Here is a 56,498-nt window from a genome sequence, read left to right as displayed (position 1 = left end):
TCGTCGAGCGCGCGCAGTGGTCGCCCGAGGAGATCCGTAGCGAAGTCGAGAACAACGCGCAGGGCATTCTCGGTTATGTCGTGCGGTGGATCGATCAAGGCGTCGGTTGCTCGAAAGTGCCCGATATTCACAACGTCGGCTTGATGGAAGATCGCGCGACACTGCGCATCTCGAGTCAGCACATCGCCAATTGGCTGCGCCATGGTGTCGTCACGCCCGAGTTCGTCAAAGAGACGTTCGAGAGGATGGCGATCGTGGTCGACAAGCAGAACGCGGGCGACCCGAATTACCGGCCGATGGCGCCGAACTACGAAGCGTCGCTCGCGTTCAAGGCGGCCTGCGCGCTTGCATTCGAAGGTCGGACGCAGCCGAGCGGGTACACCGAGCCGTTGTTGCATCGATTCCGGCTCGAGCTGAAGCGCCATTTGGCGGGCGGCTAAGGGAACGGAAAGAAGAGGAATAAGCCAGGGCGCCGCCTATCGGGGCGGCGGCGCTCGGGCTGCGCCGCAGCGGAATGTGCGGCGCGACGCGTAGTGCCGCCCCGCCGACGGCGCTGCGCCGATTCGCGGCGCCCGTCGACAATGACTATCAAGGAGACAAGATGAATCCAACCGTGGCGCTCCCGCCCGGAACGGTGTTCGCGCAACCGCTCACGCCCGTCGGGAATTCGCTTTTTTTATCGTTCGTCGTCGCGGCGCTGCCGATCGTCGTCGCGCTCGTCATGCTCGGCGTACTGCGCCGGCCGGCATGGCAAGCGTCGCTGGCCGGCTTGGTCGTGGGGCTCGTGATCGCCATCGCGCTGTGGGGGATGCCGGCCGGCCTTGCGTTCGATGCGGTCGGCGCGGGCATGGCGCTCGCGCTCGTGCCCGTGATGTGGATCGTCTTCAACGCGCTGCTGCTTTACAACATTGCGGTGAAGACGGGGCGGTTCGATCAATTCCGGCAATGGATGCTCGATCACTTGCCCGACGACAGGCGCCTGGTGTTGCTCGTCGTCGCCTTCTCGTTCGGGTGCTTGCTCGAAGGCATCTCGGGCTTTGGCACGCCCGTCGCCATCACGAGTGCGCTTTTGATCGCGCTCGGCTTTCCCGCGATCGAAGCGCTTACGTTCACGCTGATCTTCAATACGGCGCCGGTGGCCTTCGGTGCGCTCGGCGTGCCGATCACCGTGCTCGGCGCGGTCACCTCGCTGCCGCCGGTCACGCTCGGCGCCATGGTCGGCCGGCAACTACCGTTGTTTGCGCTGCTGCTGCCGTTTTACGTCGTCGGCGTGTATAGCGGCGTGCGCTCGATCGGCAAGCTCTGGCCTGCACTGCTCGTCTCGGGCGGGAGCTTCGCGCTCGCGCAGTTCGTCACGTCGAACTACCTGAGCTACCAACTGACCGATGTGCTTTCGTCGCTGACTTCGCTGATCGTGACGATCGGATTCCTCAAGGTTTGGAGGCCCGAGGCCGATCCGCAATTCGCGATCGCGCGCAGCGGGGAGGCATTGGTCGGCGTGGGCGCGGCGCACCGCCGCGTGGGTTGGGGCGGCTGGCTGCCATGGATCGTCGTCTCGGTCGTCGTGATCTTCTGGGTGCATGCCAACATCGCGATGATCGGCGACGTGAAGGTCAAGTGGCCCGGGCTGCACAACGCAGTGTATGTCTCCCTCTATAAGAAGTCCTATGCGGCCATCTGGGACTTCCAACCGCTCGGAACGGGCACCGCGATCTTGCTCGCCGCCATCATCACGGCAGTCGTCTCGCGCTTGAGCGTGGCCGATTTCTTCTCCTGCATCGCAGCGACTTGGCGCCAAACGCGCATCGCGATCGTCACGGTCATGATGATCGTCGGGCTGGCCTACTTGCTCAACTACTCGGGGATGAGCTACACGCTCGGCACCGGTGTCGCATCGACTGGTGCGCTGTTCCCGCTCGTGTCGGCTTCGCTCGGATGGATCGCCGTGTTCCTGTCGGGCAGCGACACCTCCGGCAATGCGTTGTTCGGCAATCTGCAAGTGGTCGCGGCGCGCCAACTCGGGCTCGACCCTGTGCTGATGGCGGCGACGAACTCGTCGGGGGGCGTGATGGGCAAAATGATTTCGCCGCAGAACATCGCCACCGGCGTGTCGACGACAGACCTCAAGGGCCAAGAGGGCGTCGTGTTCGCGCGCACGTTCTGGCACAGCGTCTTCTTGACGCTGCTGCTTGGCGTGCTCGTGTTCCTGCAGCAACACGTGCTCACCTGGATGATTCCGGCGCTGCCGCAGTAAGCGGGCCGAGCGCGCGGCCCGTTGCGGCCGTGCGAGGCATAACGGCATAGCGAATGGGCAAACGCGCGGTCTGATGGCCGCGCGTTCGCCCCATTTGCTTTCTTGGGCGCGTTCGCAAGCGTCGAATGAGCATGAACGGCCCCTAAAGCGCTACCCGCGAAAGAGCGGCGCTAGCCGCTACGACTGTGTTTCGCCGTTCGCCACGGGAATGCTGCGAACCGGACGCACGCGTCCTTCGGTGTGCTTGAACAATGACGGCGACTCGACTTCGCCGAAATTCCGGCCATAGGCCATCGTCTTCGATTCCTCCGTGCTCGACCAGTACCAGTCTGTCTCATCGAAGCTGCCGCGGATCGTCTGGTACGCGACATCGAGTTCGCGCTTGGCGGGCAGATAAAAGTCGTTGTGTCCGTCCTTCTCGTATTCGGCTGCGAAGTGAGCGGCGTCGTGCATGTGGTTGCTGCGCCAGCAGGTCGTGAGCGCGCGCGTATTGCCCGCGCCGTTATATGCATCGTGCGCGCCCGGTTCGGTCGACCCGATGCCGCCCCAATGCAATCCGACGCCTTCCTCGGCGGCAAAGATCAAAAAGCGCGGCTCGGCGCCGACGTAGTCGGGCATGATGCCCGCGTAGATGCCGCCCTGTCCGCGCCAGTATTCGCCGATTTTCGGTGCGTCCTCCGGTGTCAGGCGTTGAGTCGTCGTGGTCATCGTCATAGGTGCTCCTATTGAGTGAGCCCGCTGCCGAACGCGGGCGATCGAAATCGGCGCGGGGATCTTCTCCCGGCATGCTGCGCGCCGCGCGTTTCTGGCATTTTTTAGGACTACCGTGCTGCGCTCTTTGGCGCGCGCATGGGCGCGGCTATGCCGATGGGGGACACGTAGATGAGTGGCCGACGTGCATCGCGCGCGAAAATTGCTGTATTCCTATGCAAGAAGATGCCGCGCGCGCCGAGTGCGTCGCCGAGTGCGTCGCGGTTGCAGTTGATGCACGATCGATGCGCTCGATGCTATTTTGTCTAAACTTTTAGGACGAGCAGCCGTAAGTGCGAACAGCGCATCGCTTTTCATGCACGCGGGCGCGCGGATCGCGTCCCTGCGCTTACACTCCATCGCCATGCCTTATGAGTCGCCAAGCTTGACGGCAGCAGCACCGAACGCGAACGGCGCGACACCTGTCCGCGTCGGCGCCGGTTTCGTGCGCCGCATCTACGTGCTGCGGCTTTTCGGCTTTGCGGCCGGCTTCTTTCCCTTGTTCGTTTTGCTGCGTTCGCAGCATGCGCCGGTTGGCACCTTCGCCGCGATCGCGGCCGCATGCATGCTCTGGCCTCACCTTGCTTTCCTGCATGTGCGCAACGCGCCGAAGCCGCTTGCACGCGAACGCTGGAATTTCATGGTGGACTCGATCATGGGCGGGTGGTTCGTGGTCGCGGTCCATTTTTCGCCTGTCGCCACGGTCGTGATTTTTCTGATGTTCGCGATCGACAATATGGCCGCCGGGGGCTGGCGGATATTCGGCTATGGCCTTATCGCCATGGCTGTCGGTGTGGCGGGCGGCACGCTCGTGTTCGGGGTGCATTGGCAACAAGCGATCGATCCCACCGTATCGATCGTATGGCTGCCCGTGATCATCGGCTACCCGCTCGTGCTCGCGAAGACCACCTACGACGTCTATATGAAGCTCAGCGAACGCTCGCGCCGTCTGCGCCAACTGAGCGAGCGCGACAGTCTGACGGGCCTGTCCAATCGCATCACGATCGCGGCCAAGCTGCAAGCGCAGATCGCGCGCTCGCAAGGCATCCAGGTGTTGTTCATCGATCTCGACGCGTTCAAGACCGTTAACGATGCGCTCGGACACAATGTCGGCGACAGGCTGCTGAGCGAAGTGGCGGCGCGGCTCACGGCCTGCGCTGGACGTGACGATCTGGTTGCGCGCTATGGGGGCGACGAGTTCATTATCGTCGGCGAGACGCGCGGCAGCGGGGAAGGCCGTCACGTTCTGGCCGATGCCGTGCTGACCGCGCTCGCCGCGCCCGTGATCGTCGGCGAGCACGAACTCGTGGTGGGCGCGAGCATCGGCATCAGCATGTTTCCGGAAGATGGGGCCGATGCCGAATCGCTGATCCGCGCCGCCGACATGGCGATGTACACGGCCAAGAGCCGGGGCCGCAACTGCTACGAGTTCTATCGCCGCAGCATGCGCAACGATGCCGATGCGCGCTTGAAAATGTCGGGGCGCTTGAGAAAGGCGATCGAGTGCGGCGCGCTGCATTTGAACTTCCAGCCGCAAGTGGATATGGGCACGGGCGCGGTGCGCGGCTTGGAGGCGCTCGTGCGCTGGCACGACGAGCATTACGGCTTCGTCAGCCCCGTCGATTTCGTAAGCGTCGCGGAGGCGTCCGGGCTGGTTTCCCAACTGGGCGAGTGGGTCTTGCGGGCGGTGTGCGCGCAGTACGCGGTCTGGCGCGAATTGCAGGTGAAGCTGGTGCCGGTTTCCGTCAACGTGTCCCCGCTGCAATTGCAACGGGCGGACATCGTCAAGACGTTCCAGCGCATCGTCGGCGAAACCGGCATGGATCCGTCCATGCTCGAACTCGAAGTGACGGAAACGGCCCTGATGAAAAATCCCCAGGCATCGGCGCGCCGGCTGGCCGAGTTCCGGCGGCTGGGCATGCGCGTGGCCATCGACGATTTCGGCATGGGCTATTCGAGTCTGGGCCAATTGCGCACGCTGCCGGTGGATCGCGTCAAGATCGATCGCGCCTTCGTGCGCGGGATCGGTTCCGGCGATTCGGGCGCCATCGCGACGGCGGTCGTTACGTTGGCGAACGCGTTCGACCTTGCGGTGATTGCCGAGGGTGTCGAGACGCATGCGCAGCGCTCGTTCCTATTGAAGCTTGGCTGCTGCGAGGCGCAGGGCTTTCTGTTCAGCAAGCCGCTCGATGCCGACGCGGCCACCCGGCTTTTGCTGCAGGGCGCGACGCTGCCCGTGTCCGTCAAGGACGAGCGCAGCGGTTCGCGCCGCGGCGTGGTGGTCTAATACCGGGACGCGCCGCATCGCGGCCGCTCCTGCGCCGCGTTGGGCGAATACCGTTGATGTTCGCCCAATGCGGGTCTAAGCGCGCTCTTGCTGCGGTATCCGATGACGGATTCGCGAGGCGCGGCCGAAAGCGCGGTATCGTGTCGCTTTGCGCGAGCTCGGCCGATGCTGGGCAAGTGCGCTACTCACACTTCGATTTCGTTTCGTGACCTCTTCTTCACCGTTTCCCCTTATCGCTTGGGCCGACGCCGCGGGCGAGCACAGCGCGCGCTGGCGCTCCGAAGCCGGCGTGCCGCCGCCGCGCCGCGTCGTCATCGCCGATGACCGCATGACCGCGGACACCGCCTATCGCCTGGCCTGCGAGGGCACGGCGCTTTTATGGCGGGGCGACTATCAGAATGCGCGTCAGCTGCTGCAGGCAATGGCGCGCCGGATCGAGCGCAAGCCTCGCAAGCAAGCGGCTTCGCCGCTCGACGCGTTCAACGCGCACCGGCAAGCGCAGGCGCAGCGCGCGCGCACGCTCGGCATGCTGTTGATTCCGCTCGAAGCCGATTATTCGATTGAGCTGCGGCGTGCCCCGGAGGTGAAAGACGCTTGCCAGGAAGCCTACGGACCGGCCGATGCGGGCGCCGCGACGCCGTCCGTCGTCTCGCTGCGGGAGCTGCTTGGACTCATCGGCGCGCATGAATGGCGCAAGAAAGGCGTCGAAATCCGGGCGCTGGGGGCGCGCATTCATCCGTATTACGGTGTCTTCTCGCCCGTCAGAGGGGAGTATGTCGACCTCGTTGCGCGCGCGCCGCTCCCCTCTCGCTCGCTCGCATTCGATATCGGCACCGGCACGGGCGTGTTGGCCGCCGTGCTGGCCAAGCGCGGCGTGGCGCGCGTCGTCGCGACCGACACCGATGCGCGCGCACTCGCTTGCGCGCGCGAAAACATCGAACGTTTGGGTTTGAGCGATCGAGTCGAAGTGATCGAGGCCGACCTGTTTCCCCCCGGCCGCGCGCCGCTCATCGTCTGCAATCCGCCGTGGCTGCCGGCGCGGCCGAGTTCGCCGATCGAGCGCGCCGTCTACGACGCCGACAGCGGCATGTTGCGGGGATTTCTCAACGGCCTTGCCGCCCATCTCGAGCCTGGCGGGCAAGGGTGGCTCGTTCTGTCCGATTTCGCCGTGCACCTGGGGCTGCGCTCGGGCGATGCGTTACAGGCGATGATCGATGCAGCGGGCCTGAAGGTAATAGGAAGGGACGACATACGGCCGATTCACCCAAAGGCGGCGGATTCGACCGATCCGCTTTACCACGCGCGCAAGGCCGAGGTCACGTCGCTGTGGCGGCTCGGCGCGAAGTGATGCTCGCGTGGGCGGGTACACGCCATCGCGCTCGCTTGGGCGGCGCCGCGCATCGCGCCGGCGTTCTCAGCCCGGATAGGCTTCGTCGACGCTCAATCCGGCCAGCTTGAAGATGACGCGTAGCGTTTGCGGGCGAATCTCGCGCCGCGATGCGAGCGTCGTGAGGATGAAGTCGACCACCTTGGCGTACTTGAGCAGCGTCAGCATGGCTTCGAGGCCGGGCTCCGAATCGCGCATCGATTCGGCGAGCCGCAACATCTCGACCGAGATGTCCCGCGCCATCTCGAGCTCCAATTGCTGTTTTTCCGACCAGCCCGTAGGCGGGGTGAGGAGATTGGCGAGCATGGCTTGAAACTTCTGCTCGGCGTCTCGGTTGGGTATCGTAGCCATCGCTGTCGTCCTTGTGCTGTCGTCAACGCTTCCTGCCGGCTGGCGTTCTCGGGCGTTACGTTACGTAACGCGTCTTGCGCTTCGCACGTTACGCTCGCCCGCGCCCAGTAGCCTCAGCGCCCGCGCGCATCGCGCGTTTGCCCTTGTTCGGCCATCGATCGCGCGGGCTTGAAACAATGCGTCCGCGCGTCGCTGCATAAACCGTTCCTGCGCCCTTGCCGGCGTCTTTGCGCTTTTCGGTAAACTGACGCGATTGTTCTTATGCTTCTGTAGGCTGTCGCACGTTGGAGGCGACTTGTCCGAGAGCCGTCCCACTATGTCCACCAAGACTTACGAAATCCGCCCCGAGCAATCGATCGAGTTGCTCAAGGAGCTGCACATCCTCACGCGCGACGGCAAGCTGAACCAAGACAGCCGCCGCAAGCTAAAGCAGGTCTATCACCTGTTCCAGTTCATCGAGCCGCTGCTTCAGGACGTGATGCGCGATCGCGGCTCCATTACGCTCGTCGATCACGGCGCAGGCAAGTCGTACCTTGGTTTTATCCTCTACGACCTTTTTTTCAAGGCATTGCCGCCCGGGACCGGGTCGCAAATCTTCGGAATTGAAACGCGGGCCGAACTGGTCGAAAAATCGACGGCGCTCGCCCGACGGTTGGGCTTCGAGGCGATGTCGTTCTTGAACTTGTCGGTGGCCGATTCCATCGATTCGAAGCGCTTGCCTGAAACGGTCGATGTGGTCACGGCGCTGCACGCTTGCGATACCGCAACCGACGACGCGATTCGCTTCGCCTTGGAAAAGCATGCGCGCTACATCGTGCTCGTGCCGTGCTGTCAGGCCGAAGTCGCGGGCGTCTTGCGGCGCAACAAGGGAAAATCGCTGGGCAACGCGCTCACGGAGATTTACCGCCATCCGCTGCACACGCGCGAATTCGGCAGCCAAATCACCAACGTCCTACGCTGCTTGCAATTGGAGGCGCATGGTTACCAGGTGAGCGTGACCGAGCTCGTCGGCTGGGAGCATTCGATGAAGAACGAGCTCATCATCGCCCAGTACAAGGACTTGCCGCGCAAGCGGCCTGCCGAGCGATTGGCGCAAGTGCTCGATACCTTCGGTCTCGATTCTCTGCGCGAGCGATTCTTCGCGCCCGCTTAAGGCTGCTTGGTGCCGAGTTCGATTGCGGGCCGCGGTCCCTTGCCCTGCGCCGAGGGGCGCGCGCCGCTCGGGGCTTCGCTCTAGGGGCGGCCCGCTGCTTCGTCTTGGGCCTGCTCCTGCATCCAACGGCGCCATCCCTCGTGTCCGAGGCGGCGTAGCGTTTCCTGATTGCGCTCGAAAATCTCGGCGGCATCCGGAAACGCTTGCGTTGCCCGTTCGACGCTCGATTCGCGCAACAAATGCAAGATGGGGTAGGGCGCGCGGTTCGTGTAATTTTCGATGTCCTCGGGCTCCGAGCCCGCGAACCGATACTGCGGATGGAAGCTCGCGATCTGCAGTTCGCCAGTCAGCCGCATTTGCTCGAGAAGCCGGTCGGCAAAAAACAGCGCGTCGTTGAATTCGAGGAAATCGGCGAATGCGTGCGGAAAAATCAGCAGCGTCGTGTCGATGCGCTCGGCATCCGCTTCGACGAGGGTGCGCAGCTCCGTTTCGAGCGCAGCGAGCATCGCTTCGGCATCGCAGGCATTGCTCACCACGTAGCGGATTTGGTCCTTTACGTGCACGCCCTTTGCGAATGGGCACAGATTCAGCCCGATCACCGCGCGCACGAGCCAATGGCGCGTTGCAGCGACGATCGCATCGTGAGTATCGCTATTGGCGGGCAGTTGCGGCTGCCGGGGGCTATCGAGCATATCGTTTTGCCGTGGCGGAAGAGACCGCGGGCATTTTACGCGGCGTTGCGTCGCGGGCACGCGGCCGCGACGAGTTGCGCGGCCACGCGCGCGGCGGCGCGGATCGGGCCGCACCCCGGCCCGTATGTCTGGCTGGCCGCGTAGACGCCCTCGATCAACAGCGCCAACGCATCGGCTAGTGCGGCCGGATCGTAGGCGCCCGCCGCGCTCGTCAGCCCCTGCAGCCGCTCGATCAATTGCGCCTTGTTACGCGCAACGATCTGCCGCGCCGGGTGCGAGGGATCGGGAAATTCGGCCGCCACGTTGACGAACGGACACCCACGGTAGCCTTCGCGCGATGCCCTGTGCTCGAGGTCCTCGAAATACTGTGCGATCTGGCGCACCGGGTCGCCGGGATGCTGATCGATGCTCTTGTCGAAGTAGCTGAAAAAGCAATCGTTGGCCTGTTCCAAGTAGGCGGCGATCAACTCGTCCTTCGACGAAAATTGCCGGTACAGGCTCATTTTGTTCACGCCCGCGCGCTCGACCACGGCATCGACGCCGACGGCGCGCACCCCTTCCTGATAAAAGAGCTCCCCCGCAGCGCGCAGCAACAACTGCTGCGCCGTTGCACCGGCCGTATGCGGCCGCGCTTTGGCCGCCGCCGCGCGGCTGAGAGAGTGTTCGGCGCTTCTCGTCGTCATGGTGAGGTGTCCGGGTTGTGCCCGCGGCGATGATCGGCGCTACTCGCCCCGGTCGCGCAAGCCTACGAATCTGATCCACTTGACATGTTACCGACCGGTCACTAGCATGGCAACTCATGTTTGTGACTGGTCTGTAACATCGAATGGGCGAGGCATTGGATCGAACGGTCCGAGCGGGGCCGAACGTGTCCTCTATGCACCGATAACAACGAAGACGCCAATATGCGCGCGCAGCCGGCTTGCGGCCGGCCGCGCGCCCACAGGAGTGCCGATGAACTGGATTGCAAAAAGAATCAGCGGGCGAGCCCATTACGGATGGGTCGTCGCCGCGGTGGTGTTCCTGGTGTTGCTCGCCGCGGCCGGGACGCGCGCCACGCCGAGCGTGATGATGCTGCCGCTGGAGCATCAATTCGGCTGGAGCCGAGCGACGATTTCACTGGCGATTTCCGTCAACATCGCGCTCTACGGCCTCACCGGTCCGTTTGCGGCTGCCTCGATGCAGCGCTTCGGCGTGCGGCCCACGCTCATGACGGCGTTGGCCGTGATGGGCGGCGGTGTCGCCCTCTCGTCGATGATGACGGCGCCTTGGCAAATGATCCTCATCTGGGGCGTCATGGTGGGCGGAGCGACGGGTGTCGCAGCGTTGACGCTGTCCGCCACGGTCGTCAATCGCTGGTTCGCGCAGCGCCGCGGCTTGGTGATGGGCATCTTGACGGCGAGTTCGGCCACGGGCCAACTCGTGTTCCTGCCGATGCTCGCGGCGGTGGCCGAGCACCACGGGTGGCGGCCGGTCGTGCTGATCGTGGCGCTCGTCGCCGCGCTCGTGCTGCCGCTCGTCGCGTTCTTGTTGCCCGAGCGTCCTGGCAGCGTTGGGCTGCGCCCCTACGGCGAGCCGCACGACGCGCCGCACACGGATGCGCAAGCCGCGAAGAATCCGCTCGCCATCGCGTTCGGCACGCTTGCGTCGGCCAGCAAAAACCGCGACTTCTGGCTGCTGTTCTTCAGCTTTTTCATCTGCGGCGCGAGCACCAACGGCTATGTGGGCACGCACCTGATCGCGATGTGCGGCGACTACGGCATGAGCGAAGTGCAGGGGGCGTCGCTACTCGCGGCCATGGGCATCTTCGATCTGTTCGGCACGACGCTCTCGGGTTGGCTGTCCGATCGCTTCAACAGCCGGGTGCTGCTGTTTTGGTATTACGGGCTGCGCGGACTGTCGCTGATCTATCTGCCCTACGCGTTCGGTTTCGACTTCTTCGGGCTGCCGCTGTTCGCTGTGTTCTACGGGCTCGATTGGATCGCCACCGTGCCGCCGACCGTGCGCTTGACGACGGACGTATTCGGCAAGGAGTCGGCGCCCGTCGTGTTCGGCTGGATCGTGGCGGGCCACCAGCTCGGGGCCGCGTTCGCCGCCTATGGCGCGGGCCTGCTGCGCGCGAGCCTCGGCACCTACACGGTCGCCTCGATGATCTCGGGCGGGTTGTGCCTGGTCGGTGCGATTCTCGTGTTGAGGATTCACCGCCGCGGCGCCGCGAGCGCCGTCGCCGCGCCGGCCGCTTGAGCCCAGCGCCGTTCGACTCGCGACCGGGTGCTCAGCGTGCGTCGGCGTCGTCGCTTAGCGCGGAAAGCGGCGTGGCGACTTGTTCCAACGCTTTGCGCTCGGCGTCGATGCCCCAGATTGCCGCAATCGCGGCGGCCGCCAGCATCAGCGCCGAGCCGAGCAGGTAGCCTTCGAACACGGCGCTGCGCTGCTGGGTATCAATGAGCCGGCCGAAGAGCGCGGGGCCGGCAATACCGCCGAGCGCGGTGCCCAGGGCATAGAAGACGGCGATGGCAAGCGCGCGAATCTCGAGCGGGAACGATTCGCTCACGGTCAAGTAGGCCGAGCTCGCGGCGGCCGAAGCAAAGAAGAAAATCACCATCCAAGCGACGGTTTGCTGCTCGACGGTCAGCATCCCCTGCGCGAACAGGTAGCCGCTACCCGTGAGCAGCAGCCCCGAAAGGGCGTAGGTAGCCGCGATCATCGTGCGGCGCCCGATCGCATCGAACGCATGGCCGAGCACGATCGGGCCGAGAAAGTTGCCGAGGGCGAACGGTAGCAGGTAGCGGCCGACTTCTCCGCTCGGCACGTGATAAAAGTCGGTCAGTACGAGTGCATAGGTGAAGAAGATCGCGTTGTAGAAGAATGCCTGGGCCGTCATCAATGCGAGGCCGACCAAAGATCGGCGCCGGTGCGTGACGAACAGCGCCGTGAACACCTCCGCGAGGGGCGTGCCGTCGCGCCGCGCAAACCGCAGCGTCTCGAGTTCGTTGGAAAGCGGCGCACGCCCGGCGCGATGAAAGCGAGCCTCGATGGCCTCCACGATGCTGTGTGCTTGATGGGGTTCGTTGTGCGTGAGCAGCCAGCGGGGGCTTTCCGGCACCCAGACGCGCATGAAAACGATGACGAGCGCGAGCGCCGCGCCGATGAAAAAGCAGGCGCGCCAGCCCAAGTCGCCCGGAACGACGCTGGGGTCGAGCAACACGAGCGAGCCGCCCGCGCCAAGCGCCGCGCCCACCCAGAACGTTCCGTTGATGCCGAGGTCGGTCCAGCCGCGCACGCGTGCCGGCGTGAATTCTTGGATCGTCGAATTGATGGCCGCGTATTCGCCACCGATGCCGGCTCCCGTCAAAAAGCGCAGTACTGCGAAGCTGGCGAAGTTCCATGAGAACGCCGTAGCTGCGGTGGCGGCCAGATACAAGCCCAGTGTTGCGAAAAACAGTTTGCGGCGCCCGAGCCGATCGGTGAGCCAGCCAAAGCCGAGCGCGCCGAGCACCGCGCCTGCGATGTAGGCGCTGCCGGCCAGGCCGATGTCGGCGTCGGTCAAATGCAGCGCGGGGCTGGCCTTGAGCGCGCCCGCCACCGCGCCTGCGAGCGTGACTTCGAGCCCATCGAGCAGCCACGTCACGCCCAGCGCGATGACAATCAACGTATGAAAGCGGCCCCACGGCAGGCGATCGAGCCGCGACGGCAAGTCGGTTTCGAAGATGTCGTCACGCGGCTCGGCAAGCGTAGCCGCCGGCGCCGTCGGCTCCGGGGCCGGCGCCGGGGTGTCGAGCGCACCGAGCCCCGCCTCCGGCGCGGCGGGGCGTGGCAGGGGCGAAGGCGCTTTCATGGAACGGCATCTCCTGAGGTTGGGCTGGGGCTGGCTTGGGCGCGTCGCGCAGCCTTGTCGATGGACCGTTGGCGGGGCGCGCAAACAGCGTGCCCGGCCGTGGCGAATGCGCCGACCAAGTACTATCTCGAATGGCGCACCGATTGCTCCTATCGGTCAGTTCGTGATAAAAAGCGCTCCCTTCTGTTGTGTTGGCATAAAGCGAGTTGCGATGAAAGCGAAGCCCTACTGTGCGATCGACTTCGGCACGTCCAACTCGGCCGTGGCCCTACCGCGCGGCGAGACGATGGTGCTGGCTCCCGTCGAAGGCGCCCATACGACGTTGCCCACCGCGGTTTTCTTCAACACGGACGAACATACGCGGGCCTACGGCCGCGCCGCGCTCGCCGAGTACATCGACGGTTTCGACGGGCGCTTGATGCGTTCGCTGAAAAGTATCTTGGGCTCGCCACTGGCGGAAACTGCCACGGACCTCGGCGACGGCAGTGCGATCAAGTACACCGAAATTGTCGCGATCTTCGTTGGGTTCCTCAAGCGCCAAGCGGAATTGTGCGCAGGCGTGCCGATCGAACGAGCCGTGCTCGGACGCCCGGTATTTTTCGTCGATGACGATCCGCGCGCGGATGCGCTAGCGCAACGCCAGTTGGCCGGCGCCGCGCAGGCGGCGGGCTTGGGCGAAATTCATTTCCAATACGAGCCGATCGCCGCCGCTTTCGACTACGAGTCGCGGTTGAGCGCTGAAGCGCTGGTGCTCGTCGCCGATATCGGCGGCGGGACGTCCGACTTCTCCCTCGTGCGAGTGGGGCCCGAGCGCATGCGCCGCATCGAGCGTAAGGACGACGTGCTCGCGCATCACGGGGTCCATGTGGCCGGGACCGACTTCGACCGGCGCGTCGAGATGGAAACGATCTTGCCCGAGCTGGGCTACCGCTCCCTCGATCCCGAGGGCCGCGAAGTCCCGAACCGCATCTACTTCGACTTGGCCACGTGGCATTTGATCAACACCGTCTACTCGGGCAAAAGAATTGGCGAGTTGACGCTGATGCGGCATCTGTACCGCGACGTGCGCCACCACGAGCGGCTCATGCGGGTGGTCGAGCGCCGGCTGGGCCATGCGCTCGCCGCGCGCGCGGAAGAGGCCAAAATCGGCGTTGCGGCGGGCGGGGAGACTTCGATCGATCTGGACGACGTTGAAACCGACTTGCGTGTTGCCTTCGACGAAGCGCAACTGATCGCGGCAGGCGAGGACGAGACGCGGCGCATTTCCGAGGCGGCGCGCGAGACCGTGAGGGCCGCGGGCGTGGCGCCGGGTGACGTGGACGCACTGTATTTCACGGGCGGCTCGACGGGCTTGCACTTCTTGACGCAGGCGCTGTGCGCCGCTTTCCCGGCTGCCCGCCCCGTATTCGGCGATCGCCTGGCGAGTGTCGCCGCGGGCCTGGGCATCCACGCTCAACGCCTGTTCGCTTAACGCGCTGCCCAAGCGTATTCGCGGCAACCGAGCGAGTCTTTCGGCACACCGTCCCGGCGTGCGGCCGCAGCAATCCGGACGTGCGGCATCGACCGTCCAATGCAAAAACCCCGCATATCGCGGGGTTTTTGTTTGCGAAGCGCGCTGCCTGGGCGACGACTCACCGCTTGATAACGGGAGCGCCAGACAGCGAATCAGCCTTTAGACCGGCTTGATGTTCGCAGCTTGCTTGCCCTTGGGGCCCGTCTTCACTTCGAACGACACTTTTTGGTTTTCTTGCAGCGTCTTGAAGCCTTCAACGCGAATTTCCGAGAAGTGCGCGAAGAGATCTTCGCCGCCACCATCGGGGGTGATGAAGCCAAAGCCCTTTGCGTCGTTGAACCACTTGACGGTACCGGTTTCCATATTACAAATTCCTAAATCTGGATAAAAAAGGCCGAAGCCTGGGAGCGCACGAAAATCAAGGAAGGGTAATAGGACAACCGGAGTACCTGATGGGGGCGAACTACGAAAGACCAATCCACACTCGCCACTTGAAATCCTGCACCGTTGTTATACGGCGAATTCTGCCGGACGTCAACAATATTTCGCGGCGCAATAAACGCACCCGGACGAGCCGCTCGGCGCAAGTTCTTACAAGGCTTTCATGCGTCGGCGGTTTTTTTGCTGGTGCCGGATCATTTCGCACCAATTAAGTGAATCCAACCGGTAAACTACGCGCCGCGCCGGTGCGGTTGCGCCAAGTTGCGGCTCCCCTGCCGCCCCGCTCGCCCGGTTGCACGCTTCTTGCAGAACCAGCGCGTCCCCCCGCGCGCCATTCGTATATCCCCAAGGAGAGGTTGTGAAAAGTTCTATTCAAAGGAACATCGGGCCGTTTGCGCTGATGCTCACCGGCTTGGGTTCCATCATCGGCTCCGGCTGGCTGTTCGGCGCGTGGAAAGCTGCCAAGATCGCCGGACCCGCCGCCGTGTGTGCGTGGATCATCGGCGCCGTCGTCATTTTGGCGATCGCGCTCACCTACGCGGAATTGGGCGCGATGTTCCCCGAGTCGGGCGGTATGGTGCGCTATGCCCGCTATTCGCACGGCGCGCTAGTTGGTTTCATCAGCGCGTGGGCGAACTGGATCGCCATCGTGTCGGTGATCCCCATCGAAGCCGAGGCGTCGATCCAGTACATGAGCACGTGGCCCTACGAGTGGGCGCACAACTTGTTCGTGAACGGATCGCTGACGCCGCCAGGGCTGCTGCTCTCGGCGTTGCTCGTCATCGTCTACTTCATGCTGAACTACTGGGGCGTGAAAGTGTTTGCGCGCGCGAACACGGCCATCACCGTGTTCAAGTTCATCATCCCGGGGCTGACGATCGCGGGCCTGTTGGCGTCGGGCTTCCATAGCGAGAACTTCGGCACCTCGAGCGAATTCGCGCCCTATGGCTGGTCGGCCGTGTTCACGGCCGTGGCGACGAGCGGGATCGTGTTCAGCTTCAATGGCTTCCAAAGCCCGGTCAACTTGGCCGGCGAGGCGCGCAACCCGTCCAAGAGCGTGCCGTTCGCCGTGATCGGTTCGATTCTGCTGGCGCTCGTGATCTACGTGCTGCTGCAACTCGCCTATATCGGCGCCGTCAATCCGGCCGATGTCGCCAAGGGTTGGAGCCACTTCAACTTCGCCTCGCCGTTCGCCGAACTCGCGATCGCGCTGAACCTGAACTGGCTTGCCATCATGCTCTACGTCGATGCATTCGTGAGCCCGAGCGGCACCGGCACGACGTACATGGCGACGACCACGCGCATGATCTACGCGATGGAGCGCAACAATACGCTGCCGAAGATGTTCGGCAACGTGCACCCGTTCTACGGCGTGCCGCGCAACGCGATGTGGTTCAACCTGGCCGTCTCGTTCGTCTTCATGTTCTTCTTCCGCGGCTGGAGCTCGCTTGCCGCAGTCATTTCGGTCGCCACCGTCATTTCGTACCTGACCGGGCCGATTAGCCTGATGGCGCTGCGCCGCACAGCGCTGGACGTCGAGCGGCCGTTGAAATTGCCGTTCATGGGCATCATCGCGCCGTTCGCGTTCGTTTGCGCCTCGCTGGTGCTGTATTGGGCGAAGTGGCCGCTCACCGGCGAGATCATTCTGCTGATGATCGTCGCGCTGCCAATCTACTTCTATTACCAGGGCAAGTCGGGCTGGGGCGGCTGGGGCGGCGATCTGAAGGCGGCTTGGTGGCTCGTCGCCTATCTGCCTACGATGGCGGCGCTGTCGATTCTCGGCAGCAAGCAGTTCGGCGGCATCGGCGTCTTGCCGTATGGCTGGGATATGCTGGTCGTGGCCGTCATCTCGCTGATTTTCTACTTCTGGGGCGTCAACACCGGCTATCGCACGCGTTATCTGGACGAGCGCGAGTCGGAAGAAGACATTCTCGAAGGGGTGGGTGTCTAACCTGACGTGAGGTCCGCCGCGCGTTGCGCGCGGATCGAGCGCATCGAGCAAGAAGACGAGCGAAGGCCCGTTTGACGAGGCGTCAGACGGGCCTTCGCTTTTTCTTGGGTTCGCAGCGGTGGAAGCGCGTTCGAAGGCCGAGAAGGTTCGAGCCCCTGCCTCAGCCCGCAAAGACGTAATTGGTCATTGCCAGCGCGCGCTGGAACGTGCCGAGCGATTGAATTTGCAGCACGTAGCCGTCGGCCGCGGCGCCAAGCGAGGCGAAGATCGGCAGCAAATGCTCGTCGGTCGGGTGCATGAACTCGGCGTGCGGTGCGCGGCGCCGATAGTCCAACAATGCATCGACGTCGCGTTCGGCCAGCCGCGCTTCGAACCAGCCGGTAAATTCGGCGACACGCGGGTCCGCGTCGCCCGGCTTGGCGCCGAAGTCGGCTGCGCGCAAGTTGTGCGTGATTTGACCGGAGCCGACTATCAGCACCCCTTCCTCCGCCAACGGCCGCAGCGCCCGTCCGAGGGCATAGTGATGCGCGGGGTCGCGGTGCGGCTGAATCGACAGTTGCGCGACGGGGATGTCGGCCTGCGGATACATCAGCAGCAGCGGCACCCACGCGCCGTGATCGAGGCCATGCGGTTGCGTTTTCGCGGGGATCTGCGCCTGAGCGAGCAACGCTGCCGCCTGGCGCGCCAAGTCGGGCGCGCCGGGCGCTCGATAAGTCAGCGCGTACAGCTCGCGCGGGAAGCCGTAAAAATCGTGAATCGTCTCCGGAGCCTCGGCGGTGCTCGCAACGGGAACCTCGGTGCACCAGTGAGCCGAGAGCATCAGGATTGCGCGCGGCCGCGGCAGCGTCGATGCGAGCGAGGCGAATTCGGTCGATGGCATCGACGGGTCGATCGGCAGCGTCGGCGCGCCGTGCGACAGGAATAGCGAAGGTAAGCGTGACATGGTGCGTGGTCCATCGATGCGTCGATAACATCACGCAGCATAAGCCGATGCGCCGGCGGGATAAACCGGCGTTCAGGAAACGGACCGTGTCATGAGCGTTGAGAATGCCGATGAGCAAGCGGCGGGAACGAGAGAGGACGCCGCGCGGCAGAAGTGCCGCACGAACTTACGATTGCCCTCGCAACCCGGGCCAGGCGGCAGCGCGCGCGGGGCCGAGGGCAAACATGTCGAGCACGCGCGCCACCGTATCGTTGACGATGTCGTCCACCGACGCCGGCCGGTTGTAGAAGGCTGGCAGGGGCGGGAAGATGACGCCGCCCATTTCGGTCACGGCCGTCATATTGCGCAGGTGGGCAAGGTTCAGCGGCGTTTCGCGCGCGAGCAGCACCAGGCGCCGGCGCTCTTTGAGCGTGACGTCGGCAGCGCGTGCGATCAAATTGTCGGACAGCCCGTGCGCGATGCTGGCGAGCGTCTTCATCGAACAGGGGGCGACGATCATCCCGTCCGTCGCGAACGACCCCGATGCGATGCTCGCGCCGACGTCGCGCACGCTGTGGACGACGCCCGCCAGAGGATGGATGTCATCCTTGGTCAGCCCGAGTTCGTGCTGAATATTGAGCCAGCCCGCGCTCGACACGACGAGATGCGTCTCGAGTGCGTCGATGCGCCGCATCGTTTCGAGCAAGCGGATACCGTAGATCGCGCCCGTGGCGCCGGTGATCGCGACGATCAGCCGGTGCGGCGGCGCATTGGCGAGGGACATGGCGGCAGCGGTGGCGCTCGAGCGATGGGCCGCGAGACGCGGCTCCCGTACGCTCAGCCTTAAGCCGCGGTGAACAGCTGTTGCAGCTCGCCCGATTCGTACATCTCCATCATGATGTCCGAGCCGCCGACGAATTCGCCTTTCACGTAAAGCTGGGGAATCGTCGGCCAGTTCGAGAATTCCTTGATGCCCTGACGGATTTCGTCGTCTTCGAGCACGTTCACGGTCTTGAACTGGTCCAAGCCGCATGCCTTCAGAATTTGCACGGCGCGGCCCGAAAAACCGCACATCGGAAACTGCGCGTTGCCCTTCATGAAGAGGACTACGGCGTTTTCATCGACGATTTGCTTGATGCGTTCTTGCGTATCCATGACTGACCTTGTGTTTTCGCGCCGAGCGCGAAACGGTGAAAAACCGGAGAGATAGAGCGAAATGATAGCGGATTTCATCGGCCCCGGCCGATGCGCTTAGCGCCGCACGTTAGGCGCCTCCGCTAGCATGAGGGCCAGTTTGTCGGCGAGTTCCGCGAACGTGAACGGCTTGGACAGAAGGTTGATGCCTGGGTCGAGCCGCCCCTGGTGCACGATCGCATTGCGCGCGTAGCCCGTGGTGAACAAGACGGGCAGGTCGGGGCGGGTCGCTCGCGCCGCATCGGCCAACTGTCTTCCGTTCATCCCACCGGGCAGGCCGACGTCGGTGAACAAGAGCTTGATCTCGGGATGCTCGCCGACGAGCTGTAGCGCGCTCGGCCCATCGGCCGCCATGACCACGCGGTAGCCTAGCTCGCCCAGCATGTCGCTCGTCGCCGTGCGCACGTACTCGTCGTCTTCCACCACGAGGATCGTCTCGCCGCCGCGGCTTTGCGGCGTCGGCCGGTGCTCGGCTTGCTCGTGCTCGGCGACGTCGCTTCCGAGGCGAGGCAGATAGAGCTTGATCGTAGTGCCTTCGTTGACCTCGCTGTAGACGCGCACGTGTCCGCCGGACTGCTTGACGAAGCCGTAAACTTGGCTCAAACCGAGGCCAGTGCCGTGTCCGACTTCTTTGGTCGTAAAAAACGGCTCGAAGGCGCGCTCGATGATCTCGCGGCTCATGCCCATGCCGGTGTCGCTCACCGCGATCATCACGAACTGCCCCGGTTCGAGGCCTTCGAAGCGCGCCGTGTAGGCTTGGTCGAGCCGGCAGTTGGCCGTTTCGATCGTCAGCTTGCCGCCGGACGGCATGGCGTCGCGGGCATTGACGGCCAGGTTCAGCAGGGCGCTTTCGAGCTGGTTCGCGTCTACCGACACGCGCCAGAGGTCGTTCGCGTTGACGGCGTGGATCGAGATGCCTTCGCCGAGCGTGCGGCGCAGCAGATCCGACATGCCGGCGACGAGCTTGCCGATATCGGTCGGCTTGGCGTCGAGGGTTTGGCGGCGCGAGAACGCGAGTAAGCGCCGCGTCAAGTTGGCGGCGCGGTCGGCCCCGCGCAGCGCATTGTCGATGAAGCGCTGCATGTCCGCGCCTTGTGGCGTGAGCAATAGGTTGCCTGCGCGCCGCTGGAGCCCTTCGAGACTGCCGGTCACCACCTGCAGCAGATTGTTGAAATCGTGCGCGATGCCGCCCGTGAGCTGGCCGATGGCTTCCATCTTTTGCGATTGGCGCAGTTGCGCTTCGATGTTGCGTTTTTCGGTCAGATCGCGGGTGACCTTGGCAAAGCCGATGACTTCGCCATCCGGGCCGACGATCGCGTCGAGCAGGGCATTGGCCCAGAAGCGCGAGCCGTCTTTGCGCACGCGCCAGCCTTCGCCTTCGAACTTGCCTAGCCGCGCCGCGCTTTGCAGCACGCGCTGCGGCACGCCGTTGCGCTGATCTTCTTCGGTGTAGAAGCGCGAGAAGTGCTGGCCGATGATTTCCTCGGCGCGATAGCCCTTGATTCGTTGCGCGCCGGCGTTCCAACTCGTGATGTAGCCCTCGGCGTCGAGCATGAAGATGGCGTAATCGACCACGCTTTCGACGAGCAGACGAAACCGTTGCTCGGTTTCGAGTAACTGGGCCGACGCCTGGCGCCCGCGCTTGGCTTGCGCTTGGCTTTCCCGGAGCGCGGCCTCGTTGTGGCGCTGCTGCGTGGCTTCGCGGGCTTCGTACAACACGAAGGCGATGTTGCCGGCGTCGTCTCTGACCGGGCGCAGCGTGGAATCGAGAACGAGGGGCGGCTCGCTGTGCCGTGTTTGCGCGAGGCGCGCGTCGAACCGCGCCGTTTCGCCCGCCGCGGCCTGGGCGATAGCCTGAAGCACGGCGTCACGGCCTTCGTGGCCCTCCACCGATGCGAGCAGGACATCGGCCAACGAGCGGCCGACCATATCCGCCTGTGGGGCGACGGCCTGCGCGAGGGCGCCGCGGTTGCACTCGAGCACCGTGCCATCGGGACTGAGAAGAGCGATAAACGCCGAGGTTTCGGCAAAGGCGATACGCGCCAGCTTAGCGTGCGTGATCTCGGCCGGATCCTCGGGGTTGAGCTCCGTGCCGCTGACGGCCAAACGTTTGGCGAAATGAAACGGTACGCGCTTCACTTTGAGCTCCGCTTTGGGTTCGATGGGGTCCGCCAGGTCCGCCCCCACGAACGGTGGCGAACTTGGATCATATCAGTACAACGGATGCATGAATCAGCAGGGAAGCCCGATCGGACCAACGGAGCGACGACGCTCGCCCTGCGATGCATTCACGCTCACGCTGGACTTACCCCAGGCAGGGGCGGCCTGGGCTCAACGTTGGGTTGAACCGACCCTTGGCGCGGCGCCGCCCGTGGCGCGCTCGATTCCGGCCAAGTCGCAGAGCGAGTGCACGCCGGTGAAGCCGGCTGCGGTCAAGATGGCGCGCACGGCTACGGCTTGGTCGTAGCCGTGTTCGAGCCACAGCCGCCCGCCCGGTGCGAGGAAGGAGCCCGATCCGGCAACGATCGCGCGGATCGCCGACAGCCCGTCCGCTTCGTCCGTGAGCGCGCCGCGCGGCTCGAAACGCAAATCGCCGGCATTCAAATGCGGGTCATGTGCGGCGATGTAGGGGGGATTCGAGACGATGACGTCGAACGGCTCGGCGGCCTCCAGCGCAGCGTACCAATCGCCCTGACGCCATTGGACGGCGCCGCCGGGGCGTGCCGGGTCGAGCAGCCTGGCGGCATTGCGCGCGGCGACGGTCAGCGCCTCGGGTGAGCGATCCACTGCCGCGATGCGCGCGTCGGGCCGCGTGCAAGCGATGGCGATGGCGATGGCGCCGCTGCCGGTGCCCAGATCGAGGACACGCGGGCGAGGCGCCGGTTCGATCGCGGCCAGCACCGTCTCGACGAGCAGTTCCGTTTCGGGACGCGGAATCAAGACCTGCGGCGTGACCTCGAAGGTCAGGCCATAGAACTCGCGCGCGCCGACGATCTGGGCGATCGGCTCGCCGGCAGCGCGGCGTGCTTCGAGCGCGCGGTATTGGGCGATTGCATCGACGGCAAGCGGCTCGTCCCCGCGCGTGATGAGCTCCGTGCGCCGCCAGCCGAGCGCATGGCCGAGCAAGATGCGCGCCTCGAGCGCCGGCAGAGGCGAAGCGTGCAGCAAGGCGCGGGCAGTCGGAGCCGGCGGGACGGGCGCGGCGGGCGCGACGAAATCGGATGTCATGGCGAGGGCGGCGCGTGCGCTTTCAGTCGGCCTCGCCCAGCGAGGCCAAGAGTTCCGCTTGGTGCTCGCTGACGAGGGCCGCGATCAGTTCGTCCAGATCGCCGTCCATGATCGAATCGAGTTTATATAGCGTCAGATTGATCCGGTGGTCGGTGAGGCGCCCTTGCGGGAAGTTGTAAGTGCGGATGCGCTCCGAGCGATCGCCCGATCCGATCAGGCTTTTGCGCGTCGCCGCTTCCTTCGCGTGTTGCTCGTGAGCCTGCTTGTCCTTGATCCGTGCGGCGAGCACCTTGAGCGCGCGATCCTTGTTCTTGTGCTGCGAGCGATCGTCCTGGCATTCGACGACGATCCCGGTCGGCAAGTGCGTCACGCGCACCGCGGAATCGGTCTTGTTAATGTGCTGGCCGCCCGCGCCCGACGCCCGGAACGTGTCGATGCGCAAGTCCGCCGGGTTGATCTCGACTTCGCCGATCTCGTCGGCTTCGGGCATCACCGCCACCGTGCACGCCGAGGTGTGAATGCGGCCCTGCGTTTCGGTGGCCGGCACGCGCTGGACCCGGTGCCCCCCCGATTCGAACTTGAGCCGGGAGTAGGCGCCCTGGCCCGCGATGCGCACGATCACTTCCTTGTAACCGCCGAGATCGGACGCGCTCTCGGACATCATTTCGACCTGCCAGCGCTGCCGTTCGGCATAGCGCAGGTACATCCGCAACAAATCGCCCGCGAACAGCGCCGATTCGTCGCCGCCCGTGCCGGCGCGGATTTCGAGGAAGATGTTGCGCTCGTCGTTCGGATCCTTCGGCAGCAGCATCTTGCGCAAATCTTCCTCGAGCTGTGCCATTTTGTCGCGCGATGCGCGCACCTCCTCTTCGGCGAACTCGCGCATCGACGCATCGGCGAGCAGCTCTTGCGCCGTTGCCGAATCGGTGAGGGCCTGGCGCCACAGCGCATAGTGCTCGACGACCGGACCGATCTCGGCGTGCTCGCGCGTGAGCTTACGGTATTGGTCGAGGTTGGCCGTCACGTCGCCGCGGGCAAGGAGGTCGTTCAGTTCGGCCAGTCGCGTCGTTAACTGGTCGAGCTTGTGTTGCATGCTCGTTTTCATGTGCGGAGCGATGCTCCCCGGAAAGAATGTGGAAAAGACGGATGGGACGGGCCGATTGGCCGCGCCGGCGCGTGGAGCGCCGCTAATGACCGGACGGTTCGTCCGGTTTGGCGTGCCCGTAGAACCCGCCCAGCAGATCGATGAGCTTGGCCCGCTCGTCGCTGCCCGCGCGGTTCAGCGCGTGCGTGGGGCCGTGAATCAGCTTGTTTGTCAGCGCTTGCGACAACGCTTCGAGGACGGCCGCGGGATCGTCGCCGCGCGCGAGCATCTTCATGGCGCGCTCCAGTTCCGCGCGGCGCAACGCGTCGGCTTGCGTGTGCATGTGACGAATGACGGGCACGACGCTGCGCGCATCGAGCCATTGCATGAAGCCTTGCACGCGCGATTCGATGATCGCTTCGGCTTGCGCGACGGCGGCCTGCCGCGATGCGTTGCCTTCGCGCACGATCGCGCCCAAATCGTCGACGGTGTAGAGAAAGACGTCTTGCAGCTCGCCCACTTCCGCTTCGATGTCGCGCGGCACGGCCAGGTCGACCATGAAGATCGGCCGGCGGCGGCGGGCCTTGACCGCACGCTCGACGGCGCCAAGGCCGATGATCGGCAGCGTGGAAGCCGTGCAGGAGACGATGATGTCGAATTCGTGCATGCGCGCGGGCAGGTCCGAAAGCGGCATGGCTTGGCCGTTGAAGCGGGCGGCCAGCTTGGCGCCGCGTTCGGCCGTCCGGTTGGCGACCACGAGTTCGCGCGGGTTTTGCGCCGCGAAGTGCGTCGCGCACAGCTCGATCATCTCGCCCGCGCCGATGAACAGGACGCGCTGGTTGGAAATCTTGTCGAAGATGCGCTGGGCCAGCCGCACGGCCGCGGCGGCCATCGACACCGACTGCGCGCCCACGGCCGTCGTTCCGCGCACTTCCTTCGCGACGGCGAACGTACGTTGGAACAACTGGTTCAGGTAGGTGCCGAGCGCGCCCGCCTCGGAGGCCGAGCGCACCGCCGTCTTCATTTGTCCGAGGATTTGCGTTTCCCCGAGCACCATCGAGTCCAATCCCGACGCAACCCGGAACGCGTGCCGGACCGCTTCCGACTGCGGCAGGGCGTACACGTGCGGCGCGAGTTCGTCGAGCGACAAGCCGTGGTAGCTCGACAGCCATTGCAGCGCCGCATCGCGTGCGGCGCGGTCATTGGTGGCGCAGTACAGTTCGGTGCGGTTGCAGGTGGACAGGATGGCCGCTTCGGGCGGGTTCAAGGCCGCGCGCTCGCGCCACAAGCCCTGGAAGGCGTCGAGCGCCGGTTTGAGCTGTTCGAGCGGAAACGCCACGCGCTCGCGCAAGGCGACAGGCGCGGTGTGGTGGTTGATTCCGATCGTGAGCAGTTGCATACGTGGGGGCGAAGGCCGCCGACAGGGTGGACGGCGCTGATATTTCAGCCGGTTATTATAACGGTTTAGTTCTGTGGCTCGCTGAGCGCGCGCGCCCGGCCGCAAGGCGCGCGATGCCCTCGAACCCAACTCCGAATACAAGAGATCGATCATGCGACGTGGCTGTTCCCTTCGCGGCTTGGCGCCGGCTGGCGAAGCAAAACCTGGCGCGGAGCGCCGTTGATGGGCTGGCCGGGCGTGATCGTGCTGGGCCTCGCGGTGGGCCTGGCGGGCTGGTGGCTGCATCCGCTGCGCCGCTCGCGCGGCGCGCGTCTCTCCATTGCCTTGCTAGCCGGCGTGGCTGCCGCCGCGACCGCGAAAATGGCCGGTAACGTGTCCGGCCTTTTCCACGACGGCGAGACGCTCGAATGGCCTGTCTGCACGGGCCTTGCGTTGATTGCCGTCGCCGTGACGGTCGGTTTGTCCGCCCGTCGTTGATTCCTGGTGACCCTATGAACGATCGTCTTCCCGAATCCACCGCGCACAGCGGCCCCGAGTCACCGTTCGGCGGCCGCCTCGCGCGCCTGCGCGAGGCGATGGCGCACGCTGGGCTTGCCGCTTATGTCGTGCCTTCGTCGGATCCTCATCTGTCCGAATACTTGCCGGAGCGGTGGCAGGCGCGGCGCTGGCTGTCGGGCTTCACCGGCTCGGCCGGCACCCTCGTCGTCACGGCCGATTGCGCGGGCGTGTGGGCCGACAGCCGGTATTGGGTGCAAGCGCAGGCGCAATTGGCCGGCACCGGCATCGATCTCATGAAAATGGCTGGCGGCCCGCAGGCGCAGGCGCATGTCGATTGGCTCGCGCAGCGGCTCGCCGCCGGCGAGCGAGTGGGCGTGGACGGCGCGGTGCTAGCGCTCGCAGCCGAGCGCACTTTGCGCGATGCGTTGGCTTCGCGCGGGATCGAGCTCGTCACCGGTCTCGATCTGATCGAACCGATCTGGAACGAGAGGCCCGCGCTGCCGGTGAGCCCCGTGTACGAGCACGCGCGGGCCGACGCTTGCGTCGCCCGGGCCGACAAGCTTGCCCTCGTGCGGGCGGCGATGCGCGAGCGCGACGCGCAGTGGCACTTCGTTTCGACGCTCGACGACGTGGCCTGGCTCACGAATTTGCGCGGCGACGATGTCGACTTCAACCCCGTGTTCGTCGCTCATGTGCTGGTCGGGCTCGATGACGCGACGCTTTTCGTGAGCGCCGGCAAAACGCCGCGCGCGATCGTCGAGGCGCTCGCGCGCGACGGCATCCGCGTCGCGCCGTACGAGCAAGCGCATGCCGCGCTCGCTGCGCTGCCCGCAGGCGCCACGTTGCTGATCGATCCGCGTCGCGTCACCTATGGCGTGCGCGAGGCCGTTCCCGCGGGCGTGCATGTCGTCGAAGCCATCAATCCGTCGACGCTCGCCAAGGCGCGCAAAACGCCGGAGCAAGCCGAGCGCGTGCGCCTTGCGATGGAGCATGACGGGGCGGCGCTGGCCGAATGCTTCGCTTGGTTCGAAGCGGCGCTGGGGCGCGAAACGATCACGGAGTTGACGATCGACGAGCGGCTTACGGCGGCGCGGGCGCGCCGGCCCGGGTTCGTTTCGCCGAGCTTCGCCACGATCGCGGGCTTCAACGGCAACGGCGCGATGCCGCACTATCGCGCGAGCGCCGCCTCGCACGCGAAGATCGAGGGAAACGGGCTGTTGCTGATCGATTCGGGCGGCCAATACGTGACCGGAACGACCGACATTACGCGCGTCGTTCCGGTGGGCGAGGTAAGCGACGCGCAAAAGCGCGATTTCACGATCGTGCTCAAAGGCATGATCGCCTTGTCCCGGGCGCGCTTTCCGCGCGGCATCCGCAGCCCGATGCTCGATGCCATTGCGCGCGCGCCGATTTGGGAGGCTGGCTGCGACTACGGCCACGGCACGGGCCACGGCGTGGGCTATTTCCTCAATGTGCATGAAGGTCCGCAAGTCATTTCCTACCATGCGCAGCCCGACCCGCATACGGCGCTCGAAGAGGGGATGATCACGTCGGTCGAACCCGGTGTGTATCGGCCCGGTCAGTGGGGCGTGCGCATCGAAAACCTCGTCTTGAGCCGTGCGGACGGCGAAACCGAGTTCGGCTCGTTTCTCGCCTTCGAAACGCTCACGCTGTGTCCGATCGATACGCGGTGCATCGTGCCTTCGCTGCTGCGCAAGGACGAACGCGCGTGGCTCAACGCGTATCACGAGAGCGTGCGCGAGCGGGTAGGGCGCCATGTGTCGGGCGACGCCAAAAGCTGGCTCGAAACGCGCACGCGGCCGCTCTAGGGCGCCGGGCGATGCGGCAGACCTTCGCAAGTTCGCTCTCGGGAAACCGCATTGCCGCGCGCGAGCTCGCCGACATCATGACAAAGGAGTTCGCATGAAACCGAAGGTCGTCGTCTTCGATTTCGGCGGGGTGCTCATCGATTGGAACCCCGATTACCTCTATCGCAAGCTGATCGCCGATCCCGGCGAGCGCCGGCGTTTCCTCTCGGAAGTCTGTTCGATGGACTGGGTGGTGCGGCAAGACGGCGGACAGTCGATCGCGCAGGGCACGCAGGAATTGATCGCGCGTTTCCCGCATGAAGCCGAGCGCATTCGCGCGTTCTACGAGCGATGGGAAGAGATGATCGGAGGGGTGATCGACGAAGGCGCGGCGCTCGTCGATCAATTGGACGCCGCCGGTGTGCCGCTATTCGGGCTCACCAACTGGTCGAGCGAAACATTCCCTTATGCGTGGGAGCATTTCGACATTTTGCGACGGTTTCGCGACATCGTCGTATCGGGCCGCGTGAAACTCGTGAAGCCCGATCCCCGCATCTACGCCGAAACGTTTGCACGCATCGGACGGCACCTGCCGGGCATCGCGCCGCACGAGATCGTGTTCATCGACGACAACCCCAAGAACGCGGCCGCGGCCGCGGCGGCCGGCTGGCACGGAGTGCATCACACGAGCGCCGCGGACACCGAGGCGCAACTGCGCGCGCTCGGTTTCGCGATAGGGCGCTGAGCGCGGCCGCGCCGCGGGCGTCGATCAGCGCGTGATCGGCTTGTAGCGCAAGCGCTTCGGTTTCGCGCCTTCCTCGCCAAGCCGCTTGCGCTTATCGGCCTCGTACTCTTGGTAGTTGCCATCGAAGAACACGACTTGCGAGTCGCCTTCGAACGCCATGATGTGCGTGGCGATGCGATCGAGGAACCAGCGATCGTGCGAGATCACCATCACCGAGCCGGCGAATTCGAGCAGCGCATCTTCGAGCGCGCGCAACGTTTCGACATCGAGATCGTTCGACGGCTCGTCGAGCAGCAGCACGTTGCCGCCGGCGATCAGCGTCTTCGCCAAATGCAGACGGCCGCGCTCGCCGCCCGACAAGCTGCCGACGTTCTTCTGCTGATCGGCGCCCTTGAAGTTGAAGCGGCCGATATAGGCGCGCGACGGCGTTTCATACTTGCCGACCGTCAGCACGTCGGCGCCGCCCGAGATTTCCTCGAACACCGTCTTGCTGCCGTCGAGCGCGTCGCGGCTTTGATCGACATAGGCCAGCTTGACCGTCGGCCCCATGACGATTTCGCCGGAATCGGGCGTTTCGCGGCCCGTCAGCATGCGGAACAGCGTCGACTTACCCGCGCCGTTCGGGCCGATGATGCCGACGATCGCACCGGCGGGCACCTTGAAGCTCAGGTTGTCGATCAGCAAGCGATCGCCATAGGCCTTGCTGACGTTCTTGAACTCGATGACTTCGTTGCCGAGCCGATCGCCGACCGGAATGAAGATTTCCGAAGTCTCGTTGCGCTTTTGATAATCCTGGCTCGACAATTCTTCGAAGCGGGCGATACGGGCCTTGGACTTGGCCTGGCGCCCTTTCGGGTTTTGACGCACCCATTCGAGCTCTTTCTTGATCGCTTTTTGGCGTGCCGACTCGGCCGCTTCTTCCTGCTTCAGGCGGTCTTCCTTCTGATCGAGCCAGCTGCTGTAATTGCCCTTCCAGGGAATGCCGTGGCCGCGGTCGAGTTCGAGAATCCACTCGGCGGCGTTATCGAGGAAGTAGCGATCGTGCGTGACGGCCACGACCGTGCCGGGAAAGCGCGTCAGAAACTGCTCGAGCCACTCGACCGATTCGGCGTCGAGGTGGTTGGTGGGCTCGTCCAGGAGCAGCATGTCGGGTTTTTCGAGCAGCAGCTTGCACAGCGCGACGCGGCGCTTTTCGCCGCCCGACAGATGCGCGACCTTGGCGTCCCACGGCGGCAGGCGCAGCGCATCGGCGGCCACTTCGAGCTGCTGCTCGGGGCTGCCGCCGTCGGCCGTGGCGAGAATCGACTCGTACTTGGCTTGCTCGGCGGCGAGCGCGTCGAAGTCGGCATCGGGCTCTGCGTAGGCTGCATAAATTTCGTCGAGCTTCTTCTGCGCTTGAAAGACATCGCCCAGCCCTTCCTCGACGGCTTCCCGCACCGTCTTCTCGGGATCGAGCTGCGGCTCCTGCGGCAGATAACCGATGTTCAGGTTCGGCATCGGCGTCGCTTCGCCTTCGATGTCGCGATCGACGCCGGCCATGATGCGAATGAGGGTCGACTTGCCCGAGCCGTTTAGGCCGAGCACGCCGATCTTTGCGCCGGGGAAGAAGGATAACGAGATGTCCTTCAGGATCTGGCGCTTGGGCGGCACGATCTTGCCGACCCGGTTCATGGTGAAGACGTATTGAGCCATGTGCGTGAATGAACGAGCTTAGGCGCCGCTTTCGCTGACGAAGCGGCGTATCGGTGAATGAAGGTGGACCCGAAGTTGAAACGAGGAAGCGCCAACGCTTGCAGCGCGTCATTTTAGCAACCGCGCCGCATGCTTGCGGCGGCACGCGCACGCATCGCTGAAAATGCGCGGCGCGGGGCGCGCGGTTCGCCTGCAATCGGGCTCGCCGCGGACGCACTGTCCGGGCTAGGCGGATCGGCTCGCTGCGCCCTCCATGAACAGCGCCACCATCTGCGTGAACTCGTCGCGTAGCGCGAGGGTAGGCTCGATCAGCCAGCGCATGAGGGTGCCCAGATAGAGGTGGTGGAACCAGGTGGTCAACTGCATCGCAGAAAACCGGTCGCTGATTTCTCCCGCCGCTTGCCCATCGACGATCAGCGCATGCCACAAGCGGGCAATGTCGCCACGGTCCGAGGAGGGCGGTTCCGGTTGCGGCGGCGCATCGCCCATCGAGAGAAACCGGTGACGCAGATAGGCCGCCAGGTGCGCCGGGTGCCGCTGACACCAATCGGCCGAGGCGTCGAGTTCGATCGACACGCGTTCCACGAAACCGTTCCTGCGCTTCAGTTCGGGCAGCAGCCGTTCGAGATCGCGCTTGAGCTCCGCCTCGAGCCAGTGCGCGAGCAACGCTTCCTTGGTCGGAAAGTGGTTGTACAGCGTACGCTTGGCCACGTCCGCTTCTAGCGCGATTTGCTCCATCGTGACGCTCGGATAAGGCTGCGTCTCGAATAGGCGCCCGGCGACGCCCACGAGGAGGGCGACCATCTGTTGACGCTTGCGCTCGCGGCGTCCCGGTTCTTCGACCAATGTCATGCTACCTTCTCTGAAAAAATGCACGATGTGCATTAATATACGTCGTATTCTTATTCGACAGGAGCGGCCTGCTGCAAGCGGGGCCAACGACAAACCATGGAATTTACCGTAGCGACGTATGGGACAGAAGGCGATACGCGCCCGCTTGCGGCGCTTTGCCGGGCGTTGATCGACGCGGGACACCGGGCGCACTTGCTGGCCGACTGCTCGACCTTGCATGCGGCCGAGGCGTTGGGCGTGCCGTGCTCGCCGCTCTCCGGGGACATCAAGCGCGCATTGGAACCGGGCGCGGCGCTCGGTGCGATCGTCGGCAAACGCAGCGGCGCGCAGGCGACGGCCAAAGCGCTTGCGGCTATCGCGAACGCCAACACGCACGCTTGGATGGGCGAGGTCAAAGCCGCGGCCGAAGGCAGTGATGCCATCATCGTTTCGGCGCTGGCGTCGTTCGTGGGTTTATCGGTGGCCGAGCATTTTCGCATTCCGGCGATCGGCGCATCGATGATCCCGATCACGCCGACCCGGGCGTTCGCCTCGCCGTTCTTGCCGCCGGGCATCGTGCCCGGCTGGCTCAATCGGGCGAGCCATACGTTCGTCAACGATATGATCTGGCGCGCGTTTCGCCAGGCGACGAACGCCGCGCGCGTCGACGTTTGCAAGCTTGCCGCGCGCAAGCGGAACTGGACCGATCATCCGATTTTGTATGGCGTATCGCGAGCGCTGCTGCCGCGGCCGGTCGATTGGTCCGAGCACGCGCGCGTGTGCGGGCAGTGGTCGATGCCGGCCGGCCCGAACGCGGCGGGCATGCCCTCGGATTGGAACCCGCCCGCGGCGCTCGCTGCGTTTCTCGACGCCGGCGAGCCGCCGATTTATGTCGGCTTCGGCAGCATGGCCGGCTTCGATCGCGACCGAATGGTGCGCGTGCTGATCGAGGCCATCGGTGGACGACGCGCGTTGTTTTATCCGGGCTGGAGCGGCGTCGAAGGCTCGGCGTTGCCGTCCAATTTCTTGACCATCGGCGATACGCCGCATGCTTGGCTTTTTCCGCGGGTGTCGCTTGTCATCCACCACGGCGGCGCGGGCACGACGCATTCGGCCACGCGCGCGGGCGCGCCTTCGGTCGTCGTGCCCTTCGCGGGCGATCAGTTCTTTTGGGCGCAGCGGCTTTATCGACTAGGCGCGGCCGCGGCGCCGGTCGACGGTAAGGCGCTCGATTCGAAGGGGCTGGCGCGCGCGATCGAGTTTGCGCTGCAACCGGCTACGCGGGCTCGCGTTGCCGAACTGGGCGCGGCGATGCGAGAAGAAGATGGGGTGGGCGCGGCGGTGTCGGCGATCGAGCGGTGGACGGCAGCGGGGCTCGAGTTGAGAAGCGTGGGGATTTGTCCCGTGAGCGCCGGGGTTTAGCGTTTGTCTAGATATGAAACGTAGATGCGATTGACCGACATGGCTCGCCGGGCGTTTCGCGATCGCCCGGCGAAAGATCGGCATCGAGATCGATCGCTCGACCTCATTGGTTAGCTACAACGCGGCGCGGGGGCCAGCATGCTTTGCGTCACCGCCGCGCCCCGCCGTTCCGGTTCGGACGAGCCCGGCTCAGACGTTGAACAAGAAGTTCATCACGTCGCCGTCATGCACGACGTATTCCTTGCCTTCGGCGCGCATCTTCCCGGCTTCCTTCGCGCCTTGCTCGCCTTTGTAGGCGACGAAGTCGTCGAACGAGATCGTCTGCGCGCGGATGAAGCCGCGCTCGAAATCGGTATGAATCACACCGGCCGCTTGCGGCGCCGTATCGCCGATGTGGATCGTCCAGGCGCGCACTTCCTTCACGCCCGCCGTGAAGTACGTTTGCAAGCCGAGCAGCTTGAAGCCCGCGCGGATCACGCGGTTCAAGCCCGGCTCATCCATGCCCATATCGGCCAGGAACACTTCTTTGTCCTCGTCGGCCAGATCGGCGATCTCCGCCTCGATCGCAGCGCACACCGCAACCACGGGCGACTTTTCCGCTTCGGCGTACTTGCGCACGGCATCGAGGTGCGCATTGTTCTCGAAACCGTCTTCCTTCACGTTCGCCACGTACATCGTGGGCTTGGCAGTGATGAGGCAGAACGGCTTGAGCAGCGCGGCTTCGTCGTCCGACAGATCGAGCGCGCGAATCGGCTTGGCCATGTCCAGTTGCGCGCGCGCTTTCTCCAAGACGGCGGCGAGCTTGACGGCTTCCTTGTCGTTGCCCGACTTCGCGGCCTTCGCGTAACGCGTGAGGGCTTTTTCGACCGTGGCCAAATCGGCCAGCGCGAGTTCCGTGTTGATGACCTCGATGTCCGACAGCGGATCGACCTTGCCGGCCACGTGGATGACGTTTTCGTCTTCGAAGCAGCGCACGACGTGCGTGATCGCGTCCGTTTCGCGGATGTTCGCGAGGAACTGGTTGCCGAGACCTTCGCCCTTGCTCGCGCCCGCGACGAGCCCCGCAATGTCGACGAACTCGACCACCGCCGGTACCACGCGCTCGGGCTTGACGATTTTCGACAGCGCGTCGAGCCGCGCGTCGGGCACTTCGACGACGCCGACGTTCGGCTCGATCGTGCAGAACGGATAGTTTTCCGCGGCGATGCCCGCCTTGGTCAACGCGTTGAACAGGGTGGACTTGCCGACGTTGGGCAAGCCGACGATGCCGCATTTGAGGCTCATGGGAAACCTTTTGTATATCAAGCGTTTGCGGCTGATGCGCTCGGGCGTGCCCGCGGGCAACACCGCGGTAGCCGCAAGGTGAATTCGGAGCAGCGACGAAACCGTATGAATCGGGCGCGTTGGCGCAACGATCACGTACCGATTTCGCACTCGAAAGATGGCAATTGTAACCTTTTCGGGAGACCGAATCGGCAGCTGCGTAACGGCAGGCCGACGGTTGGGCGCCACAGGAGGTCCATTTCGAGCGGTATCTTTTGCAGTGTGTCATCGAGATCGGATGTCAACTTTGCCGACGCCCTTCATGCCGTGAATTCGGGTGCGCGATTCAATGCGTTGCACGTCATCTACGTCCGTCACCGCGCGGCAGTGCCGATGCTAAACTGGCGCCGCGTGCGCTCGGAGGAGGCACCCATCGTCTTTCAACATGGGCCCGGCATGCAGGGAAACGGCGACGAAACCCAAAACGTTCGACCTACGCCGCAACGCTTCTTTCTCGAGCGTATGCGGTTCGATTTGCTGACCCCTCGTGCCATCGTCGCGGGGGCGCTCGTGATTGCCGCGTTCATGGTGAGTTTGTGCGGCGTCGTGGTGTATCAGGCGCGCGCCGACGCACTCGATCGCGCTCGCGACACCACTCGCAATATCGCGCTAATTGCAGAGCGCGACATCGAACGCAACTTCGAGCTGTACTCGTTGTCGTTGCAGGCCGTCATCGAAGGTATCCATAACCCCGAAATCATGGGCGCTTCGCCCAAGTTGCGCCATGAGGCGCTCTTCGATCGCGCCGCCACCGCCAGTTACCTCGGTTCCATTTTGGTTCTCGACGAAACGGGGCGCGTCAAACTGGATTCGCTCACCGACGAACCCATCACGATGAGCTTCGCGGATCGGCGGTACTTCACGGTTCATCGCGAGCGCCACGATGCCGGCCTATTCGTCAGCGATCCCTATCACTCTCGGCTGCGCGCGGGCTCGCCGAGCATTGCCTTGAGCCGCCGCATCTCCAAGCCCGACGGATCGTTCGGCGGCGTCGCCATGGTGGCGATTCGCCTAGATTACTTCCACGAACTGTTTTCCGGGCTCTCGCTCGGGCCGCATGGCTCCATTGCGCTGATTGGCCGCGATGGCGTCATGATCATGCGCCAGCCGTACGCGGCGGAGGTCGTCGGGCGCAACATCAGTCAAGCGAGCACGTTCAAACGGTTCATGTCGGCGCCCGAAGGCAGCTTCACCGGCAAATCGACGATCGACGGCGTGGGCAGGCTCTACTACTTCAAGCACCTGAGCAATTTGGGACTTATCGTCATGGTCGCGGCGGCGGAGTCGGACATCTACGCCACGTGGCGCCGCCGCACGCTCGTGATCGGCTCGCTGATGGCCGCATTCGCCGTGGCGTTCGTTGCGCTCGCGCTGGTCCTCGCCGGGCAGTTGCGGCGACGGATGCGCGCCGAGAGCGAACTCGCTTTGCTCGCACGCACCGATGGGCTCACGGGCTTGAACAACCGGCGCACGCTCGGCGAGATTCTGGACCAGGAATGGCGCCGAGCACGGCGCACGCGCAGCGTCTTTTCGCTGCTGTTCGTCGACGTCGACCGCTTCAAAGCTTACAACGACATCTACGGACACCAGGCCGGCGACGATGCGCTGGCCGCCGTGGCCAAGTGCATCGGCGAGAACCTGCGCAGGCCAGGCGACAGCGCGGCGCGCTACGGCGGGGAAGAATTTCTGGTCGTGCTGCCCGATACGCCGGCGCAGGGGGCCGAGGCGATCGCCGAGCGCATCCGCCTCGCCATCAGCGATCTACATATCGAGCACGCGGAGAGCGAATTCGGCTGCGTGACGGCGAGCATCGGCGCGGCAGCGTGGATACCCGAGGACGATGGCGACATGACCGCGGTGATCCGCGCCGCCGACCAGGCGCTGTACGCGTCCAAAGCGACCGGGCGGAACAAGGTGACGCTGTTCGGCCGGCAACCGGCGCATGCGCCGTTCGAAGGCGCCCCCGGATAGGCGCACGGCCGCCCGTGGCTGGATTTGCCCCAAGTTTGTCCCTCATTGCCGTTTTCAGCTTCGCGCGCTTATCCGAGAATGCGCGCTGACGGATGTGAGACCTTCTTCATCGCTTCGGGGCACGAACCATGAAATTCATCGAAAGCCGGGCATTCACCGCTGAGCGCGCGTGGGGCGCACTGGACATCGCCAACATGAACGGCATCACGGTCCGGTTGCATTGGACCGACAGACCGTACGAATGGCACGTGAACGACGGCGAAGAAGTGTTCGCCGTGATGGACGGACAAGTGCGCATGGATTATCGCGAAAACGGCCAGACCCACTCGGTCGTGATGAAGGCGGGAGACATCTTTTTCGCCTCCGTAGGGGCCGAGCATGTCGCGCATCCGATTGGCCAAGCGCGCGTGCTCGTCATCGAGAAAGAAGGCAGCATCTAGACATGATGTCTAAGGCAAGCTTCCAGCTCTGACGAAGGCGCTGGCGAGCGCCCCTTACGCTGCGGCGAACCGGCGCACCGCAACCCGAAGGCGCTCTGTGCGAACGCATGCGCGCGGCTATAATCGGCGCCTATGATCGCCCATCATCAGACGTTCCATGTTGCCGTCGTCGGCGGCGGCCTCGTCGGCAAAAGCGCCGCGCTGGCCCTTGCGCAAGCGGGGTTGCGCGTCGCACTCGTCGCGCAGCCGGCCGCTGCGCGTCCCGCCGATGTGCCATTCGACGCGCGTATCTATGCGCTTTCGGCTAGCTCGCAGGCGCTGCTCGAGCGGCTGCGCATCTGGCAAGCGCTCGATCACGACCGCCTCGCGCCCGTCTACGACATGCGCGTGTTCGGCGATGCGCTGGCCGAGCTGCACTTTTCCGCGTTCCAAGCCGCTGTGCCGCAACTGGCATGGATCGTCGAGTCGTCGCTGATCGAGCATGCGCTCGATGCCGCGCTGCGTTTCCAGCCGCACGTGAGTTGGTTCGACACGCGCGCACAAGGTCTCGACATCAAGCCCGATTGCGCTTGCCTTGCCCTGGCGAGCGGCCAAGTGTTGGAGGCCGATCTCATCGTCGGCGCGGACGGGGCGCATTCTTGGGTGCGCGCCCAAATGGGGGCGCAGGTGAAGCGGCGCGACTACCGGCAAACCGGCGTGGTCGCGAACTTCAAGGCCGAGAAAGCGCATGGCGAAACCGCCTACCAGTGGTTCGTCGACGGCGAGATCGTCGCGCTGCTGCCGCTGCCCGATTCTCATGTTTCACTGGTTTGGTCGGCCAACACCGACCATGCGCGCGAGTTGCTCGCGCTCGCGCCGGAGCAGCTCGCGGCAGCGGTCGAACAGGTCACGCACGGCCGCCTCGGGGCGCTCGAGTGCGTCGGCGCCGCGCACGGCTTCCCGCTTGGGCTGCAATCGGTCGACCGGCTCGTCGCGCCGCGCGTTGCGTTGATCGGCGATGCCGCGCATCTGATTCACCCGCTGGCAGGCCAAGGAATGAACCTGGGGCTGCGAGACGCAGCCGAACTCGTACACGCATTGGCGAACAAGGAACCGTTTCGCAATCTCGGCGACCTCGTGCTGTTGCGCCGCTACGAACGCGCGCGGCGCGAAGACATCGGCGCATTGACGGTCGCCACCGACGGCCTTCAGCGCCTTTTTTCCGTTCCCGGCACGCTCGCGCGCTCGCTGCGCAACGCCGGCATGGCGCTCGTGGGCGCACAGCCGCTCGTCAAGCGCTGGCTCGTCTCGGCCGGGCTCGGATAGCGCTCGGATTATCTCGATCGGCGCGGGCGGCACGTGCTGCCACGCCGCATCGCAACCGCTTCACGCGCCCGCCGGGGCAAACCGGCGCGGCGCCGGCACTTCAAGGAATAGCCACCATGCACATTGCCAAGAGAATCGCAGCTGCCGCGGCGCTCGCCGCCGCCGCCGCGCTCGGCTGCACCGCTCAAGCCGATCAGACGACGGACAAGCTGAAGGCGACGCTGCAATCGCGTCTGCCGGAAATCCCGATCAAGAGCATCACCAAAGCGCCCATCGCCGGCTTGTACGAAGTCAATCTCGGCACGCAGATGGTCTATACGGACGCCAGCGGCGATTACGTGATCGCGGGCGATCTCGTCGATACGAAGACGCGCAGCAATCTGAGCGAGGCGCACCTGGCCGATTTGAACAAAGTCGACTTCGCCAGCTTGCCGCTCGATCATGCGGTGAAGGTCGTCAAGGGCAACGGCAGCCGCCGCATCGCCGTCTTCTCCGATCCCAACTGCCCGTACTGCAAGCAGCTCGAGACGACGCTCAAGTCGGTCGACAACGTCACGGTCTACACCTTCCTGTATCCGGTGCTGTCGCCCGATTCGATGGCGAAGTCGAAGGCGATTTGGTGCTCGTCCGACCGTGCGAAGACGTGGGAGTCGTGGATGCTCGATCGCCGTGCACCGGCGAGCGCGGCGGCCAATTGCGACACGACGACGCTCGAGAAGAACCTCGCACTCGGACGCGGGCTGAACGTGACGGGCACGCCTACGGTGATCCTGCCCGATGGCCGGCGCCTGCCCGGCGCGGTGTCGGCCGCCGAGTTGAACAGCGCGTTGGCCAGCGCGCATTGAGCCCATCGCGTATTGCGCACCCCTTCCCTTCGAGACATCGCGCCGCCTGATGAAGCCAATTCGCTACGCCATCGTTCCCAAGCATCCTGCCGCTCATCTGTTCGAAGTCACGCTGACGCTGGCCGACCCCGATCCGGCCGGCCAGCGGTTCTCGCTGCCGACATGGATTCCCGGCAGCTACCTCGTGCGGGAATTCGCGCGCAACATCGTGACGGTCAGCGCCTTCAACGAGGCTGGCCGCAAGGTTCGCATCGAGAAGACGGACAAACACACCTGGCAGGCGGCTCCGGTGAAGGGCGGCGCGCTGACGCTGCGCTACGAGGTCTACGCTTGGGATATGTCGGTGCGCACGGCGCATTTGGACGAGCGCACGGGCTTTTTCAACGGAACGAGCGTGTTCTTGCTGCCGGCCGGACGCGAGCAAGCCGCTTGCATCGTCGACATTCAAAAGCCCGCCGGGGCTGCCTATCGCGAATGGCGCGTGGCCACGGCGCTGCCCGAGGCGCGCGGCACCAAGCGCTACGGCTTTGGCGAATACAGAGCGCAAAATTACGATGAGCTCGTCGATCACCCGGTGACGCTCGGGCAGTTCGCGCTGGCGACGTTCAAGGCGCACGGCGTGCCGCACGATATCGTCATCGCCGGACGCACGGTGTCGGTGGATATGGCGAGGCTCGCGGCCGATCTGAAGCGCATCTGCGAAACGCAGATTGCCTTGTTCGAGCCGCGTACGAAAAAGGCGCCCGTCGATCGCTACGTCTTCATGACGCAAGTGGTCAGCGACGGTTACGGCGGGCTCGAGCATCGCGCTTCGACCGCGCTGATCTGCAATCGCACCGATCTACCCGTCCTGGGGCGCCCCGAGGCGTCGGAGGCTTACCGGACCTATCTCGGCTTGTGCAGCCACGAGTACTTCCATACGTGGAACGTCAAGCGCATCAAGCCGGCGGCGTTCGCGCCGTACGATCTTTCGCGCGAAAACTATACGTCGTTGCTCTGGCTGTTCGAGGGCTTCACGTCGTACTACGACGATTTGATGCTCGTGCGTAGCGGTGCGATCACCGAAGCCGACTACTTCACGCTCGTCGGCAAGACGCTCGGCAGCGTGCAGCGCGGTAGCGGGCGGCTCAAGCAGAGCGTCGCGGAAAGCTCGTTCGACGCCTGGATCAAGTATTACCGGCAAGACGAGAACGCGCCCAACGCGATCGTCAGTTATTACCAGAAGGGCTCGCTCGTTGCGCTCGCATTCGATTTGGCGATCCGTGCGCGCACCGACCATCGCAAGTCGCTCGACGATGTCATGCGGCTGCTTTGGCAAAGGTACGGCCGCCGGTTCTACGACGGCAACGTGACCGGCGTCGGCGAGGACGAAGTGGAGGCGTTGATCGCCGAAGCGACAGGTGTAGCGCTCGGTCAGCTGTTTCGTGAAGCGGTATACGGGACGCGCGATTTGCCGCTGGACGAATTGCTCGCGCCGTTCGGCGTCGCGCTCGAACCGCAGATGGGCGCCGCGAACGGCAAGAACGGAGGCGATGGCAAGCCCTCACTCGGCGTGCGCACACGTGCGAGCGGCGCGGATTGCACGCTGGCCGCCGTCCATGACGGCAGCGCCGCGCAGAAGGCCGGATTGTCGGCCGGCGACGTGCTGGTTGCCGTCGACGGGCTGCGGGTGACGGGCTCGAACCTCGACACCTTGCTCGGCCGTTATCTGCCGGGCGAGGTGGTTGAGATTCATGCGTTCCGGCGCGACGAACTGCTGCTGACGCGGGTCAAGCTCGATCCGCCCGAGGTGACGCGCTATCGGCTGGTTCCCGGTGACGAGAAGCGTGGCGCGCCGCGGCGCCGGGCTCGCGAGCGCTGGCTGCACGGCTGATCGTTCCATCCTTGCAACGATCCTTCGTTGCAAGGCTACTTTTTCCGGGCCGGGACAATCACGACAATGGCTCCACTCGCGCAACGATGCGCAACCCCACCCGGAGCCTGACATGACCACGATCCTTCAACTGAATTCGGCGGCGCGTTCGCAAGGCGCCAACTCGACGCTGCTCGCCAACGAATTGGCGGCCAAGCTGCAACAATCGAGCGGCGGCGCGACGCTCGTCGTGCGCGATTTGCTGGCCGATGCGCTGCCTCATCTGGACGACGCCGTGCTGGGCGCGTTCTTCACGCCGGCAGAGCAGCGCTCGCCGGAGCAAGCCGCGATCGTCGCGCGCAGCGATGCATTGATCGCCGAGTTGCAAGCGGCGGACGTGATCGTGATCGGTGCGCCGATGTACAACTTTGGCATCTCCTCGCAGTTGAAGACCTACTTCGACTGGATTGCGCGCGCCGGCGTGACGTTCCGCTATACGGCGAACGGTCCGGAAGGGCTCGTGAAAGGGAAGAAGGCTTATATCGTGTCGGCGCGCGGGGGACGGTACGTCGGCACCCCGCACGATAGCCAAACGCCGCATATCAAGGCGTTTCTCGGCCTGATCGGCATTACGGACGTGGAATTCATCTATGCCGAAGGGTTGAATCTCGGCCCGGACGCCGCGAACGCGGCGCTCGCGGCGGCTCGCGAAGCGATTGCGGCGGCCGCCTAACCGGTTCGCGATCTCGATCTCGAGCGCGGTGCAAAACCGTCGCGCTGCCTGTGGGCGGCGCGACGGTTTTTGACGCTTGGGCTGTCAGCGCTCGACCTCGGTCTTGCCCTCAGCCATCGACCGTTGCGGGCAGCCGCCAGTCGATCGGCGAGCGGCCGTTTGCTTGGAGATACTCGTTCGCGAGCCGGAAGTGCCCGCAGCCCAGAAAGCCGCGATGCGCCGACAACGGTGACGGATGCGGGGCTTCGAGCACGCAGTGCGGCCGCGCGTCGAGCAGCGCGCGCTTGGCTTGGGCGTGAGCGCCCCAGAGCATGAAGACGAGATGCTCGTGGCGATGCGCGAGTTCGCGGATCAGCGTATCGGTGCAGGCCTCCCAGCCGCGCTTGGCGTGGCTGGCCGCTTTGCCTTGCTCCACCGTCAGCACGGTGTTGAGCAGCAAGACGCCTTGGCGGGCCCAGGCATCCAGGCAGCCGTGAGCCGGCATCTCGTGGCCGAATTCGGCGGTGATTTCCTTGAAGATGTTGCGCAGCGACGGCGGCGGCCGTACGGGCGCGGGTACCGAAAACGCCAGGCCGTGCGCTTGCGGGTGGCCTTTGTCGTCGCCGTGGTAGGGATCTTGACCGACGACGACGACTTTGACGTCGTCGGGCCGCGTCAGCCGCAACGCGCGAAAGACGTCGGTCGGGTAGACGACTTTGCCGGCGGCAATTTGCGCGTCGACGAAGCTGCAGAGCGGCCGATAGGCCGGACTGTCGATGAACGAGCGCAGGTGTTCGCGCCAGTCGCGCGGCAATGCGTCGAATTGCGATTCGAGCGGCGCGCCGAGTGCAGAAGAGCGCACTTGCCCTTCGAGCGGTTGGGGTTCTTCATCGCTTCGCACGGTGCTCGGAGGTTCACGTGCGGCACACGGCTCACGGACTTCGCTGGCCATTCGTGCGGGCATCGACGGCTCGAGTTCGAATTCGGCTTCGGCGCCGCTCGCCGTATCGAACAGCGTCCCTTGAGCCGCGTCGCTCGCAGCGCTTGCGCGTACTCGCGCTCGTGTCGGTTTCGACTTCATGGCGCACACAACCGATAACCCCGCTGCGCCTTGTTGACGTTTTCGGGCGCTAGGCCGGGCACCTTGGCAGAGAGCGCGCTCGTCAGCGCATGCAATGCGCGTTCGTGGCCGCTCAGCAGTTCGAGCTCGATCTCGCTGAGGGCTTCGCGCCGCTCTTCTCCGCTCACCGTGGCCGTCACTTCGCCGCGATCGATCGCGGCCTCGATCCGCGCACCGTCGAACTCCAATCGCCAAAGGCGCCGCACGAACGACGTGCGAAAGCGTTCGGCAAGTTCCGTTTGCGCGGCGCGCAATGCGGCGAGCGCAGCGTCGTCGTCGCATGCGGCGGCGAGCGCGTCGAAATCGAGCGCCTCGTTCGAAACGGGCGTCTCCCATTCATGGCGGCTATGCAGGCCGCCTTGCGCCGTGCCCGCCGCCTTGAGCGTCTGCAACCAGCCATCGGGGGTCATGCGCAGGCGCAGGGCGATCTTCGCGCGAGCCAGCGCGAGCGAAGGCGTGTCGAAATAGAGGTTCGTCAGCGGCACATCGCGCCCCGGCGCGCGGGCCAGGCCGGTGAAGAACCGATCGGCTGCATCGGCTTGCTCGGGCGGCAGTGCCAGCTTGATTTCGCGTTCGATACCCATGTGCGTGATCGTAGAGGAGGGCGAGCGAGGCGCCGAAATCAGAAAAACATCTGCGCGAGCGCGGCGCCCGGATCGTCGGCGCGCATGAAGGCTTCGCCCACGAGGAACGTATGCACCGCGTTCGCGCGCATGCGCTCGACATCGGCTCTTGCCAAGATTCCCGATTCGGTGACGACGATCCGGTCCTCGGGCAGCGCATCGAGCATGCCGAGCGTCGTATCGAGCGACGTTTCGAACGTGCGCAGATTGCGGTTGTTGATGCCGATGAGCGGCGTCTTGAGCGTCAGCGCTTGGGTGAGTTCATTGCGGTCATGGACTTCGACGAGAACCGCCAGCCCGAACGAATGGGCGAAGGCTTCGAGCTCTTGCATCTGCGTGAGCGAGAGCGCCGCGGCAATGAGCAAGATCGCATCGGCGCCCATGGCGCGCGCTTCGACGATCTGATACGGGTCGACGATGAAGTCCTTGCGCAACACCGGCAGTTCGCAGGCGGCGCGGGCCTCTTCGAGATAGGCCGCGCTGCCTTGGAAGAACTGGACGTCGGTCAGCACCGACAAGCAGGCCGCGCCGCCTCGCTGATAGGACCGTGCAATCTCGGCGGGCACGAAATGCTCGCGCAACACGCCTTTGGAGGGGCTCGCTTTTTTCACTTCGGCGATGACGGCGGCCTGGCCGGCCTCGTGCTTGGCGCGCAGCGCGCCGACGAAATCGCGCAAGTCGCGCGCCGACGCTTCGAGACGCAGCTCCTCTAGCGGCGCGCTCAACTGGGCCGCACGCACTTCCTCGCGTTTGACGGCGATGATTCGTTCGAGAATGTCGCTCATGGACGAAGCCTTTTTCGATGCCTGATGATGGGGTTATTGCTTGAACTGTTGGGTAAAGCGCGCAAGCTCGTCGACCTTCGCACGCGCGCGGCCCGTTGCGATCGCTTCGCGTGCAACTTCGATGCCGTCGGCGATCGACGCGACGATATTGGCGGCGTAAAGCGCCGTTCCGGCGTTGAGCGTCACGATTTCGCGCGCGACGCCGGGTCGATTTTCGAGCGCTTGCAACAGCATGGTTTTCGATTCGTTGGCATCTTGCACCTTCAGCGAACGATTCGACACCATCTGTAGCCCGAAATCCTCGGGATGGATTTCGTACTCGTGAATCTGACCATCGCGCAGTTCGCCCACCAGCGTGGCGGCCCCAAGCGACACCTCGTCCATGCCGTCCTTGCCGTAGACGACGAGCACGTGGTTCGCACCGAGGCGCTGCATGACGCGCACCTGGATGCCCACGAGGTCGGGATGAAAGACGCCCATCAGCTGATTGGGCGCGCCGGCTGGATTCGTGAGCGGCCCGAGGATATTGAAGATTGTGCGGATGCCGAGTTCGCGCCGCACCGGCGCAATGTTCTTCATGGCCGGGTGGTGGTTGGGGGCGAACATGAAGCCCATACCCGTCTCGGCGATCGACGCCGCGACTTGCTCCGGTTGCAGATCGATATTCACGCCGAGCGCTTCGAGCACGTCCGCGCTGCCCGATTTGCTCGAGACGCCACGGCCGCCGTGCTTCGCGACTTTCGCGCCTGCCGCGGCCGCGACGAACATCGTCGCCGTCGAAATGTTGAACGTGTTCGCGCCGTCGCCGCCGGTGCCGACGATATCCACGAAGTTGGCGTTGTCGCTCACCTCGACGTGACGCGCGAACTCGCGCATCACCGTGGCCGCCGCCGCGATCTCGCCGATCGTTTCCTTCTTCACGCGTAAGCCCGTGATGATCGCCGCCGCCATCACGGGCGACATGTCGCCGCGCATGATGAGCCGCATCAAGTGCAGCATTTCGTCGTGAAAGATCTCTCGATGCTCGATCGTGCGCTGCAGTGCTTCTTGCGGTGTGATGGTCATGGGCTCGCCCCTATCCGTTCGTCGGACCGTGCTTAGCGATGGGTGAATCGCGCTTCGCGCTTCGTGGTTCATGAATCCTGATTCGTGCGGAGGCGGCACGCTCATGCGCTGTGCGCGGCCTCGGCGGTGGACGACGCTTTCGATCCCTTCAGAAAGTTTTCGAGCAGGGCATGACCGTGCTCGGAAAGGATCGATTCGGGATGGAACTGCACGCCTTCGACGGGCAACGTCTTGTGGCGCACGCCCATGATTTCGCCGTCGTCGGTCCAGGCCGAGATTTCCAAGCAGTCGGGCAGCGACTCCCGTTCGATCGCGAGCGAGTGATAGCGCGTCACGTCGAAATGCTTCGGCAGGTTCGCGAATACCCCCTTGCCGTCGGTCTCGATACGGCTCACTTTGCCGTGCATGATCGTTTGCGCGCGCACGACGCGCCCGCCGAACGCCTCGCCGATCGCCTGATGGCCCAGGCAGACGCCGAGGATCGGAATGCGCTCGGCGAATCGGCGCAGCACGTCGAGCGTGATGCCCGCGTTTTGCGGATTGCTCGGCCCGGGCGATAAGCAGATGTGATCGGGCTTCATCGCCTCGATCTCGTCCAGCGTGATTTCATCGTTGCGATAAGTGCGCACTTCCTCGCCGAGTTCGCCGAAGTACTGCACGAGGTTGTAGGTGAATGAATCGTAGTTGTCGATCATCAGCAGCATGATGTGTCTCCGCGCTTTCAAGGAAGCGCCCGGTCCCCGCTTTGGCTTGGCCGTTGGGGACCCGACGCTTAGGCGACAGGTAGGGGCGTCTCAGAAATCGCTATCGAGGCCGTCTTGCACTTGCTCGGCCGCGCGCAGCACGGCGCGCGCCTTGTTCTCCGTTTCCTGCCATTCGGATTCGGGCACCGAGTCGGCGACGACGCCCGCCGCGGCCTGCACGTACAAATTCCCGTTGTGGATGAGCCCGGTGCGAATCGCGATCGCCAGATCCATTTCGCCCGTGAACGAAAGATAGCCCACGGCGCCGCCATATAGGCCTCGCTTGACCGGTTCGAGCTCGTCGATGAGTTCCATCGCGCGGACCTTCGGCGCACCCGAAAGCGTGCCGGCCGGGAATGTCGCGCGCAGCACGTCGAAATTCGTCATGCCGGGGTTGAGCTTGCCCTCGACCGAGCTGACGATGTGCTGCACATGCGAGTACTTCTCGATGACCATCTTGTCGGTCACGGCGACCGAACCCGTCTGTGCGATGCGGCCCACGTCGTTGCGCGCGAGGTCGATCAGCATGACGTGTTCGGCGATCTCTTTCGGATCGTTCAGCAGTTCGGTCGCGAGTTCGGCATCGCGCTCGGGCGTGTTGCCGCGCGGACGCGTGCCTGCGAGCGGCCGAATTGTCACGATGCGGTCCTCGCCGCGCTTTTCCTGCCGCACGAGGATTTCCGGCGACGCGCCGATCACGTGAAATTCGCCGAAGTTGTAGTAGTACATGTACGGCGACGGATTGAGCGAACGCAGCGCGCGATAGAGCGACAGCGGATTATCGCGATACGGCTTGATCAGCCGTTGCCCGACCTGCACCTGCATGAGCTCGCCCGCGGCGATGTATTCCTTCGCACGGCGCACGGCGTTCAGGTAATCGTCGCGTGCGAACTCGCGGTAGGTTTCGGTGCGCACGCTCGGCGAGGTGACGGGCGGCTGCACCGTCGTGCGCAGCCGTTGGCGCAATTCGCGCAGGCGCTGCTTGGCGCGCGCATAGGCTTCGGACGCGGACGGATCGGCGTAGACGATCAGATAGAGCTTGCCCGCGAGATTGTCGATGACGGCGACTTCTTCGGTCAGCAGCAACTGAATGTCGGGCAGGTTCAGATCGTCGGGCGGGGCCGAGTGCGCCAGCTTCTTTTCGATATAGCGGACGGCGTCGTAGCCGAAGTAGCCGGCGAGCCCGCCGCAAAAACGCGGCAGCCCGGAACGCTGGGCGACCTTGAAGCGCGCCTGGAATCGCTCGATGAATTCGAACGGGTCGCCTTCTTGCGTCTCGACTACTTGCCCGTCGCGCACGACCTCGTTGATGCCGTTTCGCGTGCGCACGAGCGTGCGCGCCGGCAGGCCGATGAACGAATAGCGCCCGAACCGCTCGCCACCCACCACCGATTCCAGCAGGAACGAATTGGCGCCGCCGCGCTCGGGTTGCGCGAGCTTCAGGTAAAGCGAGAGCGGGGTTTCGAGATCGGCCAGCGCTTCGGCGATCAGCGGGATGCGGTTGTAACCCTCGCTGGCGAGGGACTGGAACTCGAGTTCGGTCATGTTTCGATCCTGTTCGAACGGCCGTCGTGTTCGTTGCCCGTGGACGGGCGAAGGACACGTGCGGCAAACCGTGGACGCACGGACGCAGCGGGCAAGAAAACGCGCGGATGCGAGCGTCGGGGCGATACGGCGAATAGTGCGCGAATGCGCGGCGACATCAAAAAACGGCGCTGAAGACGACAGGCTTCAGCGTACCTCGAAAGAGGTTAGCGCGACGAGCGGCGCCAGGGCCAGGCTCCCCGGTCGATACTGCTCGGACTCCGTTTTTTGTTCAGAAACATGAGTTGAGTGACTTAGATCGTCAACGATTGAGAGGTTGCCGCGAAGCCGGGCGCGGAATGTGTGACGAACCGCGCGGCCTCGAGCAACGTGGCGACTATACCATCCGAATTTATCGTTTGTATAGCTTTGCCATGGTTGTAGCCGTAGGGCACCGTCAAGGTCGCCATACCCGCCGCGCGGCCGGCGAGAGCATCGTTTTCCGAATCGCCGATTGCGACGGCCTCGCTCGGGGCGACGCCCATCGCCTCGCAGGCGGCCAGCATCGGCTGCGGATCGGGTTTTTTGCGGGTCACGCTATCGCCGCCGAGAATCACGGCGAAGTAGCGGGCGAGCTCGTATTGGCCGAGCAGCGCGACGGCGAAACGGTGCGGCTTATTGGTGACGCAGGCGAGCTTCACGCCTGCGTCGACGAACGCGGCAAGGCCCGCCTCGACGTCAGGATAAAGCCGCGTATGGCGCCCGTTGAACTCGGCGTAATGGGCTTGATAGCGCTCGAGCGCCGCGCTGAAGCGAGCCTCGCTTTCCTCTGCGGAAAACCGTGCGGACAGCACAGTGCGCACCAAATGCTCGGAACCCTTGCCGACGTACCCGACTACCTCGTCGCGTGCGATCGACCGGGCGCCCAGCTCGGCCAACATGCCGTTCAAGGCGGCTGTGAAATCGTCGGCCGTATCGACCATGGTGCCGTCGAGGTCGATTACCGCCGCTCTCAAGCGTCGCCCTTGCACTGGCGCCGCGTCCTGCCGACCGGGCGCGGCGCTCATGCGCGAGCGCCGGCGAGCTGAGCGCGCATGTCGTCGATGACGGCGCGATAGTCGGGCTTGCCGAAGATGGCCGAGCCCGCCACGAACGTGTCGGCGCCGGCGGCGGCGATTTCCGCAATGTTCTCCACCTTCACGCCGCCGTCCACTTCGAGGTGGATCTCGCGGCCCGTGCGCGCTTGATAGGCGTCGATCCGCGCGCGTGCTTCGCGCAACTTATTGAGGGCCTCGGGGATGAAGGACTGGCCGCCGAAGCCCGGATTGACCGACATGATCAGGACGAGATCGACGCGGTCCATGACGTGGTCGAGATAGTTGAGCGGTGTGGCCGGATTGAAGACGAGCCCTGCTTTGCAGCCGTGGTCGCGGATCAGGGAGAGCGTGCGATCGATGTGTTCGGACGCTTCCGGGTGGAAACTGATGATATTTGCGCCCGCTTTGGCGAAGTCGGGCACGATGCGGTCTACGGGGCGTACCATCAGATGGACGTCGATGGGCGCCTGCACGTGCGGGCGGATGGCTTCGCACACGAGCGGGCCGATCGTCAGATTCGGAACGTAATGGTTGTCCATCACGTCGAAGTGGATCCAGTCGGCGCCCGCGGCGACGACATTGCGAACTTCTTCGCCGAGCTTGGCGAAATCGGCGGAGAGAATGCTGGGAGCGATGCGAAATTGCGTCATGGCGTGAAAGGCGAGAGATCCGGCAAGCGGGCCGCGAGCGGAAAAGCCGTATTTTACCGTGCGGCGCGCGCCGCGCTCGCCGGGCGCATCGCACAGCGGTTGCGGCCGGCAAGCGCATCGATCAGAATGCGAAACCGAAAGTCGGCGCGCCCAAGCGCCAAGCGGCAAGCCGTCCGGTTTACCGCGATTCGATCGCGCCCGCGCGGTGCGTCGATTCTTCAGAAACGGAATCACGATGAGCCAGTATCAATTCAGCGTGTCGGCTCAGACACGCTATTTGCCCGAGCAGTCGAATCCCGAGCGCCGTCAATATGCATTTGCCTACACCCTGACGATCCGCAACACGGGGCAGGTGCCGGCGCAGTTGATCGCGCGCCATTGGGTCATCACCGACAGCGAAAATCAGGTGCAGGAAGTGAAGGGCCTAGGCGTGGTCGGCCATCAGCCGCTGCTGCAGCCGGGCGAGCAATTCGAGTACACGAGTTGGGCCGTGATCGAGACGCCGCAGGGGACGATGCGCGGCTCGTATTTCTGCGTGGCCGAGGATGGCGAACGGTTCGAAGCGCCGGTGCCGGAATTCGCGCTGCAGATGCCGCGTACGCTGCATTGAGAGCCGGCGAGCCGGATCGCCGCGGCGCTGCCCGGGGCAGTGTGTGCAGTTCCTGCAGTGCGTCGATGCCGGGAAATCCCGCCTCTCCCGGATCGACGCCTGCCTTACCGAGGTATGCCGCGATCGTCGTGCGCGCCGGCGTTCTTTTTTCTGCCCGACATCGTCCAAACCACGATGACGACGAGTAAGGTCAAGGCCGCGAGCGCCTCGAGCGCAAAGATCAGCATCGGGTATTCGTCGAACAGGTCGGACATGGCGATTGCCTTCAAGAACGAACATTGTATGCGTATTCATTCGCCCTTTTTCGGCCGCGCGGTGGCGTTGCTCGCCGCCGTGCTGCTTGCGGCGTGCGGGGGGCGACCGGTGGTGCGGCCCGCTGCGACCACCGGCGCCGGGGCGCCGGGCATGCTCGCGGGCGCCGTGTCGTCGGCACGGCTGACGCCCGTCGCTTGGCAACAGGTGCCGGGGTGGCAAGACGATTCCCTGATCGGCGCGGCGGCCGCGCTGCGCGAAAACTGCGTGCGGGTGGCACAACAGCCGAGTTGGCGGCGTGCCTGCTCGGCCGCTTCGCATCTGGACGACTTGGATGCCACGAGCACGCGCTCGTTCTTCGAGACTTATTTCACGCCGTTCCAGCTATCGAACGACGATGGATCGGTGGACGGCCTCGTCACGGGATATTACGAGCCGTTGCTGCATGGCGCGCGCACGCGTCGCGGCCCGTATCAATATCCGCTCTATCGCTGGCCGTCCGGCTATCGCGCGGGCGCACCGTTGCCGCCGCGAGCGCAACTCGAGCGCTCGGGAGTGCTCGACGGCAATGAACTCGTGTGGGTGGACGATCCGATCGAAGCGTTCTTCTTGCAAGTGCAGGGCTCGGGCCGCGTCCAGCTCGACGACGGCGGCATCATGCGGGTCGGTTACGGCGGCTCGAACAATCAGCCTTATAAGTCGATCGGCCGCTGGCTGCTCGATCATGGCGAGATCACGCCGGCGCAAGCGACGATGCAAGGCATCAAAGCATGGGCGCGCGCGAACCCGGCGCGCGTCATGAGTTTGCTCGATACGAACCCGCGCTTCGTCTTTTTCCGCGAGATGCCGCAGACGCAACCGGCATCGGCGGGCGGCGACGGGCCCGTCGGCGCGCTCGGCGTGCCGCTCACGCCCGAGCGTTCGATTGCGGTCGATCCGGCCTCGATTCCGCTTGGCACGGCGGTATTTTTGGAAACGACGCGGCCGTTCACGAATACGCCGATGAACCGGCTCGTGTTCGCCCAAGACACCGGGTCGGCGATTCGCGGCGGCGTGCGGGCCGACTACTTTTGGGGCCTCGGCGACGACGCTGGCGATCTCGCGGGCAAGATGAAACAAGCGGGCCGCATGTGGCTGCTGCTGCCGAATTCTTGAGCGCGCGGCCCGTCGCGCTGGGCCGTGCTTCAGCGCGATCGTTGGTCGATAACCCGCCGCGCTTTGCCTACCGACCGCTCGATGCCGTTCACCGGTAGGACGCGCACCAATGCGGTAACCCCAATGAGCGCTTTGATGTCGTACGCGAGCGCCGATTTCGCGGCAGCGAGCGTTGCTTCGTCCGCTTGCGCCTCGGGACACGGTTCCACGTTCAGCGTCATCACATCGAGCGGACCTTCCTTGGTCAGCAAGATTTGATAATGCGGTGCGAGCGACGGTTGCTTGAGCAGCAGCTCCTCGATTTGAGTCGGGAACACGTTGACGCCGCGGATGATCATCATGTCGTCCGAGCGGCCCGTGATCTTCTCCATCCGCCGCATCGTGCGCGCCGTGCCCGGCAGCAGGCGCGTCAAGTCGCGCGTCCGATAGCGAATGATCGGCAGCGCCTCTTTGGTCAGCGACGTGAACACGAGCTCGCCGAAAGCGCCGTCGGGCAGGACTTCGCCGGTGGCCGGGTCGATGATTTCCGGATAGAAGTGATCTTCCCAGATGGTTGGGCCGTCCTTCGTCTCCGCGCATTCGGAGGCGACGCCCGGCCCAATCACCTCGGATAGTCCGTAAATATCGACGGCGTCGATGCCCATGCGCGCTTCGATGGCGCGCCGCATGTCGTTCGTCCACGGCTCGGCGCCGAAGATGCCGATCCGCAGCGAGCAGCTCGCGGGATCGACGCCTTGCCGCTCGAGCTCATCGGCAATCGCGAGCATGTAGCTCGGCGTCACCATGATGATGTCGGGCCTGAAGTCCTGGATCAATTGGACTTGTTTTTCGGTTTGACCGCCGCCGAACGGAATCACGGTCAAACCCGCGCGCTCCGCGCCGTAGTGCGCGCCGAGGCCCCCGGTGAAGAGACCGTAACCGTAGCTCACGTGCACCTTGTCGCCGCGTCGCGCGCCGGCAGCGCGAATGGAACGCGCGACCAGATTGGCCCATGTATCGATATCGCGGGCCGTATAACCGACGACGGTCGGCTTGCCGGTCGTGCCCGACGAGGCATGGATGCGCGAGATCTGCTCCTGCGGCACGGCGAACATCCCGAACGGGTAGTTATCGCGCAAATCGCTTTTCGTCGTGAACGGGAAGCGCGAAAGATCGGCCAGGGTTTTGAGGTCCTCCGGGTGGACGCCCGCTTCGTCGAACTTGCGGCGGTAGACGGGCGAGTTTTCGTAAGCGTGCTTGAGCGTCCATTTCAGCCGTTCCAGTTGAAGGGCGGCGAGCTCGTCTCGGCTCGCGGTCTCGATCGGTTCGAGCGGCAGCGCGGTATTCATCGCATGTCTCCTGTTTCATTTAAGAATAGCTGTCCGCAGGCATGCTCGGAAGCAGCCTGTCGCGTATGACGAATGGCGGTGTCGGGCGCTTGCCCGGGCGCACACGTCCCGTCGGCGTGAACACGACGGGCGGTGGCCGCCGCGGGCGCGCCGCTCACGCAGGGGGAATCACGTGCCCCTTGATGTGCGCGGACTTGCCGCGAAACATCGCTACCGTTTCGCCTGAATGGTTGACGACGCGAATGTCGTATATGCCGGTGCGGCCACTGACCGTTTGCTCCACCGCCTCGGCGGTGAGCGTGTCGCCGCCGTGAACGGGCCGCAAGAACTCGATCGAGCAGCCCGAGGCCACCGTATTGACGTTGTACGAGTTGCAAGCGAATGCGAACGTCGAATCGGCCAACGTAAAGATCAGTCCGCCGTGACAAATATCGTGGCCATTGAGAAAGTCCGGCCGGACGGTCGCGCGCATGCGCGCATAGCCCGCGCGCACTTCGACGAGTTCGAAACCGAGCGCGCGGCTGCACGCATCCGCTTCGTACATGGCGCGCCCGACGGCACGCGCGAGTTCGTCGGGTTGCAGTTGCGCCGAAACGGAGTGTTCGCGCGCTGCTTGGGTATCGGTAGACGACATGTCAGCGGCCCTCGAAGCGCGGCGCGCGCTTTTGAATGAATGCCTGGACTCCTTCGGCGTAGTCGTACGAATTGCCCAGTTCGCGTTGCAAATCACGCTCGAGGTCGAGTTGCTGATCGAGCGAATTGGTTGTGCTTGCGCGTATGGCACGCTTGATGGCGGCGATCGCGCGGGTAGGTTGCTGGGCCAGTTGCGTGGCGAGCTGGGTTGCGGCGGGAAGTAGCTCGGCATCGTCGACGACGCGCCAAATCAATCCCCAACGCTCGGCCTGATCCGCGCCGATCTTCTCACCGGTCATCGCTAGGCCGAGTGCGCGCGCCATGCCGACCCGTTGGGGCAAGAATGCCGTGCCGCCCGAGTCGGGAACGAGCCCAATTTTGACGAACGACTGGGCGAAACTGCTCGAGCGCGCAGCGATCGTAATGTCGCACGCAAAGGCCAAATTCGCGCCGGCGCCGGCTGCGATGCCATTGACGGCGGCGATGACCGGCAACGGTAGCGCTTGTAGGCGGCGCACGAGCGGGTTGAAGTACTCGTCGATCAATGCGCCCAGATCGGTCATCGCGCCCGGCTCGAAGCTCAGGTCCGCCAAATCCTGGCCAGCGCAGAATCCACGGCCGGCGCCTGTCAACACGAGGGCTCGCGCACCTGCGCCGACCGCTTGGTCCAACGCATCGTTCAATTGCTTGTGCATTGCACGCGTGAAGCTGTTGAGCTTGTCGGGGCGGTTCAGCGTCACCGTGGCGACATGAGTCGTCGCTTCGATCTCGACGCGAATGGCTTCATCTTGCATCGATTGTCTCCTCCATTCATTCCGTTGCGCGGTGCGCGGCAACCATCGAACTGGCGTCCTTTGCAGTCCTTTAGGCTAGGTCCGCTCGATGGCCAGTGCGATCCCTTGTCCGACGCCGATGCACATGGTGCACAGCGCATATCGGCCCCCCGTGCGTTCCAGTTGATAAAGCGCGGTGGTGACGAGTCGCGCTCCGGAGGCGCCGAGCGGATGGCCGAGCGCGATTGCGCCGCCGTTCGGATTGACGCGCGGATCGTCGTCGGCCACGCCCAGGGTGCGCAGCACCGCTAGGCCTTGCGAGGCGAACGCCTCGTTCAGTTCGATCACGTCGAATTGAGCGAGCGACATCCCGAGCCGTTGCAGCAGCTTTTGCGTGGCGGGAGCGGGGCCAATGCCCATGATGCGCGGCTCGACGCCGGCCGTGGCCATGCCGAGCACGCGTGCGCGCCGACGTAGACCGTACTGCGATGCCGCTTCCTCATTAGCGAGCAGCAGTGCGCAAGCACCGTCGTTGACGCCCGAAGCATTGCCGGCCGTGACTGTTCCATCCGGGCGAACGACGCCTTTGAGCTTGGCGAGTGCTTCGAGCGATGTCTCTCGCGGGTGTTCGTCGCGGGTGACGATGAGCGGCTCGCCTTTCTTTTGCGGGATTTCGACCGGCACGATTTCTTGGGCGAGCGTGCCGTCTGCCTGCGCGCGCGCCGCCTTCTGCTGGCTGCGTAGCGCGAAGGCGTCTTGGTCGGCCCGGCTGATCGAGAATTGTGCGGCGACGTTCTCGCCCGTCTCCGGCATCGAATCGACGCCGTGTTGGGCTTTCAGACGCGCGTTGATGAAGCGCCAGCCGATCGTCGTGTCGTAGATCTCGGCTTGCCGCGAGAACGCGCTCGCCGCTTTGCCCATGACGAACGGGGCTCGAGTCATGCTTTCGACGCCGCCGGCGATCATCATGCGGGCTTCGCCGGCTTTGAGTGCGCGCGCGGCGGAGCCGACCGCGTCCATTCCCGAGCCGCAGAGCCGATTGATCGTAGACCCTGGCGCATCGGTCGGCAAACCGGCGAGCAGCGCGGCCATCCGAGCGACGTTGCGGTTATCTTCCCCAGCTTGATTCGCGCAACCGTAGATGATGTCGTCCAGCGCGCGCCAGTCCACGCCCGGGTTACGCTCGATGAGCGCCCTGATGGGCACGGCGGCGAGGTCGTCTGCGCGAACGTCTTTCAATACACCGCCGTAGCGGCCGATAGGCGTGCGAATGGCATCGCAAATATAGGCATCGGTCATCGAATGGTTTCCAGCGAACGGACCCCGTCACGGCAACGGGGCCTATCGAGTTCATATTAGAGGAGCCGGGGCGCCGGCTCCATTCGCCCGGGCGGACTATGCCGTTCGGCCGACTTCCGCCGACGACTCGCGCGGAGCAACATGCACACGGCTTTGAACGACGCGGAAGCGGTTCGCGACGAACGCAGCATCGGTCAGGGCTGCGTTGGCGGCCGGATTGGCGCCGGTCCCATGGAAATCCGAAAACGCGGCGGACTGATTGATGAAAACGCCGCCCGTCAAGTTGATCGAGAGCGCCACGCCACCGTCGATCGCCGCCTCGTGAGCGGCCTCGATCGTCGCATCGTCGGTGCTGTACACCGACAACGTCAAGGCGCCGTGCCGAGCCGCCAGCGATGCGGCCAATTCGAGCGATTGCTGCGTCGAATCGGTCGCAATCACGAACGAGATCGGGCCGAACCATTCGCCGCTGAACTTCGCCATATCTTTGCCGGCGTCGAGTTGGACAATGAGCGGCGTGCGTACGCGCGCTCGGGGAAAGGACGGATGCTCGAGCGTTTGACTGGCCAGAAGCACGCGGCCGAGCGAGTTTGCTTCATCGATTCGATTTGCCACGCTCTCGTTCTGGATCGCGCCAAGCAACTCGACGGCGCGGGCCGGGTCGCTCACGAGCTTTTGCACGGCGCCCGCGAGCGCCTGCGCGACTTCATCGAAGCTCGCATGGCCTTCGGCGGTGCGAATGCCGTCGCGCGGCACGTAGATGTTCTGAGGCGCCGTGCACATCTGGCCGGAATACAGCGCGAGCGAGAACGCAATGTTGCGCACGGCTGCTTTTAGATCGTCGACCGAGTCGATCACGATCTGATTGACGCCGGCTTTCTCGGTGAACACTTGCGCCTGATGTGCATTGCGCTCGAGCCAGGTTCCATTGGCCGTGCTGCCGGTGAAGTCGATCAACTTGATTTCCGGCCGCAGCGCGAGATCTTGCACCAGCGGGCCATCGTTGGCCTCGGTGGCGAGCAGCGTCACGACGTTCGGATCGAAGCCGGCTTCGCGCAGCACTTCCCGGGCGATGCGCACGGTGACGGCGAGCGGCAAGATGGCGCCCGGATGCGGCTTGACGATGACGGCGTTGCCCGTGGCCAGGTCGGCGAACAGGCCTGGATAGCCGTTCCAAGTCGGGAATGTGCAGCAGCCGAGCACGAGGCCGATGCCGCGCGGCACGATAGTGAAGCGCTTGTGCATGGCAAGGGGCGGGTTCTTACCCTGGGGCTTTTCCCAGTGCGCGTCCGCCGGGATGTTGCGCAATTGGTCCCAAGCGTAGGCCACGGCTTCGAGCGCGCGATCCTGGGCGTGCGGGCCGCCGGCTTGGAAGGCCATCATGAATGCTTGGCCGGTAGTGTGCATGACGCTGTAGGCGATCTCGAAACTGGCGCGGTTCAATCGGTTCAAGATTTCGAGGCTGACGCCGATCCAAGCCGTGGGGCCGGCCTTGCGCCAGGTTTGCTCGGCGGCGGTGGCCGCGGCGATCAGCGCGTCGATATCGGCCTTCGGGTAGCGTACGCCGAGCGCGAAACCGAACGGCGAGCGCTCCGCCCCGATCGATTCGCCGGTACTGGGCTGATCGAGTTCGAAGGGATGGTCCAGGTGCGCTTTGAAGGCGGCCTCTCCATCCGCGTTGGCGGTTTCCCCGTACACTTTGGGGCTGGGCATTTCCGCGAACGGGCTCCAATAGCCGCGCGAGCCGATGGCGTCGAGAGCGGTCTTGAGCGTGTCTTCGTGCTTCGCAAATAGAGGATGGGTCATAGCGAGACAGGGGCAGGCCAGGCGTTGGACGAAGGCCGGCCGGTAATCGACGAAGGATCGTATCAATTAACCGACCGACCGGTTGGTTGGCGAATGTTAGCATTGTTTCCGGGCAGGCGCGAAAGCTTTTCGCGCCCTATCGACACCTAAGAAATGGAGGATGCATGAGCTACGAAAACATTCAGGTAGAAACGCGCGGGCGGGTGGGCCTCGTGACGCTGAACCGACCGAAAGCGCTGAATGCGTTGAACGACGCGTTGATGGACGAGCTCGGCGCTGCGCTGCGGGCTTTCGATGCCGACGAGGGCATCGGCGCCATTGTCGTCACGGGCAGCGAGAAAGCGTTCGCGGCCGGCGCCGACATCGGCATGATGGCGACCTATACCTACATGGATGTGTACAAGAGCGAGTACATCACTCGCAACTGGGAGACGGTGCGCACCATTCGCAAGCCGATCATCGCGGCCGTCGCGGGCTTTGCGCTGGGCGGGGGCTGCGAGCTCGCGATGATGTGCGATATCGTGATCGCGGCGGATACGGCCAAGTTCGGACAGCCGGAAATCAAGCTCGGGGTGATGCCGGGCGCGGGCGGCACGCAGCGTCTGCCGCGCGCGGTGTCCAAAGCGAAGGCCATGGACATGTGTTTGACCGCGCGATTCATGGACGCCGCGGAGGCGGAGCGCGCCGGGCTGGTCTCCCGTGTCGTCCCGGCGGCGTCGCTACTCGACGAGGCGCTTGGGGCAGCCGCGACGATCGCCGAGTTTCCGTTGCCGGCCATCATGATGGTGAAGGAATCGGTCAACAGTGCTTACGAGACGACGCTCGCCGAAGGCATCCGCTTCGAGCGCCGGTTGTTCCATTCGCTGTTTGCGACGGAAGACCAGAAAGAGGGGATGGCCGCGTTCCTGGAGAAGCGCAAGCCGGTGTTCAAGCATCGCTGACCGGCCCCGCGAAATTTCGCTTGCGGCGCGTTCGGAACGCGCCTAGAATCACGCCCTTTCGCGCAGTCAGTGCGACTGGGCGAAGGGAAGCGGGGCCTTACGGCGAGCGGGTTTGCGCCGGGGGTGAAAGGCGGAGGGGCGGCGGCGGTTCGATAGCGAAAGTGCTAAAAAACAGTTGACGCGATGTGAAAGACTCTGCATAATCT

Annotated in this window: 50 protein-coding genes (1 of these 50 running past the window's edge); 21 read left to right on the top strand and 29 right to left on the bottom strand. The window is 64.6% G+C overall.

What is annotated here, in order from left to right; all coding sequences use genetic code 11:
• Together MMB74_RS19280 and MMB74_RS19275 are read left to right on the top strand one after the other, a co-directional pair.
• Positions 1–440: the 3' portion of a malate synthase G gene (locus tag MMB74_RS19280; protein ID WP_277430381.1), read on the top strand. 1,735 nt of this gene lie to the left of the window's left edge; only the last 440 of its 2,175 coding nucleotides appear in the window; its start codon lies off the left edge, out of view; the stop codon is at positions 438–440.
• Between the two features lie 161 nt (positions 441–601).
• A complete protein-coding gene (locus tag MMB74_RS19275) occupies positions 602–2,254 on the top strand; it encodes an L-lactate permease (RefSeq protein ID WP_277430271.1) in 1,653 nt (550 codons plus the stop codon).
• A gap of 177 nt (positions 2,255–2,431) precedes the next feature.
• Here MMB74_RS19275 and MMB74_RS19270 read toward each other — a convergent pair whose 3' ends face one another.
• Complete coding sequence (locus MMB74_RS19270; RefSeq protein WP_277430270.1) at positions 2,432–2,968, bottom strand: hypothetical protein; 537 nt, start codon at positions 2,966–2,968, stop codon at positions 2,432–2,434.
• Between the two features lie 421 nt (positions 2,969–3,389).
• Between MMB74_RS19270 and MMB74_RS19265 the strand changes: the two genes are divergently transcribed.
• On the top strand, positions 3,390–5,291 hold the full coding sequence (locus tag MMB74_RS19265) for an EAL domain-containing protein (protein ID WP_277430269.1): 1,902 nt from the start codon (positions 3,390–3,392) through the stop codon (positions 5,289–5,291).
• A gap of 205 nt (positions 5,292–5,496) precedes the next feature.
• Positions 5,497–6,639 carry a class I SAM-dependent methyltransferase gene (locus MMB74_RS19260; protein WP_277430268.1) on the top strand — a complete coding sequence of 381 codons (1,143 nt, stop codon included), beginning with the start codon at positions 5,497–5,499 and terminating at the stop codon, positions 6,637–6,639.
• A 66-nt stretch (positions 6,640–6,705) separates the two neighbouring features.
• On the opposite strand, the gene MMB74_RS19255 is transcribed toward MMB74_RS19260, so the two are convergent.
• Positions 6,706–7,029 (bottom strand): DNA-binding protein, encoded by a 324-nt coding sequence (locus MMB74_RS19255; RefSeq protein WP_277430267.1) that lies wholly within the window; start codon positions 7,027–7,029, stop codon positions 6,706–6,708.
• Between the two features lie 316 nt (positions 7,030–7,345).
• Here MMB74_RS19255 and MMB74_RS19250 point away from each other — a divergent pair, with 316 nt between their 5' ends.
• Positions 7,346–8,182 (top strand): SAM-dependent methyltransferase, encoded by an 837-nt coding sequence (locus MMB74_RS19250; RefSeq protein ID WP_277430266.1) that lies wholly within the window; start codon positions 7,346–7,348, stop codon positions 8,180–8,182.
• 80 nt (positions 8,183–8,262) lie between these two features.
• On the opposite strand, the gene MMB74_RS19245 is transcribed toward MMB74_RS19250, so the two are convergent.
• Positions 8,263–8,874 (bottom strand): DUF1415 domain-containing protein, encoded by a 612-nt coding sequence (locus MMB74_RS19245; protein ID WP_277430265.1) that lies wholly within the window; start codon positions 8,872–8,874, stop codon positions 8,263–8,265.
• Between the two features lie 35 nt (positions 8,875–8,909).
• The gene (locus MMB74_RS19240) at positions 8,910–9,557 is read right to left on the bottom strand and encodes a TetR/AcrR family transcriptional regulator (RefSeq protein ID WP_277430264.1); all 648 of its coding nucleotides are present in this window, start codon (positions 9,555–9,557) and stop codon (positions 8,910–8,912) included.
• A gap of 271 nt (positions 9,558–9,828) precedes the next feature.
• Between MMB74_RS19240 and MMB74_RS19235 the strand changes: the two genes are divergently transcribed.
• Positions 9,829–11,118 carry an MFS transporter gene (locus MMB74_RS19235; protein ID WP_277430263.1) on the top strand — a complete coding sequence of 430 codons (1,290 nt, stop codon included), beginning with the start codon at positions 9,829–9,831 and terminating at the stop codon, positions 11,116–11,118.
• A 31-nt stretch (positions 11,119–11,149) separates the two neighbouring features.
• On the opposite strand, the gene MMB74_RS19230 is transcribed toward MMB74_RS19235, so the two are convergent.
• The gene (locus tag MMB74_RS19230; protein ID WP_277430262.1) at positions 11,150–12,712 is read right to left on the bottom strand and encodes an MFS transporter; all 1,563 of its coding nucleotides are present in this window, start codon (positions 12,710–12,712) and stop codon (positions 11,150–11,152) included.
• Between the two features lie 211 nt (positions 12,713–12,923).
• On the opposite strand from MMB74_RS19230, the gene MMB74_RS19225 reads away from it, so the two are divergent.
• Positions 12,924–14,183 carry an Hsp70 family protein gene (locus tag MMB74_RS19225; RefSeq protein ID WP_277430261.1) on the top strand — a complete coding sequence of 420 codons (1,260 nt, stop codon included), beginning with the start codon at positions 12,924–12,926 and terminating at the stop codon, positions 14,181–14,183.
• A 201-nt stretch (positions 14,184–14,384) separates the two neighbouring features.
• On the opposite strand, the gene MMB74_RS19220 is transcribed toward MMB74_RS19225, so the two are convergent.
• Positions 14,385–14,588, bottom strand: a complete 204-nt coding sequence (locus MMB74_RS19220) for a cold-shock protein (protein ID WP_277430260.1) — start codon at positions 14,586–14,588, stop codon at positions 14,385–14,387.
• A gap of 436 nt (positions 14,589–15,024) precedes the next feature.
• Here MMB74_RS19220 and MMB74_RS19215 point away from each other — a divergent pair, with 436 nt between their 5' ends.
• Complete coding sequence (locus MMB74_RS19215) at positions 15,025–16,617, top strand: APC family permease (protein WP_277430259.1); 1,593 nt, start codon at positions 15,025–15,027, stop codon at positions 16,615–16,617.
• A 160-nt stretch (positions 16,618–16,777) separates the two neighbouring features.
• Here MMB74_RS19215 and MMB74_RS19210 read toward each other — a convergent pair whose 3' ends face one another.
• From MMB74_RS19210 to hemA, 7 genes are all read right to left on the bottom strand, one after another.
• A complete protein-coding gene (locus tag MMB74_RS19210; protein ID WP_277430258.1) occupies positions 16,778–17,560 on the bottom strand; it encodes a class III extradiol ring-cleavage dioxygenase in 783 nt (260 codons plus the stop codon).
• 166 nt (positions 17,561–17,726) lie between these two features.
• The gene (locus MMB74_RS19205; protein ID WP_277430257.1) at positions 17,727–18,323 is read right to left on the bottom strand and encodes a UbiX family flavin prenyltransferase; all 597 of its coding nucleotides are present in this window, start codon (positions 18,321–18,323) and stop codon (positions 17,727–17,729) included.
• Between the two features lie 59 nt (positions 18,324–18,382).
• A complete protein-coding gene (gene grxD, locus MMB74_RS19200; protein WP_277430256.1) occupies positions 18,383–18,694 on the bottom strand; it encodes a Grx4 family monothiol glutaredoxin in 312 nt (103 codons plus the stop codon).
• 96 nt (positions 18,695–18,790) lie between these two features.
• On the bottom strand, positions 18,791–20,872 hold the full coding sequence (locus MMB74_RS19195) for a PAS domain-containing sensor histidine kinase (protein ID WP_277430255.1): 2,082 nt from the start codon (positions 20,870–20,872) through the stop codon (positions 18,791–18,793).
• Positions 20,873–21,064: 192 nt separating this feature from the next.
• Complete coding sequence (prmC, locus tag MMB74_RS19190) at positions 21,065–21,961, bottom strand: peptide chain release factor N(5)-glutamine methyltransferase (RefSeq protein WP_277430254.1); 897 nt, start codon at positions 21,959–21,961, stop codon at positions 21,065–21,067.
• Positions 21,962–21,983: 22 nt separating this feature from the next.
• Positions 21,984–23,066 carry a peptide chain release factor 1 gene (gene prfA, locus MMB74_RS19185; RefSeq protein WP_277430253.1) on the bottom strand — a complete coding sequence of 361 codons (1,083 nt, stop codon included), beginning with the start codon at positions 23,064–23,066 and terminating at the stop codon, positions 21,984–21,986.
• An 82-nt stretch (positions 23,067–23,148) separates the two neighbouring features.
• Positions 23,149–24,444 carry a glutamyl-tRNA reductase gene (gene hemA, locus MMB74_RS19180; protein WP_277430252.1) on the bottom strand — a complete coding sequence of 432 codons (1,296 nt, stop codon included), beginning with the start codon at positions 24,442–24,444 and terminating at the stop codon, positions 23,149–23,151.
• Positions 24,445–24,666: 222 nt separating this feature from the next.
• Here hemA and MMB74_RS19175 point away from each other — a divergent pair, with 222 nt between their 5' ends.
• The 3 genes from MMB74_RS19175 (at position 24,667) to MMB74_RS19165 (ending at position 27,495) form a co-directional block, all read left to right on the top strand.
• Positions 24,667–24,921 carry a hypothetical protein gene (locus MMB74_RS19175; RefSeq protein ID WP_277430380.1) on the top strand — a complete coding sequence of 85 codons (255 nt, stop codon included), beginning with the start codon at positions 24,667–24,669 and terminating at the stop codon, positions 24,919–24,921.
• Positions 24,922–24,935: 14 nt separating this feature from the next.
• Positions 24,936–26,771, top strand: a complete 1,836-nt coding sequence (locus tag MMB74_RS19170; RefSeq protein ID WP_277430251.1) for an aminopeptidase P family protein — start codon at positions 24,936–24,938, stop codon at positions 26,769–26,771.
• 94 nt (positions 26,772–26,865) lie between these two features.
• Positions 26,866–27,495 carry an HAD family phosphatase gene (locus MMB74_RS19165; RefSeq protein ID WP_277430250.1) on the top strand — a complete coding sequence of 210 codons (630 nt, stop codon included), beginning with the start codon at positions 26,866–26,868 and terminating at the stop codon, positions 27,493–27,495.
• 24 nt (positions 27,496–27,519) lie between these two features.
• Here MMB74_RS19165 and ettA read toward each other — a convergent pair whose 3' ends face one another.
• Together ettA and MMB74_RS19155 are read right to left on the bottom strand one after the other, a co-directional pair.
• Positions 27,520–29,187 carry an energy-dependent translational throttle protein EttA gene (gene ettA / locus MMB74_RS19160; protein ID WP_277430249.1) on the bottom strand — a complete coding sequence of 556 codons (1,668 nt, stop codon included), beginning with the start codon at positions 29,185–29,187 and terminating at the stop codon, positions 27,520–27,522.
• 225 nt (positions 29,188–29,412) lie between these two features.
• A complete protein-coding gene (locus MMB74_RS19155; RefSeq protein WP_277430248.1) occupies positions 29,413–30,039 on the bottom strand; it encodes a TetR/AcrR family transcriptional regulator in 627 nt (208 codons plus the stop codon).
• Between the two features lie 96 nt (positions 30,040–30,135).
• On the opposite strand from MMB74_RS19155, the gene MMB74_RS19150 reads away from it, so the two are divergent.
• Entirely contained in the window at positions 30,136–31,440 is a 1,305-nt protein-coding gene (locus MMB74_RS19150) for a glycosyltransferase (RefSeq protein WP_277430247.1), read from the top strand.
• Between the two features lie 189 nt (positions 31,441–31,629).
• On the opposite strand, the gene ychF is transcribed toward MMB74_RS19150, so the two are convergent.
• Positions 31,630–32,724 carry a redox-regulated ATPase YchF gene (gene ychF, locus MMB74_RS19145; RefSeq protein ID WP_277430246.1) on the bottom strand — a complete coding sequence of 365 codons (1,095 nt, stop codon included), beginning with the start codon at positions 32,722–32,724 and terminating at the stop codon, positions 31,630–31,632.
• A 501-nt stretch (positions 32,725–33,225) separates the two neighbouring features.
• Between ychF and MMB74_RS19140 the strand changes: the two genes are divergently transcribed.
• From MMB74_RS19140 to MMB74_RS19115, 6 genes are all read left to right on the top strand, one after another.
• On the top strand, positions 33,226–34,734 hold the full coding sequence (locus MMB74_RS19140) for a sensor domain-containing diguanylate cyclase (RefSeq protein ID WP_277430379.1): 1,509 nt from the start codon (positions 33,226–33,228) through the stop codon (positions 34,732–34,734).
• A 128-nt stretch (positions 34,735–34,862) separates the two neighbouring features.
• Complete coding sequence (locus MMB74_RS19135; RefSeq protein ID WP_277430245.1) at positions 34,863–35,174, top strand: cupin; 312 nt, start codon at positions 34,863–34,865, stop codon at positions 35,172–35,174.
• Positions 35,175–35,306: 132 nt separating this feature from the next.
• A complete protein-coding gene (locus MMB74_RS19130) occupies positions 35,307–36,479 on the top strand; it encodes a UbiH/UbiF family hydroxylase (protein ID WP_277430244.1) in 1,173 nt (390 codons plus the stop codon).
• Positions 36,480–36,595: 116 nt separating this feature from the next.
• Positions 36,596–37,324, top strand: coding sequence for a DsbC family protein (locus MMB74_RS19125; RefSeq protein ID WP_277430243.1), 729 nt, complete (start codon positions 36,596–36,598; stop codon positions 37,322–37,324).
• 49 nt (positions 37,325–37,373) lie between these two features.
• Positions 37,374–39,197, top strand: coding sequence for a PDZ domain-containing protein (locus MMB74_RS19120; protein ID WP_277430242.1), 1,824 nt, complete (start codon positions 37,374–37,376; stop codon positions 39,195–39,197).
• 112 nt (positions 39,198–39,309) lie between these two features.
• Positions 39,310–39,909, top strand: coding sequence for an NAD(P)H-dependent oxidoreductase (locus MMB74_RS19115; RefSeq protein WP_277430241.1), 600 nt, complete (start codon positions 39,310–39,312; stop codon positions 39,907–39,909).
• A 109-nt stretch (positions 39,910–40,018) separates the two neighbouring features.
• Here the strand turns inward: MMB74_RS19115 and MMB74_RS19110 are convergent, their stop codons facing one another.
• The 8 genes from MMB74_RS19110 to rpe all read right to left on the bottom strand — a co-directional run bounded on the left by MMB74_RS19110 (position 40,019) and on the right by rpe (position 47,495).
• Entirely contained in the window at positions 40,019–40,852 is an 834-nt protein-coding gene (locus MMB74_RS19110; protein WP_277430378.1) for a uracil-DNA glycosylase, read from the bottom strand.
• A gap of 113 nt (positions 40,853–40,965) precedes the next feature.
• Positions 40,966–41,592 carry a CYTH domain-containing protein gene (locus tag MMB74_RS19105; protein WP_277430240.1) on the bottom strand — a complete coding sequence of 209 codons (627 nt, stop codon included), beginning with the start codon at positions 41,590–41,592 and terminating at the stop codon, positions 40,966–40,968.
• Positions 41,593–41,630: 38 nt separating this feature from the next.
• The gene (gene trpC, locus MMB74_RS19100; RefSeq protein WP_277430239.1) at positions 41,631–42,416 is read right to left on the bottom strand and encodes an indole-3-glycerol phosphate synthase TrpC; all 786 of its coding nucleotides are present in this window, start codon (positions 42,414–42,416) and stop codon (positions 41,631–41,633) included.
• 33 nt (positions 42,417–42,449) lie between these two features.
• Complete coding sequence (trpD, locus tag MMB74_RS19095) at positions 42,450–43,481, bottom strand: anthranilate phosphoribosyltransferase (protein WP_277430238.1); 1,032 nt, start codon at positions 43,479–43,481, stop codon at positions 42,450–42,452.
• A gap of 101 nt (positions 43,482–43,582) precedes the next feature.
• Entirely contained in the window at positions 43,583–44,185 is a 603-nt protein-coding gene (locus tag MMB74_RS19090; protein ID WP_277430237.1) for an aminodeoxychorismate/anthranilate synthase component II, read from the bottom strand.
• Positions 44,186–44,275: 90 nt separating this feature from the next.
• Positions 44,276–45,769 carry an anthranilate synthase component I gene (gene trpE / locus MMB74_RS19085; RefSeq protein ID WP_277430236.1) on the bottom strand — a complete coding sequence of 498 codons (1,494 nt, stop codon included), beginning with the start codon at positions 45,767–45,769 and terminating at the stop codon, positions 44,276–44,278.
• A gap of 293 nt (positions 45,770–46,062) precedes the next feature.
• The gene (locus tag MMB74_RS19080) at positions 46,063–46,815 is read right to left on the bottom strand and encodes a phosphoglycolate phosphatase (RefSeq protein ID WP_277430235.1); all 753 of its coding nucleotides are present in this window, start codon (positions 46,813–46,815) and stop codon (positions 46,063–46,065) included.
• Entirely contained in the window at positions 46,812–47,495 is a 684-nt protein-coding gene (gene rpe / locus MMB74_RS19075) for a ribulose-phosphate 3-epimerase (protein ID WP_277430234.1), read from the bottom strand. Before rpe ends, MMB74_RS19080 begins: the two co-directional genes overlap by 4 nt.
• A gap of 235 nt (positions 47,496–47,730) precedes the next feature.
• Between rpe and apaG the strand changes: the two genes are divergently transcribed.
• Positions 47,731–48,105 (top strand): Co2+/Mg2+ efflux protein ApaG, encoded by a 375-nt coding sequence (apaG, locus tag MMB74_RS19070; protein ID WP_277430233.1) that lies wholly within the window; start codon positions 47,731–47,733, stop codon positions 48,103–48,105.
• Positions 48,106–48,279: 174 nt separating this feature from the next.
• The gene (locus MMB74_RS19065) at positions 48,280–49,512 is read left to right on the top strand and encodes an MltA domain-containing protein (RefSeq protein WP_277430232.1); all 1,233 of its coding nucleotides are present in this window, start codon (positions 48,280–48,282) and stop codon (positions 49,510–49,512) included.
• 29 nt (positions 49,513–49,541) lie between these two features.
• On the opposite strand, the gene paaK is transcribed toward MMB74_RS19065, so the two are convergent.
• The 5 genes from paaK to paaN all read right to left on the bottom strand — a co-directional run bounded on the left by paaK (position 49,542) and on the right by paaN (position 55,351).
• Entirely contained in the window at positions 49,542–50,840 is a 1,299-nt protein-coding gene (paaK, locus tag MMB74_RS19060; protein ID WP_277430231.1) for a phenylacetate--CoA ligase PaaK, read from the bottom strand.
• Positions 50,841–50,994: 154 nt separating this feature from the next.
• A complete protein-coding gene (gene paaI / locus MMB74_RS19055; RefSeq protein WP_277430230.1) occupies positions 50,995–51,474 on the bottom strand; it encodes a hydroxyphenylacetyl-CoA thioesterase PaaI in 480 nt (159 codons plus the stop codon).
• A gap of 1 nt (position 51,475) precedes the next feature.
• Positions 51,476–52,267, bottom strand: a complete 792-nt coding sequence (gene paaG, locus MMB74_RS19050) for a 2-(1,2-epoxy-1,2-dihydrophenyl)acetyl-CoA isomerase PaaG (protein WP_277430229.1) — start codon at positions 52,265–52,267, stop codon at positions 51,476–51,478.
• 75 nt (positions 52,268–52,342) lie between these two features.
• Positions 52,343–53,545, bottom strand: coding sequence for a 3-oxoadipyl-CoA thiolase (pcaF, locus tag MMB74_RS19045; RefSeq protein WP_277430228.1), 1,203 nt, complete (start codon positions 53,543–53,545; stop codon positions 52,343–52,345).
• 96 nt (positions 53,546–53,641) lie between these two features.
• Positions 53,642–55,351: a phenylacetic acid degradation protein PaaN gene (gene paaN, locus MMB74_RS19040; RefSeq protein WP_277430227.1), complete on the bottom strand. Its 1,710-nt coding sequence runs from the start codon at positions 55,349–55,351 to the stop codon at positions 53,642–53,644.
• 164 nt (positions 55,352–55,515) lie between these two features.
• Between paaN and MMB74_RS19035 the strand changes: the two genes are divergently transcribed.
• Positions 55,516–56,292, top strand: coding sequence for an enoyl-CoA hydratase (locus MMB74_RS19035; protein ID WP_277430226.1), 777 nt, complete (start codon positions 55,516–55,518; stop codon positions 56,290–56,292).
• Positions 56,293–56,498: the final 206 nt, after the last annotated feature.

The organism is Trinickia sp. Y13, assembly GCF_029522115.1.
Taxonomy (GTDB): Bacteria; Pseudomonadota; Gammaproteobacteria; order Burkholderiales; family Burkholderiaceae; genus Trinickia.
Note: the sequence above shows the minus strand (reverse complement) of the source record. Positions and strands in the feature narration are given on the sequence as shown.

What these genes read in the sequence shown, in the direction of transcription:
- MMB74_RS19140 (WP_277430379.1), top strand. Translation starts at nt 33,226, where the DNA reads ATGCGGTTCGATTTGCTGACCCCTCGTGCCATCGTCGCGGGGGCGCTC.
- MMB74_RS19130 (WP_277430244.1), top strand. Translation starts at nt 35,307, where the DNA reads ATGATCGCCCATCATCAGACGTTCCATGTTGCCGTCGTCGGCGGCGGC.
- MMB74_RS19080 (WP_277430235.1), bottom strand. Translation starts at nt 46,815, where the DNA reads ATGAGCGCCGCGCCCGGTCGGCAGGACGCGGCGCCAGTGCAAGGGCGA.
- MMB74_RS19175 (WP_277430380.1), top strand. Translation starts at nt 24,667, where the DNA reads ATGGGCTGGCCGGGCGTGATCGTGCTGGGCCTCGCGGTGGGCCTGGCG.
- MMB74_RS19205 (WP_277430257.1), bottom strand. Translation starts at nt 18,323, where the DNA reads ATGTCCCTCGCCAATGCGCCGCCGCACCGGCTGATCGTCGCGATCACC.
- paaN (WP_277430227.1), bottom strand. Translation starts at nt 55,351, where the DNA reads ATGACCCATCCTCTATTTGCGAAGCACGAAGACACGCTCAAGACCGCT.
- hemA (WP_277430252.1), bottom strand. Translation starts at nt 24,444, where the DNA reads ATGCAACTGCTCACGATCGGAATCAACCACCACACCGCGCCTGTCGCC.
- MMB74_RS19105 (WP_277430240.1), bottom strand. Translation starts at nt 41,592, where the DNA reads ATGGGTATCGAACGCGAAATCAAGCTGGCACTGCCGCCCGAGCAAGCC.
- ettA (WP_277430249.1), bottom strand. Translation starts at nt 29,187, where the DNA reads ATGGCTCAATACGTCTTCACCATGAACCGGGTCGGCAAGATCGTGCCG.
- trpE (WP_277430236.1), bottom strand. Translation starts at nt 45,769, where the DNA reads ATGACCGAACTCGAGTTCCAGTCCCTCGCCAGCGAGGGTTACAACCGC.
- MMB74_RS19235 (WP_277430263.1), top strand. Translation starts at nt 9,829, where the DNA reads ATGAACTGGATTGCAAAAAGAATCAGCGGGCGAGCCCATTACGGATGG.
- paaK (WP_277430231.1), bottom strand. Translation starts at nt 50,840, where the DNA reads ATGAATACCGCGCTGCCGCTCGAACCGATCGAGACCGCGAGCCGAGAC.
- grxD (WP_277430256.1), bottom strand. Translation starts at nt 18,694, where the DNA reads ATGGATACGCAAGAACGCATCAAGCAAATCGTCGATGAAAACGCCGTA.
- MMB74_RS19220 (WP_277430260.1), bottom strand. Translation starts at nt 14,588, where the DNA reads ATGGAAACCGGTACCGTCAAGTGGTTCAACGACGCAAAGGGCTTTGGC.
- prmC (WP_277430254.1), bottom strand. Translation starts at nt 21,961, where the DNA reads ATGACATCCGATTTCGTCGCGCCCGCCGCGCCCGTCCCGCCGGCTCCG.
- paaG (WP_277430229.1), bottom strand. Translation starts at nt 52,267, where the DNA reads ATGCAAGATGAAGCCATTCGCGTCGAGATCGAAGCGACGACTCATGTC.
- MMB74_RS19250 (WP_277430266.1), top strand. Translation starts at nt 7,346, where the DNA reads ATGTCCACCAAGACTTACGAAATCCGCCCCGAGCAATCGATCGAGTTG.
- MMB74_RS19275 (WP_277430271.1), top strand. Translation starts at nt 602, where the DNA reads ATGAATCCAACCGTGGCGCTCCCGCCCGGAACGGTGTTCGCGCAACCG.
- trpD (WP_277430238.1), bottom strand. Translation starts at nt 43,481, where the DNA reads ATGACCATCACACCGCAAGAAGCACTGCAGCGCACGATCGAGCATCGA.
- MMB74_RS19120 (WP_277430242.1), top strand. Translation starts at nt 37,374, where the DNA reads ATGAAGCCAATTCGCTACGCCATCGTTCCCAAGCATCCTGCCGCTCAT.
- pcaF (WP_277430228.1), bottom strand. Translation starts at nt 53,545, where the DNA reads ATGACCGATGCCTATATTTGCGATGCCATTCGCACGCCTATCGGCCGC.
- MMB74_RS19210 (WP_277430258.1), bottom strand. Translation starts at nt 17,560, where the DNA reads ATGTCACGCTTACCTTCGCTATTCCTGTCGCACGGCGCGCCGACGCTG.
- ychF (WP_277430246.1), bottom strand. Translation starts at nt 32,724, where the DNA reads ATGAGCCTCAAATGCGGCATCGTCGGCTTGCCCAACGTCGGCAAGTCC.
- MMB74_RS19240 (WP_277430264.1), bottom strand. Translation starts at nt 9,557, where the DNA reads ATGACGACGAGAAGCGCCGAACACTCTCTCAGCCGCGCGGCGGCGGCC.
- MMB74_RS19150 (WP_277430247.1), top strand. Translation starts at nt 30,136, where the DNA reads ATGGAATTTACCGTAGCGACGTATGGGACAGAAGGCGATACGCGCCCG.
- MMB74_RS19255 (WP_277430267.1), bottom strand. Translation starts at nt 7,029, where the DNA reads ATGGCTACGATACCCAACCGAGACGCCGAGCAGAAGTTTCAAGCCATG.
- MMB74_RS19230 (WP_277430262.1), bottom strand. Translation starts at nt 12,712, where the DNA reads ATGAAAGCGCCTTCGCCCCTGCCACGCCCCGCCGCGCCGGAGGCGGGG.
- MMB74_RS19165 (WP_277430250.1), top strand. Translation starts at nt 26,866, where the DNA reads ATGAAACCGAAGGTCGTCGTCTTCGATTTCGGCGGGGTGCTCATCGAT.
- MMB74_RS19270 (WP_277430270.1), bottom strand. Translation starts at nt 2,968, where the DNA reads ATGACGATGACCACGACGACTCAACGCCTGACACCGGAGGACGCACCG.
- MMB74_RS19225 (WP_277430261.1), top strand. Translation starts at nt 12,924, where the DNA reads ATGAAAGCGAAGCCCTACTGTGCGATCGACTTCGGCACGTCCAACTCG.
- rpe (WP_277430234.1), bottom strand. Translation starts at nt 47,495, where the DNA reads ATGACGCAATTTCGCATCGCTCCCAGCATTCTCTCCGCCGATTTCGCC.
- MMB74_RS19155 (WP_277430248.1), bottom strand. Translation starts at nt 30,039, where the DNA reads ATGACATTGGTCGAAGAACCGGGACGCCGCGAGCGCAAGCGTCAACAG.
- trpC (WP_277430239.1), bottom strand. Translation starts at nt 42,416, where the DNA reads ATGAGCGACATTCTCGAACGAATCATCGCCGTCAAACGCGAGGAAGTG.
- MMB74_RS19035 (WP_277430226.1), top strand. Translation starts at nt 55,516, where the DNA reads ATGAGCTACGAAAACATTCAGGTAGAAACGCGCGGGCGGGTGGGCCTC.
- MMB74_RS19065 (WP_277430232.1), top strand. Translation starts at nt 48,280, where the DNA reads ATGACGACGAGTAAGGTCAAGGCCGCGAGCGCCTCGAGCGCAAAGATC.
- MMB74_RS19135 (WP_277430245.1), top strand. Translation starts at nt 34,863, where the DNA reads ATGAAATTCATCGAAAGCCGGGCATTCACCGCTGAGCGCGCGTGGGGC.
- MMB74_RS19110 (WP_277430378.1), bottom strand. Translation starts at nt 40,852, where the DNA reads ATGCCCGCACGAATGGCCAGCGAAGTCCGTGAGCCGTGTGCCGCACGT.
- apaG (WP_277430233.1), top strand. Translation starts at nt 47,731, where the DNA reads ATGAGCCAGTATCAATTCAGCGTGTCGGCTCAGACACGCTATTTGCCC.
- MMB74_RS19090 (WP_277430237.1), bottom strand. Translation starts at nt 44,185, where the DNA reads ATGCTGCTGATGATCGACAACTACGATTCATTCACCTACAACCTCGTG.
- MMB74_RS19115 (WP_277430241.1), top strand. Translation starts at nt 39,310, where the DNA reads ATGACCACGATCCTTCAACTGAATTCGGCGGCGCGTTCGCAAGGCGCC.
- paaI (WP_277430230.1), bottom strand. Translation starts at nt 51,474, where the DNA reads ATGTCGTCTACCGATACCCAAGCAGCGCGCGAACACTCCGTTTCGGCG.
- MMB74_RS19245 (WP_277430265.1), bottom strand. Translation starts at nt 8,874, where the DNA reads ATGCTCGATAGCCCCCGGCAGCCGCAACTGCCCGCCAATAGCGATACT.
- MMB74_RS19125 (WP_277430243.1), top strand. Translation starts at nt 36,596, where the DNA reads ATGCACATTGCCAAGAGAATCGCAGCTGCCGCGGCGCTCGCCGCCGCC.
- MMB74_RS19170 (WP_277430251.1), top strand. Translation starts at nt 24,936, where the DNA reads ATGAACGATCGTCTTCCCGAATCCACCGCGCACAGCGGCCCCGAGTCA.
- prfA (WP_277430253.1), bottom strand. Translation starts at nt 23,066, where the DNA reads ATGAAAACGAGCATGCAACACAAGCTCGACCAGTTAACGACGCGACTG.